The following is a 50047-nucleotide window of genomic DNA, read 5'->3' as shown; positions in this document are numbered from 1 at the left end:
TTTTTGTTACAGAAGGAGTTTATCCAGATATTCAGGGATAAAACGATATTGCTGATTCTGTTTCTGATCACGTCGATACTGTTGTTTATTCTTCCCCCGGCAGCGAAGGTAAGGACATCCACGATCTCTTTGAGCGTGGTGGATCATGACCGCACGAGCACCTCTGCCAATTTTCTGCGGAAGTTGACGAGTTCGAACCAATTCCGGATAGGGGCTTACGCGGATACCTACGAGGAGGGATTGAAGGTGCTGGAGAAGAATAAGACCTCGGGGATACTGGAGATACCGAAAGGTTTCGAGAAAAATGTCATGGAGCGTACAAAAGCCCCGATTATGCTGGAAATAGATGCCGTGAACGGCGTGACGGCGGGGCTTTCTTCATTTTATTTTTTACAGATACTGGAGCGGTATATATGGGAGTACGTGGACGGGTTCGGTTTTCAGCCGGGTTTTCGGATGGAGTCACAGGAAGAGATCATGGCTCGGGTGGAAGCGGAAGCGCAAGCCGAAATGACGAAACGGGCTAAAGCGGAAGTCGCGTCACAGGCACGATTGGCACAAGCGCAACAAATGATGCTGGCACGAGCGGAAGCGGAAACCCGTTTACAGGAAGGGGCTGAAATGCCGCGAGCGAACCAATCCCCGGAAGCCCGCGTGACGGCAAAGATGAATGAATGGGAGAAAGGAGAAGAAATCACGATACCCGGATTGATGATTGACGCGGGAGGCGCGGATGTGAATATTCCGCTTATCGAGAAACCGGCGGAACCGGGATTCGAACAGATCAATATGGTCGTGAATCACCGTTATAATCCGGACGGGGAGTCCAGTCTATACCAGATACCTTCACTTTTAGCTATTCTGGTGTGTATCATCGGGGCGGTGTTGTCGGCATTGAATATCGTGACGGAAAAGGAGAACGGCACCATAGAGCAGATGAACGTGAGCCCGGTGAAACGGAGTGCCTTTATCTTCTCGAAGATTATTCCCTCGTGGGTAATCGGGATGGCGATTCTTACGCTTGGCTTGATTATCGTGTGGGCGTTGTACGGGATTGTGCCCCAGAGTAGTTACTGGAGCATTTACTTGGTTTCGTTCCTTTTTCTCGTGTCGATGGTCGGGTTTGGCGTGTTGATCTCCACGGCTTGTCGGAATCAACAGCAGGCAATGTTGCTTTGTTTCTTCTTTTTGTTGATTATCTGTTTGTTGTGCGGGATGTGGACGCCGATTGACAGTATGCCGGGATGGGCTAGGGTGATAGCGGATATTAACCCGTTGCGCTATTACATCGAGGTAATGCGTCTGTTTTTCGCCTATGGCAGCGAGTTAAGGCATGTATTACCCCAGATTGGTGCTTTGTGCGTTTTTATTGTCGTGTTTAATGGTTGGGCGATTTGGAACTTCCGGAAAGCCAGATAGATATTTGTAATGTTTAAATATTGTATGTATGAAAAAGAGTATTGTATTTTTATTGGTGTCTTTGCTTTTGTTCTCTTTTTGTGAGGTGACGTCGGGTGCCGGACAATCGAAAAATGAGAAGGAGAAAAAAAAGGGCAAGGTTGAAACGGTATCGACAAAAAAAACGCCGGACAAGCCTAAGGCAAAGCCGGTAAGCAAGTATGATAAATTGTTCAAAACCAAGGGACATGTTGCCACGAAGGGAGGTTTCATGACCTTGCATAAGGTGGACGATAAATTGTACATGGAGATTCCGTTGAAATACATGGGGCGCGAGATGTTGTTAGGGTCCACGGCATCGGAATCCAGTAACCCGATGTTCTGCACGAACGGTTTCAAGACCAACACGCCCCGGCATATTAAATTTACCTTTGAAAAAGATACTACCGTGTACATGCGCAGTGTCAACGCGGCGTTGGATTTACAGGTAGATAAGGAGCGCGGGGAATTGTTGAAGCAAAGGAATTTTATAGACCCGATGCTGAAAGCTTACAAGGTGGAGGCATTCAATAAAGACCGTTCCGCCGTGGTGATCAACGTGACTTCCTTGTTCACGGGCAACGAGTCGGATTTATCACCGGTAAACCAAGGCGGGGGACAACTTACGATTAGCGCGTCGCCTTTAAAGGAGGGAACAAAATTGGATGAGATAAAAGCATTCGAGGATAACGTTATGGTTTCCACGTGGTATGCTTATAACGTGACGGTAAAGAGAGGGCGTTCCACTCTGGTAAATAATGCTCCGTTATCGGTAAAAGCTACCCGCTCGTTGTTATTGTTACCGGAAAAGAGAATGCGTCCGAGATACCCGGATTTCAGGTTAGGTATTTTCCAAACAGGAAAACATTGTATCACGGAAGCCGAGGACCAATTACTTAATTATTCTCTCGTGAATCGTTGGAGATTAGAACCCAAGGACCCGGAGGCTTACAAAAAAGGCAAATTGGTAGAACCCGTGAAACCGATCGTGTGGTACGTTGACGATGCTTTTCCCGAGTCGTGGAAAGAACCGATCAAGAAAGCCGTTTTGCGCTGGAATCAGGCCTTCGAGAAAATCGGCTTTAAAAATGTAATGCAAGTACATGATTTCCCGAAAAATGACCCGAATTTTGATCCCGACAACTTGAAATATTCTTGCATACGGTATATTCCCTCGAACACGCAGAATGCCATGGGACCCTCTTGGGTTGATCCGGTGACGGGTGAAATTATGACCGCTTCGGTGATTATTTACAACGATATAGTTAAGTTGATTAATCATTGGCGTTTTGTTCAAACGGCACAAGTGGATCCTCGCGTGCGGGCTAAAAAGATGCCGAAGGACGTGATGGACGAGTCAATTACTTACGTGGTGGCTCACGAAATCGGACACACGCTGGGATTGATGCACAACATGGGAGCTTCCAGTACTTACCCGGTGGATTCTTTGCGCTCGGCAAGTTTCACCCGGAAATATGGAACTACGCCTTCTATCATGGATTACGCCCGGTTTAATTACGTGGCTCAGCCCGGGGACAAAGGGGTGAAATTGACTCCGCCGGATTTAGGCCCGTACGACGAATTTGCCATCAAATGGTTGTACACCTATTTCCCCGGGGCAAAAAATTCGAAAGAAGAATTTAAAATACTGGAAGGTTGGGTAGACGAGAAAGTCGGGGATCCGATTTATCGTTTCCGCAAACAACAGGTGGCTTTCCGCGTAGATCCTTCGGCATTGGAGGAAGATTTGGGTGACGATCCGATGAAAGCGGGTGAATACGGGATTAAGAATCTGAAATATATTATGAACCATTTGAACGAATGGATCAAGGATGACCCGGAAGCTACTCACCGGAGAGCGTTGTACCAGAATATTGCCAACCAGTATGCCCGTTACTTGATGAACGTGGTTTATAATGTCGGTGGCATTTATTTGACGGACGTGAAAGACGGTACTTCCGGGAAACGGGTAGAGCCGGTTAGCCGCGAGAAACAACAGGCTTCTTTGAAATGGGTATTGAAGCAATTGAATGATTGCGATTGGCTGGATAACAAAGAGGTGACGGAAAAATTTGGCTTGGATGTGGCAACTTCTGCACGCCTTCAAAATATGGCAGTCATGGCGTTGTTCAACGCGAGCCGGAATGTCGTGTTGTCATCGCATATCTCTAAAAACCCGTACACGTTGCAAGCCTATTTCGATGATTTGTACAACGGGGTATGGGAGAGTGCGATTTCTAACCGGGAAGTGACTCAAGCCGATAAGATTATGCAAAATGGCATGTTGGCCTTCATGAAACAATTGTTGAAACCGTCACCCGGTCTGGCAGGACTTTTAGGAGGGATCACGAGTGAGGCGGGAACTCCTTCCTTAGACGAAATGAAATTGTACGGGTTGGATGAAATGATGGTAGTGGAATCGGAACAAGAATCCGCTTACGATGAGGAAGATCGTGAAATACTGAACAGCTTCGGTTTAGGATACGGCTACGGTTGGCAACGTCCGGTGAACACCTCTCTTATCGATGAAACTGTAGCCAACTGTTGTGGAATCGGTTTGAAATTGAGAACCTTATTAATGAGCAGAGCGATGGATGCCCCGGATCAGGCTTCCAAGCAGCACTATCAAGCCATGTTATTTATGTTGATGCAAATGACAGAGGGTATAAAAATCTAGTATAATATGAAGAGGAGCATAATGTTGTTATTTGTCGTGATGTCATTGGGCATCACGGCAAATGCCCAAGAAGGGGTTAAGTTCGAGGAACTAACGTTTAAAGAAGCGTTGGCTAAGGCAAAAGCGGAGAATAAACTCGTGTTTATGGATTGCTACACCTCGTGGTGTGCTCCATGCAAGAGAATGTTGAACACGGTTTTTGTGACGAAGGAAGCGGGAGATTTTTTTAATCCCCGGTTCGTGAGCGTGAAATATGATATGGAAAAAGGGGAAGGGATTGAATTGGCAAAACAATTTAACGTGAAGAGTTTCCCGACATTTTTTATATTTCGTCCCGATGGCAGTATTCAACACAAGATTGGCGGGGCAGGCTCGTTGAAATCTTTTATCGCTTGGGTAGAAAGAGGTTTGAACGAAGAAACCTCTCTTGATTACTTGAATAAGCAGTACGACAAGGGTGCGATCACGAAAGATCAGTTATTGACTTACTATTGGGTACTTATTTGTGCCGGGGAACAGGCAAAAGCGAACACGATTCTGGAAGAATTGAAAAAGCAAGTTGTCGATAGCGACAAGTTGAAAGCCGACTATTGGTTCTTGATAGAAGGGACGCCCTATGGCTCTGCCGATTTTAATTTTATATTGAACAACTTCTCCAAATTGAAAGAGAGTGTGGGATTGGAAAAATTGGACAAATATTTGGCGGAAAATTACAATAAGACTATAAATGAGGCCATTCAAAAGAAAACGGTAAAGGATGAGAATGGCATGAAGAAATTATTCGGTCAAATTTCTAAAGAATGGGCTTCTTGCAGTTGGACTCCGGACAAGAGATTGCAGAATAAATTGAAATTATTGGAGGCTTGTGCCGCTCAAGATTCAAAGCGCATTATTTCTTGCATGGACTCCGGCTTGAATAAGCAGGAAAACACGAAATGGAACTTCGATTTGTGGGTGATTTTGTCTGCCTTGGATTTCGTTAACGTGAGTGGGGAGAAAGTGGATAACGCAAAGGTATTGGCTTTGGAAACGAGGATTAACGGGTATTTCGCTTCTTCCGAGAGCATGAAAAAAAGACTTGAACCATACTTTGAAAAATTCAGATAATCTCAGAAAGGCTTCTTCTGATCAATTTGTTATGTGAACGGAGGGTGTGTCGAGGCACACCCTCTAGTTCATAAGGTTTATAAAGTTCATAAGGTTCGTAAAGTTTATTTGATAAATGCATAAATATTGATATACTGTTAATCAACTTTATAAACTTTAGGAGCCGAAGGCTCAACTTTATGAACTTTATAAACTAGAGGTGTGTCGAGACACACCTCTATTCATGATATCCGTTTGTCGGTCGATAGAAGCTTGGTGAATGGCTTTGAACACCCGTTCCACGAGTTCCACGGGGAGATTATTTTCACGTGCTTCTTCCGTGACGCGGGAGAGAATGCTTTCCCAGCGGTCGGGTTGGAGAATGGTGATGTTGTTTTCCTTTTTGTAAAGACCGATTTCCTCGATAATTTTCATGCGATTCGTGAGGGCTTCCATGATGGAAGAGTCAAGGGTATCTATTTTTTCCCGGAGTTCCTCGATGATTAAATGATTGGCAGAGTTGTTCGGGTGTGCTTCCCGGATAACCAGATGCTCTAGAATTTCCTTTAACTGCACCGGGGTAATTTGTTGTGCAGCATCACTTAGCGCGCAATCCGGATGAACGTGCGATTCCACGATCAGACCATCGAAACCGAGATCCATGGCTTTTTGAGATATCTCTTGAATGTATTCCCGGTGCCCGCCGATGTGACTGGGATCACAAAAGAGGGGCAATTGTTTAACGCGTCGCTTTAACTCGATAGGGATTTGCCACTGTGGTGTATTGCGATAGCGAGCGCTATTGTAGGAAGAAAAGCCGCGGTGTATGGCTCCCATTTTTTTGATCCCGCGCAAATAAAGGCGTTCAAAAGCCCCAATCCAAAGTTCTATATCCGGGTTGACGGGATTTTTGACGAAAACGGGAATATCCACACCTCGAAGAGCTTCGGCAATCTCTTGAACGGCAAATGGATTAGCGGTTGAGCGTGCCCCTATCCAAAGCATATCTATGTCGTGTTTCAAAGCGGCCTCGACATGGTGGGCGTTGGCAACTTCGGTGGATATCTTCAACCCTAAAGTTTTTTGGATATGCTGTAACCAAGGTAATCCTTTCATTCCGATTCCCTCGAAACAATTCGGGCGGGTACGCGGTTTCCATATGCCGGCACGCAGGACTTCTATCCCGTTGTTTTTCAATAGGGTTGCTGTTTCAAAAAGTTGTTCTTCACTTTCCGCGCTACAAGGTCCGGCAATGACTAGCGGACGCTGTAATCGCGTGAACAAATTCCATTCCGGACAAGGTTGTATATCCAATTGATAGGTCATTTAATCTTTTCTTTCTTTGTTTGCGAGTTCAAAGATATTCTTTTCTTTTAAAAGAGGAACGTGATTTCGGATTTTAGACATGGCAACCACATCAAAATAGAATTGAAGGAAAAATTACCTCCTTTTTTCTCTTGAATTTAGGATAAGATAAGTTAAATAATATATAAATATAAGGTATCTACTTTATACTTGATTTATATCAACTCCTATTCATCTCCCATTCATCTCCTATTCAATTCCTATTTCAAAGGTGAAATAATAGTATTTTAATTGAAATTGAATAAAATTTGATAATATAAAAGTACATGGTATATTCATTATTTGTTATAGTAAAATAACTGAATATACCGAAACCTCATCTCGAGAAAGGGAGGATAACAGCAAAAAATATTTTGACACGATTGTCATGGATTTTGGATGAAAGACTCCACGACAGTCGGAACTATCATGGAGTGTGCGTTTGTAGGGAGGGCTGTAGACTTTGATATTACGCGTTTCGCGTTACGCGAAACGCGTAATTTTGATGTCTTTTTTTCAAAGTAGCTATCCGTGTAAAAGAAAAAGGCTAACTTTGTAAGAAATAATTTGAAAAGGAAAGATGATGACTAACGAGGAGAAAAAATTATACTTGCTGGATGCTTTTGCACTGATTTACCGTTCGTATTACGCGTTTATAAACAATCCCCGGATTACTACCACGGGAATAAATACATCGGCTACTTTCGGTTTTTTTAATTTTTTGCTGGAAATTCTGGAGTTGGAGAAGCCGACACATCTGGCTGTTGTTTTTGATCCGGAGGGACCGACATTCCGTCACGAGATGTTCCCGCAGTATAAGGCACAGCGTCCGCCCATGCCGGAGGACCTGAAAAAGTCTATTCCTTATATCAAAAAGATTATCGAGGGGTTGGGGATAGCTTGTGTCACCGTGGACGGATTCGAGGCGGATGACGTGGTGGGAACTTTGGCAAAACGAGGGGAAAAGGAGGGTTTTCAAGTGTATATGATCACGCCGGATAAGGATTACGCGCAGTTGGTGAGCGAGAAAGTTTTCATGTATAAACCGGGAAGATCGGGGAATAAATCGGAAGTGTGGGGTATCCCGGAGGTGCTTGACCATTTCGGGATAGAGCGGGTGGAACAGGTGATAGATATCCTTGGTTTGATGGGAGATACTGCCGATAACGTGCCGGGATGTGCCGGTATAGGACCGAAGAGTGCGGCGGCCTTGATTTATAAATACGGGAGTATCGAGGGGGTGTACCGGCATATCGAGGAGTTGAAAGGAAAACAGAAAGAGAGTCTGTTGTGTTGTCAAAATACCGTGTTTCTGTCGAAAGAACTGGTAACGATCAACACGGAAGTGCCGACAGACGTGAATGTTGCAGATTTATTCTTGGGCGAGATAAAAGACGATGTTTTAAAACCGATTTTCAATGAATTGGAATTATTCTCTCTGGCGAAGCGAGTTTTCGCGATAGAGCACGAGGAGAAATTAGTCGATACGATACATCCCGAAGAGGTGGAATACCGGGAATTGACGACGAAAGAGGAACGGGAAGAGCTATTGCAGACATTGAAAGAAGCCCCGGAATTCGTGTTGAATGCGATCTTCGGGGACGGGACAATTTATAATTCTTACCCGGATTACCTGTGTTTTTCCACGGCATCGAATAGTGCCTGTTATTTACGGCTTCCGTCCGGGAAAGCGGAGGCGGAACGGGTGATACGGTCGCTCTCCCCGGTTTTTGAGGATGAAGGGAAGATTTTGATTTCCAATGACGTGAAAGACGATATTATTTGGTTGAGAAGGGTAGGGATCGAGATAAAGAACCGGATTTTCGATATCAAGATAGCGCATTACGTGTTGCAGCCGGACAGTTCGCACGAGTTGGAGCGGGTGGCTTTGGAGTTATTGAATTATCGTTTGATTAAAGGTGATAATACCGAGAACCCGCAATTGTCTTTATTCCCGGAGGAAGGAAGCAAAAAAGACAAGGATTACGCGGAGAGGACGGATATTCTTTTCCGCTTGAAGAGTAAGTTGGAGGAGGCTTTGAAGGATGTCGGGCTCTACAAATTGTTTGAAGAGTTGGAGATGCCGCTTGTCGGGGTGTTGGCGGATATGGAGTACGAGGGTGTGTCTATCGACAAAGGTGCATTAAAAGAATTGTCGGAAGAATTGAAAGAGAAAATCGCGGAGTCTGAAAAGATTATATACGAGATAGCGGGGGAGGAATTTAATATCAGTTCACCCAAACAACTCGGGGAGGTATTGTTTGACCGGATGAATATAGACCCCGGGAATAAAAAGACAAAAACGGGGCAGTACAGTACTTCCGAGCAAGTGCTCTCGAAATTGGAAGAGGCTCATCCTATCGTGGGGCATATTTTGAATTACAGGGGATTGAAAAAGTTACTGACGACTTATGCCGAGGCTCTGCCTACTTACATAGATCCGGGAACCGGAAAAATCCACACGCATTTTAATCAGGCAGAGGCTGCCACGGGACGATTGAGCAGCTTGAACCCGAATTTGCAGAATATCCCGATCCGGACGGAAGAGGGACGGAATATCCGGAAAGCGTTCATCACGGGTGATCCCGATTATGGCTTTTTCTCTGCCGATTATTCGCAGGTTGAATTAAGGTTAATGGCTCACTTGAGCGGGGCTCCCGGGCTGATTGATGCTTTCCTGAACGGGGAGGATATTCACGCGGAAACGGCGTCTAAAATATATCATGTACCCTTGAACGAGGTGACTCCCGAGATGAGACGGAGGGCTAAAACGGCGAACTTCGGGATTATTTACGGTATCTCGGCATGGGGATTGGCAGAACGGTTGAAAATCTCCCGAAAAGAGGGAAAAGAATTGATTGACGGGTATTTTAATTTGTACCCGGGGGTGAAACGTTACATGGAGGAATCCGTGGAAAAAGCCCGCAAGCAAGGGTACGTGGAAACGATCATGGGGCGTCGCCGTTACTTGAGGGATATTAATTCCAGAAATGCCGTGGTACGCGGAGTCGCGGAGAGGAATGCCGTGAATGCCCCGATACAGGGGTCCGCGGCTGATATTATCAAGAAAGCTATGATTTGTATTCATCAGAAAATCAAAGAGCGGGGGTTGCGTTCCAAGATGATATTGCAGGTACATGACGAGTTGAATTTTAAATGCCACCACGAGGAGATCGAGGAGTTGAAGCAGTTGGTTATAGATTGCATGGAGCACGTGGTGAGTCTGGCGGTTCCCTTGACCGTGGGTACCGGGTACGGGAAAAGTTGGTACGAGGCACACTAAATGATGGTTGAATATGTTAGAACAAGTCGCGGATAGTGTGGTGCGGGATTCGAGCGTGTTTCCGGCTTCTTTATTGGAAGAATCGGTTTCCCGGATGCCGGCACCACCGATGGATACCTTGACGAATTACATCGGGTTGGTGGATGCAACCCCGCTGGAAGGATGGGATTTTCATCTTACCACCGGGATTTTAACATACATGGTAGTTTTTCTTGTTCTTGTCGCTTTACTTCGTTTGCAGGGACGAGGATTTTTGTCGGCGGTATATTTCTATTTCTTCAGCAGGAAAAGGGATGTGGCGTTGATATCAGAGGGTACCCGTCAGAATTATTCCTTTGTACTTTTATCTATTTGCCTGTCTTTCTCGTCTTTGGCAATGTTGATTGCTTTTATGACGAGTGAGCCTTTTGTTTTTTCGGACGCGTTGTTTTATTTTCTGATCATATTCGGGTATTATATCGTGTTGCTGGGAACGGTGCGTCTTTTGGGCTGGACGTTTAACAGTCGGCATTGTGCTTCGGATATTATACTGAATTTGCGAGTTAGCGGCATCGTGTTGGGATTGTCTGTTTCACCTTTGGTCTTGGCTTTGTTTTTCGTGAAATCTTCTGCTGTAACAACCCTGTTTCACGTGATATTCGCCTTGTTCGTCATCCTCTTGATTTTTAGATTTATAAGATTGATTAAAATATTATATGGTTACAAAGTTTCAATTTTGTATATGATTTTGTACCTTTGTGGGCTCGAAATTGTGCCGATGCTTGTGTTATACAAGCTGTTGGTGTAATCGAGAAAGTTTGGTTAAATTTAAAAACAGAAAGTCTTGAAAATTAAGAAGATATTAGTTTCGCAGCCCAAGCCGACAACTGACAAGTCTCCGTATTTTGATCTGGCTGAAGAACTCGGTTTGAAATTAGAATTCAAGTCATTTATTAAGGTTGAAGGTGTAACGGCAAAGGAATTCCGACAAGAAAGAATTAATATATTGGATTTTACCGGAATCGTTTTCACGAGTCGTACTGCTATTGACCACTTCTTCAGAATTTGTACGGAAATGCGGGTGACTGTTCCCGATACAATGAAATATTTCTGTATTTCAGAGGCGATAGCGTTTTATTTGCAGAAGTATATCGTGTACCGTAAACGGAAGATTTTCTACGGGGATAAGAAAGTGGAGGATATGACGAAAATCTTGTTAAAGCATAAAACCGAGAATTTCCTTGTTCCGGTTTCTGATGTTCACAAGGAGAATATTCCCGCTTTAATGGACGAGTTAAAGCTGAAATACACGAAAGTCGTGTTTTACAGGACGGTAGCTAATGAAGTGGCAAATGATATCCCGGACTTGAAGGAGTTTGATATTATCGCTTTCTACACGCCTGCCGGAATCAAGTCTTTGTTTCAGAATTATCCTGATTTTGAACAGGGGCAAACGATTATCGCTGCCTTTGGAGAGGCGACAGCAGAAGCTGCTATTGAAGCCGGGTTAAGGTTGGATATAAAAGCCCCGACGGAGAAAGCTCCCTCGATGACGATGGCTTTGGAACAGTTTATTAAGGCTTACAACAAAGAAAATAAATCAAAATGAAAATTGTTCAAAAAGTACTCATCTGCCGCGTTCCTGCTTCCCCAAGATTCGGTCACGTACTTTAGTACGCTCCCTCTTCTTTGTGAATCAGAGCCTTGCATCTAAGCACTTTTTGAACAATTTTCTGGAAAATTTTGGTCAACCATTCTCTATAAGGTCCATAAAGTCCGTAAGGTCATTACTTTATAAACTTTATGAACCTTATAAACTTTATAAACCGGGGTGTTTTACACCCCTTATCACATGGAAGAAACGATCAAATACACGTTTAGCAAAGAGGAACGCTTGTGTCACAAGGCAGGTTTCGAGGCATTGTTAGCCTCGGGACAAAGTTTCGTGAGTTATCCTTTGCGCGTTGTATACCGTTTCTACGCGAGGGATGAGAAAGATGCTCCGGCACGCGTGGCAATCAGTGTTTCGAAGAAACGTTTCAAACGGGCGGTAAAACGTAATCGGGTAAAACGTTTGGTGCGTGAGGGGTATAGATTGAACAAACAAACATTGTATTCCGCTATCCCGGAAGGTAAAACAATCGACATCTTGTTTATATATTTGCAAGATGATATCTTTGAATTTCATAAAATAGAAAAAGCAATCACCGGTGCTATTAAAAAAATTCTGGTCTATATTGAAAAAGATAATGGTAGGAATATTGCTGATTCCGATTAAGTTCTATCAGCTTTGTATCTCACCATGGACGCCCCCGAGCTGTCGTTATACCCCGACTTGTTCGCAATATGCAGTGGAGGCGTTACGCAAGCACGGACCAATAAAAGGATTGTATCTGGCAATAAAACGGATATGTTCCTGTCACCCTTGGGGTGGTTCCGGTTACGATCCGGTGCCTTAAAATTTGCTATTTTGTCGGATATATACTAATTTCGCTAGATTTTGATATTAAAATAAGGTTATGAGAAAAAATACACGCGTTATTATTATCATCTCGGGAGTGTTGTTATTGGCTTTCGGGATGTTGGGATTGAAGGAGGATAACAAAAGATTCCAGATTAGCAAGGGATTGGATATTTTTGCCACGCTTTTCAGGGATGTGAATCTTTTTTACGTGGATGATGTTCAGCCGGAGAAAATGGTGAAGGACGGTATTGACGCTATGTTGAAGAAATTAGACCCTTATACCGAGTTTTACCCGGAGTCCAGAATAGATGAATTTAAGATGATGACTACCGGAGAATATGCCGGAATCGGTTCTATTATCGGGATAAAAGGAGATTACGTGGTTATCCGTGAACCTTATCGGAATTCACCTTCCCATAAGGCAGGCTTGCTACCGGGTGATTTGATTTTATCCATCGACGGGGAAAACATGAAAGGAAAAACCGTTGAATACGTGAGTTCCCGCTTGAAAGGGCAACCGGGTAAAGAGGTCGTTTTGAAAGTTCAGCGGGTGGGTGAAGACAAACCCATGGAAAAGAGGGTGTTGCGCGAAATCGTGCAAATGCCGAGTGTGCCTTACTACGGGATGTTGAATGATCAGACCGGGTATATCTATTTCACCAGTTTCACGGATAAGGCTGCCGATGATGTACGGAAAGCGATCATGGAGTTGAAAAATAAAGGGGCACAGTCTTTGGTACTTGATCTCCGGGGTAACGGGGGCGGATTGCTTGATCAAGCGGTAGAGATCGCCAATTTCTTTTTGCCGAGAGGTTCTCTGATCGTGAGCACCAAGGGCAAGATGAAGCAGTGGGATAAAGAATATACCACGAGCAAGAACCCGTTATTGCCCGACATGAAGCTTGCCGTGTTGATAGACCGGGCTTCAGCTTCGGCTGCCGAGATATTATCCGGCTCTTTGCAGGATTATGACCGGGCTGTCGTTCTGGGAGAGCGTTCTTTCGGGAAAGGCTTGGTTCAGACCACTCGTGACCTCGTGTACAACACGAAATTGAAAGTCACCACGGCAAAATATTACATCCCTAGCGGACGTTGTATTCAAGCGGTGGATTACGCGCATCGTAACCCGGACGGAAGCGTGGGCGTGATTCCCGATTCTTTGATAAAACCGTTTAAGACAAAAGCCGGACGCACCGTGTATGACGGTGGGGGTATCACGCCGGATATCAAGATCGAGCCGGAGAAATACGCCCGGGTTTCACAGGAATTGGTGATGCAGGATATGGTGTTTGATTTCGTGAACGAATACGCGGCAAAACATCCTACATTGCCTGCTCCTTCGGAATTTGAATTGACCGATGAATTGTTCAACGAGTTCAAGGAATACTTGAAAACGAAGAAATTCGAGTATGAAACAGCCACTCAAGCCATGTTGGATAAACTGGTAAAGACCGCGCGGGATGAGAAATATTACGATCAGATATCGGGTCAGATTGAAGCGTTGAAAAATGACCTCGGGCATTCAATAGATCGGGATCTGGATTCGTTTAAGAATGAGATTTCCGATATATTGGCCGATCAACTTATGGAGCGTTATTATATGCAGGAAGGAGTGCTGGAATATCATATCCGTAAAGACAAACATATCGCCAAGGCGTTGGAAGTGTTGGCTAATGACGACGAGTATCAAAAAATATTGAAGTGAAATGAAAAAATAGATAGTAGTTTTTTGAAATCCCAAAAAACTACTATCTTTGCACCGCAATAAAACAATTGCCCTATTGTGTAATGGTAGCACTACAGATTCTGGTTCTGTCTGTCTGGGTTCGAATCCTAGTGGGGCAACAAAATGGAATAAAGCCTTGTGACGATAAAGTCATGAGGCTTTATTCCATTTTTGAAGCATTCTTAATTAATAACGAACGGCATAAATATATGATGAACGACAGCGTGCTCCGGGTATCCGGTTTAAAGAAAAGTTTTCGGAAGGGGAAAGAGGAACTGCAGGTCTTGAAGGGAATAGACATGGAGGTTTGCGCGGGAGAGGTGATTGGCTACCTTGGGAGTAACGGGGCGGGTAAATCCACCACGGTGAAGATCATGTGTGGGCTGATGGAGGAATATGCCGGAGAGGTTAATGTATTGGGATACGACTTGAGGAAGAACGATATAGAAATCAAGAAGCGGATTGGTTATATTCCGGAGAATGCGATCATGTACGAGCATTTGACTCCGATGGAATATCTCGAATTTATAGGTACGTTGTACGGGTTGGAGCGGGCGGATGTGGTTAAGAAGGTGGAAGAATTACTTTTATTGTTCGAGATGCGGGATAATGCAAACGAACGGATGTTGAGTTTTTCCAAGGGGATGAAACAAAAGATACATATCATTTCCGGCTTGTTGCATAACCCGGAGGTTATTTTTATGGATGAGCCGTTGAATGGTCTGGATGCCAATGCCGTTATTATCGTGAAGGAGATGATTGCCCGACTGGCGAAAGAGGGGAAGACGATTTTTTACTGTTCTCATCTGATGGATGTCGTGGAGAAGATTGCGACACGGGTGATTTTGCTCAACGAGGGGAAAATTATAGCTAATGGAACTGTTCATGAATTGATGGAACAAGCGAGTGTCGGTTCTTTGGAGAGCCTTTTCACGAGTCTGATCGGGGCATCAGGGCAGGTGGTTCAAGCGGAACGGATGGTTGATGTGTTTGAAAATAAAGAACAATGATTAAGGCTGTAATTTGGATTTTGCGACTTTTCCGCGGAGTGTTCACGCGTATGGGTGTTGACTTTGACAGGATGGTGGCTATCGTGACGGTGAAACTCACGGAATATGATCGTATCGACAGGTCTAAACGGAAAAAGGAAAGCTCGAATACGTTATTGCGGCAAGGTATTGCGTTCGGGATATACGGTACCGTGTTTTTCCTGTTCGGGGTCATGTCCGGGACGTTTGAAGTGTCGCTTTTGTTGTTCCATTCCTACTTGATGATCATGTTTATGATGAGTTTTATGATGGAATACTCGCGGTTGCTTTTCGACCGGAATGATAATCAGATTCTACAACGTTTGCCCGTAAATTCCAAGACAATCCTGACTGCCCGTCTGGTGACGATGTTATCATATATGTTTTTTCTATCGGGTTGTATGTCTTTGATTCCCTCTATTGTTGTCTTTTTTTGGCAGGGAGTGTTGACGGGTGGACTCTTTATTATATCTGTTTTCTTGAATACGCTTTTTACTTTATTACTGGCGAACGTGATTTATCTCGGGGTGATGCGTTTTATCGCGGTAGATAAATTTGCACGGGTGATGAGTTATGCTCAGGTTATTCTGGTCGTCTCCGTCGCGTTGAGCTATCAATTGGTGGGAACGGTGATTCGGGAGATACAACTGGATATGTTTCATCCGTCAACGTGGATGTATTTTACCCCTTCCTGTTATTTTATGGCGTTCACGTTGATTATACAGCACTTTACTATTCCTGTTTTGGTGATGGCGTTATCCGGGGTAACAGGGGTGTTGTTGTTCGGTTGGATCGCAGTGGTTTATCTGGCACCCTATTTTTCGAGAAAAATGGGAATAATTGATGAATATGCCGCGACCGCGGGTAAGGGACGGAAAAAAGGCAAGGACGGTTGGCTTTACTCGCTGGCCCGGCTATTCGCGTGGAGTCCCGTGCAGGTTTCCGGTTTCGTGCTGGGATGGCGGTTGACGCAGGGGAATCTGAAATTCCGTCAGGCAGTGCTCCCGATGATTATCTACACGGTGTTTCTGGCGGTATTCTTTATTTACAAAGGACGCGACACCGGGGGGATTGGGTTTTATATCCCGTTTTACATGACATCGATGGTGAGTATCGGGATATTGATGGCTATGTCGATCATGGAGAAAGGGGATTTGCTGTGGTTGTATCGTTCAAGACCGCTTGCCCGCCCGGGGGCGTTGATCCTCGGCAGTTACAAGGCGTTGTACGTGAAGTATTATCTTCCCGTGTATGTCGCATTGTCTGCTGTTTTCGTCGTGAGGTTGCATTGGGTGATTATTCCGGATTTGCTGATGATTCTTGCCGTGAATACGCTTGTGAGTTACGTGTATCTTTGGTTTTCCGGGTTGCTTTTTCCTTTTTCCAAGGAGAAGGGAACGACCGATTCGGGACGAAATATATTGCGGATGCTGGCATTGATCTTCGTGTGGCTCGTGATAGGGGGAGTACATACCCTGTCCCAGCGCTTGTCGTGGTATGGCATTTGGATAGCTATCGCGAGCATGTGGGTATTGGCGGTGTTGATGGAATATGTTATTTGTCGTGTGGCTTGGAAAAAGGTGTTGGCTAATTACTAATTGATTTATTTACAATAAATAAAGGATGCCTTTTGTTAGACATCCTTTATTTATGAAGGGACTTTTTATTATAGTCCGAGGACTTTTGTTCCTTGCTTGAAGAAAATATCTTTCGGGATACCTGCTCCGGCGATGCGGTCAAGGTCTTTTTGCAGTGTCGGGGGTACAACGCCTTTCTCTGCAACGAGTTTCGTGGCAGTTGCGATATCTCCGTTACCCTCGATCGTGATGTATTCCCCGGCGATGACTTCGATGTCTTTTTTCATCTTTTCGAAGTCGATCGTGTAGTATCCGGTCGTTTCGTCTTTCGTGATGGCTCCGCTTTCCATGAAATGGTTGAATTGCATCATGTTCGCTTTGCCATGTGCGCTGGCAGCACCGAAACGTACGGAACGGAAGATACCGGCGATAAAGGTCACGTAATTATCCATGAGGTCTTTGTTTTCAAGAATACCCCATTCCGCTAATTTCGTCACGCAGAATAACCCGAGGATATCCGCTTTCCCTTCCTCGATGGAAGTGTAGTAGTTTTGTAAGGCGGAACGCACGTCTTTTTTGTCTTTGATCGTGTAGTTCACTCCAAGACCGTGGGCAACTTCGTGGAACATCACGTTCTCGAAGAAGGCGTCGAAATTCACGTATTTCTGTTGCTCGGGTGCGATAACCAATTTAGAGATAGGAACAACCATTTTCTCGAACTTTGCCTGCATGGAGTTTTTCAATTGCAATTTGCGGCTTCCCTTGGCAGCGTGTACTCTCGGGTCGTTCGGCAGGTTGATGGCGATATTCTTGCTTCCGGCATTGCAATCTCCGCCATAGTAAATCACGTCGTACGCGTTCATGTCCGGGTTGGCGTTCGCTTTCTCTTTCTTGTAAGCGGCGGGCACGGGAAGGTTGTTTTGCAGCTTGGGCAAGTATTGAGCGTATTCTGACAGGCGTTTACTCCATTCTTTATCTTTCACGAGGATTTGTCCGGAATGGGATGCCTTGTACCCGTAAAGTTGGTCTTCGTAAGTTTCGATAGGACCAACCACGAAATCCAGCGTGTTGTCTTGCATATCCATCCAAGCGAGGTCACTGGCAAGATAATCGTCATCAAGAAGGGCTTGTGCTCTTAATGACAAGTATTTCTTCAAGCCGGGATCTTCTGCCAACTCGGAGGCTTGTTTCAATAACTCGGAGGCTTTGGCAACTTCTCGCAGGTATGCTTCATGGAAAGGGATCACGACGAGATTCCCTTTGTCATCCCGGCGGATGATACTGTACCAATCCGTCTTGCGAGGGTCTTTCAAAGCGTCGAATTCTTCTCTTGTCATATCCGTCGGGTAGAAGTTCGCTCCCAGCGGTTTCGCTCCCACGCCGTCAATGAAAGGCTTGTTGGCATTCAAACGATCCCACGGTCCGTAATTAATAGAAAGATATTTCAAGGCTGCCGAGTCTTGCGCGAATGGTTTCATCAACGCAGCCTTGTCGCCATAAGCGTTTTGCCAGAAAATATTCTCCATGATGTCCGCCACTTCGATAAGGATGGGAATCATCTTTTTCTCGTTTTCCGTTAGTTTGCTAACATCAGTTGTCAAGGTGAACTCCGCGTATTGGTCAGCAAGTGGCTGATAGGGACTGGGTTGTTTGGTTTCTTTCTTTGCCTCTTTGCAAGAGAACAAGAAAATACCTAAGGATAAGAATAGGAATAGTTTTCTCATTTTTATAAAATTTGTGTTGAGTATTTGAGGGACGAATTTATAAAAACAAGCGGACTATTGAAAATATTTGGAATTAAAGATTATGATTCTGTGATTTCGATGGGAGCGATTGAAGGTAAATTAAAAATTCATGAGGTCAATAGATGCATCTATTGACCTCATGAATTTTCAAAACAGAATGGCAGCACCGAAACTTACTTGATGTAATTCCGGACCTTTATTTTTCTCGAATAGAGGGGTTATTCCGTAGCGGGCCCATACGGCAAAGTGATTACCACCCATTTGTGCCATGAGGTCAAAATTGAAACGGGGCATATTCAGGTTTCCCCGGTTACTGATCGTTTTGCTTTTGTGAGGGAATTTATTCTCTGTAATTTTTACCTTAGTTTGTGTGATGAAATTGTATGAACCCACGACTCCCATGTTGAAATGGAAACGGCTTGTTTTATTGGACGGGGATTGAAATTCGAGCATTAACGGGATGTTTGCAGAGAGTACTCTCAATCTGCTGGAAGAGATGGAGCCCTCGTCATAGGTGAAAGGTTCTATGATGCCTTTTTTGTTTTTATGGATAGCGATTTTGTTGTCGAACTCCATGTTTTGGAATTCGGCCCCGATGCCTGCCACGATACCAACAGTGTTTTTTTGTTTTTGTAGCCCGATGTTGATTTCAATGATGTTGAGAGCCACGGTGTAGGAGGTTTGTAGCTTTAGTTTCATGAAATCTTTGTTCTTGTAAGCGGAATAATCGCTTTTACCAAAGGTGATGAATCCACCGTAAATCCCTGCCACGTGTCCGTTGAAACGGACTTTCTTTTCTTTCTCATTTTTGAAGGCACTGTCTTGACGGACGTTGGATGCCGATGTGGACGAGTTGGCATCCTGAGCCTTCAAGCCGTTTATGCCGAAAAGGCATATAAACAGCGCTAATAGTGTTGTTTTCATCTCTTTATGTATATTTATATAACGTATAAGTTCCGATCTTTAGAACGGGCGAACCGTTGGTCGAATGGAGGGTACTTTTTGGAGTATCCCGGAAGTAATAGTTTTTACGTCACAACGTATGAAATGTTGTGACACAGTGATTTAAAAAGGTGAAAAACAACTCAATAAAGATTATTAATTCTGTGATTTAATGATAACTCTAAATTTTAACTTTAAACGTTCTTAGAAGTTTACCCCGAACCCGATAACATACGGGTGTAAATCAGGAGCTTTGCCTGATTTCATCATACGGTTGAGGGTATAGCTGCCCCACAGTGCCAGTTTGTCGTATCCTACACGGGCAACAATGTCTGCTTTTACCGGGTTCATGCTGTAATTTCCCGCTTTTTTGTAGCGACGTTTGTCCCCGTTCTCGTTTTTGTACACGACTTTGGTTTTCGTGTGTAATCTTAACCCGCCCATGATTCCGGCCCCCACGTATGCCCGGCGGTGATTTTTCGCGGGGAATTGCCATTCACAGATCAAGGGAACGGTGAGATAAAGGTTTTTCAATGAACTCTTCTTTACATGATCTATTTCCAACGGATATATTTTCCCGTTTTCTCCCCGTTGAATACTGTTTTTGTGCTCGAAACGGAAGCGTTGGTATTCTAATCCCAGTCCGGTAACAAGCCCGAAATTATTCAATTTATTCAGACGCATACTGTATTGGAACATGTTGAATTGCATTACCAGTGAATTCTTGCGTTGCAAGTCCATGAATGGAGAGCCGCCCGGAACAATATCATAATCCCCGAAATCGGCAAATCCAAGATTAAATCCGCTCCAGTGTCCCCGGAACCGTGGATTTTGGCTCCGTTGGTATATGTGTCGGTGGATGGGATCGCTTAATATTTCCGATTTCTTGACTTGTCCGCTTGTTTCTCTATCCTGCAAGTGTATTTCTTTGACGTCACGTCTTAGAGTGTCGCTCGTGCCTGTCCCGTTGTCCCGCGCCATAACGGGAATCGACAGCAATAATGCCAAGGGAATGATAATACTTTTCATGGTGATTTATTTTTTGTTGGTTGTGTTTCTTATTTATTGGAGTTGTCCAAAAAAGTAATAGAATTGAAGAATTTATTTTTCTGCGGGATGAGTTCTTCCAAGTCTTTCGTATTCGCACCTATAGATACTTGATACATACAATTATCTCTGAAAATAAATCTTTTATAGTACGTCATCTCTTCAAGCTCTTTCATTATCGTGTAGGTAATCTCCCATATCTCGACATTTTTTGACGGTATACGCTTCTCGCTGGTGAGTTTAGCGGTCGGCATTGAAACTGATTCTTTCTTCATGGCGAGATATAGCTGGTTGACCGTGTAAGCATCAAGGATACCTTTTTCTTTCGTCAATTGCGTGCATACAACCCCGAAAACACAGGTTACGTTTTTCGTTTGGTATATCCATGAACGGATGTCATTCACGTCTTTTTTCAGACGTTCGCCCCGGCTAGGGAAAAGGAACGTGATTTGGTAGTCGCCTCTTATTTTTACCCATTCCTCTTTCTGTGGGGCGAAAGTTGCAAGTAATCCGATAAGAATAAATTTTATTATAGCCATATCCGTGCTGTTTATTTCGTGTGTTAAAGATAGAAATTATTATTTTTGTGGCAAAACTTATTTGATTGAAGATGATAGTCGGAGGAAAAGACGTAGGTGAGCGGCCGTTGATTTTGGCGCCGATGGAAGAGGTTACAAATCCCCCTTTCCGGAAATTCTGTAAGCGATACGGGGCGGATTGGCTCTACTCGGAATTTGTATCGGCGGATGCGTTGGTGCGTTCCATAAACAAGACCGTGAAGAAGTTGACGATAGAGGAGTCCGAACGTCCGGTAACCATTCAGATATACGGTCGCTTTATTGATTCGATGGTCGAGGCGGCAAAGATTGTTGAAGAAGTGCAGCCTGATTTTATAGATATAAATTTTGGGTGTCCCGTGAAAAGGGTTGCCGCGAAAGGGGCGGGAGCAGGAATGCTTCGGGATGTACCTTTAATGGTGGAAATGGCAAAGCAGATCGTGCAGGCCGTGAAGATCCCCGTTACTGCAAAGACTCGTTTGGGTTGGGATTGCGAGAATATTATCATTGACGATGTGGCAGAACGATTGCAGGATGTCGGGATTAGTGCTTTGGCTATTCACGGGCGCACCCGTTCCCAGATGTACAAGGGTGAGGCAGATTGGGAGCCTATCGCCGGAGTGAAGCGAAATCCCCGGATAAAGATCCCGATCATCGGAAACGGTGATATCGACACCCCGGAAAAGGTAAAAGAAGCTTTCGAGCGTTACGGTGTGGACGGGGTAATGATCGGGCGTGCCACGATCGGTAAGCCGTGGATATTTCAACAGATCAAACATTATATGAAAACGGGGGAGATTCTACCCGAATTGCCCCTGCACGAACAAATAGAGATTATCAAGGAACAAATACTGTTATCCCAAGAATGGTTGGATGAAGTGCGGGGATTATTCCACATGCGTCGGCACATGGCTTGTATGTTCAAAGGATTGCCCCATTTCCGTGATTTGCGGATTCAAATGCTGCAAGCCCCGACCATAGAAACGTTGTGGGAAGTGTTTGATAAGATTGAGGAGCGATACAAGGGGGAATAAAGGATAAATTCGGTGAATATGACAAAACAGAATGCAATAAAGGTTTTCGAGGAAAAGAAAGTTCGTACGGTATGGGATAGCGATAAGGAAGAATGGTATTTCTCTATTATTGACGTTATCGCGATTTTGACGGAAAGTGATAATCCAAGAAAGTATTGGAGTGTGCTAAAAAACCGTTTGAAAAAGGAGGGAAGTGAAACGGCTACAAATTGTAGCCAGTTGAAATTACTTGCCGAAGACGGTAAAATGCGATTGACGGATGTCGCTAATACAGAACAACTATTCCGATTAATACAATCCATTCCTTCCCCTAAAGCAGAGCCATTCAAGTTATGGATGGCACAGGTTGCTAAAGAGCGTTTAGATCAAATGCAAGATCCGGAGTTGTCTATTGAGCAGGCGATGTTGGATTATAAACGTTTGGGTTATTCCGATAATTGGATAAACCAACGGCTTAAAAGTATAGAAATCCGTAAAGACCTGACGGACGAATGGAAACGTAGGGGATTGCAAGAGGGAGTGCAATTTGCTTCTCTGACTGATATTATCTACAAAACGTGGGCGGGAATGACTGCAAAGGAATACAAGTCATTTAAAGGATTGAGGAAAGAAAATCTACGGGATAATATGACGAATACCGAATTGGTATTAAGTATGCTTGCAGAATTGTCTACCACGAAAATATCGGAAGTACGTAATCCGGAATCATTTAACGAGCATTTGGAAGTTGCCCGTAGAGGGGGAAGCGTGGCTCAGGAAGCCCGGTTAAAATTGGAAGAGGAAACAAGTACGTCTGCAATATCTCCTTTGAATGCAAAAGACGTGTTAGGACTCCAAAGTGGGGAGAACGGGGAAACGGATAGCGAGGAGGGCAGTTTATAAAGTCTGTAAAGCTCTTTGCGCCTTGCGTAACGCCTGTCACTTTACAAACTTTATAAACCTTACAACTTTACAAACTTCTATACAATCATATAAATCACCGCTGCCACAAGTGAGCCGGCTAATGGCCCTAAGATAGGAATCCACGCGTAATCCCATTGACTGCTTCCTTTTCCCGGAATCGGGAGGATGGCATGCATTACACGGGGTGCGAAATCTCGGGCGGGATTGATGGCATATCCGGTGACTCCGCCTAAAGAAAGTCCGATTACCCATACGATGAAGGATACGGGAATTGCACCGACCGAACCCAATCCGATAGGGGTAGTTGTATCGACATCGGCTATCAGTTCAGCCCCGGTAATATAGAATACCGAGAACATCAATACGAAGGTGGCGATAAGCTCACCCCCGAAGTTTACCACGTTATGTCGGATTTCGGGAGCCGTGCAGAATACACCGAGTTTTGCCCCGGGGTCGTCCGTGACCTTAAAGTGGTCATGGTAGACAATCCACACGAGGAACGCACCCATGGCGGCACCCAGCATTTGAGCGATCACGTAAGAAGGTACACTTGCCCACGGGAATTTTTCCGCGATGGCGAAACCTATTGTAATGGCGGGATTCAAGTGGGCCCCGCTATATGGACCGGCGATGACGACTCCTGCAAAAACAGCAAGTGCCCATGCCGTGGTGATGGTAATCCAACCACCTTGAAATCCTTTGGTCTTTTTTAGCACGACGTTGGCTACTACGCCGTCACCCAAGAGGATCATCGTCATTGTTCCGAGTAGCTCTGCTATAAATGGTGACATGGAGAATTTATGATTTTAGATTTGTGATTATCGTTTTACAGTTCTTCCCAGTTACGGGCTCTTTCGATAGCTTTATGCCACATGTGAAGGAGTTTGTCGACCTCTTCTTCTGTCGCAACAGGGGAGAACTCCTTGTTGATGTTCCATTGTTTGCGCAGTTCTTCCGTGTCACGCCAGAAACCGATTGCCAATCCGGCGAGATAAGCCGCACCGAGAGCTGTTGTTTCCAGAATCTGGGGGCGAACCACGTGTGTTCTGTTGATGTCACTTTGGAATTGCATCAGGAAATTGTTGGCAACAGCACCTCCGTCTACCCGTAATTCGAGAGATTGGCGGTGAGTGTCATGCTCCATGGCTTTTAAAATATCGTACACTTGGAATGCAATTCCTTCCAGTGTTGCCCGGGCAATATGTGCGGGAGTTGTTCCTCGTGTGATTCCGAGAATGGCACCTCTGGCGTATTGATCCCAGTAAGGGGCACCCATTCCCGTGAGAGCGGGAACAAAATAAACTCCCCCGTTATCTTGAACGGATGTTGCGAGAGCCTCACTTTCCGAGGCAGTCCTGAGCAGTTGCATCCCGTCCCGTAGCCATTGGATGGCTGCTCCCCCCACGAATACACTTCCTTCCAAGGCGTAAGTAACGGAGTCACCGATTTTCCACGCGATGGTGCTTAACAGGTTGTTTTCCGATTTTACGACTTCGCTTCCGGTATTCATGACCATAAAACATCCGGTACCGTATGTCGTTTTCGTCATTCCCGGTTCAAGGCAGAGTTGCCCGAAGAGGGCGGATTGTTGGTCGCCGGCTATTCCGGAGATCGGGATTTTCGTCGAGAACAAAGTTGTACTGGTTTCCGAATAGACTTCGCTGCTGCTTTTTACTTCCGGAAGTATAGCTTCGGGAATGTCGAAAAGTTCCAGTAACTCTTTATCCCATTGCAACGTGTGAATATTGAACAGCATCGTGCGGGAAGCATTGCTGACATCCGTCACGTGTACCCGTCCGTGCGTGAACTTCCACACGAGCCAACTGTCTACCGTACCGAAACACAACTTTCCTTTTTCAGCCCGTTCACGTACACCTTCGACATTATCGAGAATCCATTTGATTTTTGTGGCGGAGAAATAAGCATCAATCAGTAATCCCGTTTTCTCCCGGATCATTTCAGTATATCCGTTTTCTTGCAATTCCCGGCAGATATCGGCAGTACGCCTGTCTTGCCATACGATGGCGCGATAGACGGGCATAGAGGTTTCCCTGTCCCAAATGATCGTGGTTTCACGTTGGTTTGTGATACCTATACAAGCCACGTCCAGTCCCGTGAGGTCTGCTTTGGCGATAACTTCGGCGGCCACGGAGGATTGCGTGTACCAGATTTCGCTAGGATCGTGTTCCACCCAACCCGGGTGAGGGAAGTGTTGTTCGATTGGTTTCTGTGACATGGCGACAATATTTCCGTCATGGTTGAAAAGCACGGCGCGGGAGGAGGTTGTCCCTTGGTCTAGTGCAAGTACGTATTTCGCTGTCTTCATGATAATGTAATATTATATGTTTTTCATTTGTTGTGACAATAAATGCTATATTTCTTACGTAATTTTTAAAATTCGGTTACATTTATAAAAATGAATAGTCGTTTAACCGGAAACATTCCCGATATTGAATTTAAATATGGATTTGCAAGTATCTTTTATTTTGTAAGAAGTTTAAGGGGGGAAACCGTTTTTTTCGTATATTCGAAGTTGCAAACTGTAAATTAAGCTTATGAAAACAATTGTATTAATACTTGCGGTTATTTTTTCCGCGGGTGCTTTAAATGCAGAGAAAATGGAAAAAGCAAAGAATTCAGGAAATGTAGTGATCTTGTTGGCTCACCCAAATTTCAAGGAGTCACAGGCGAATAAGGCATTGATTGATGCCGTGAAAGATATTCCGGGAGTGGTAATTCTGGATTTGTACGCCAAGTCTTTTGACGCCGAGGCGCACAAGAAAATTTTATCGGAGGCGAAAGCGGTTGTGTTTCAATTCCCGTTTTATTGGGCGAGTGCGCCTTCACAGTTGAAAAAGTGGTTGGATGAGATTTTCACGCCCTTGGCACAAACCGAGGTGGTGAAAGGGAAACCGTTAATGGTGGCCACGACAACGGGTTCGGAATACGAGGCGTATCGTTCCGGAGGCAGGAATCATTTTACGATGGACGAGTTATTGCGTCCTTACCAGTTGACGGCTAATCACTCGGGCATGGTCTGGCAAACGCCTCACGTGGTCTATGGCGTGGCGACACCTGCCGGAGCCGAGAACGTGAAAGAAGGTGCAAAGGCTTATCGCCAGCGGATAGAAGCGTTATTGAAAAAATAAATGAAGAAGAAAATGAAGAAATTTAATACCTTTTACGTTCTGCTTGCCGTAGTATTGGTGATTGTATTTTTAAAAACATCATGTATGGGAGACGCGAAACAACAAGATGATCCGGTTTTGAAGACCAAGGCTGTTTTGGAAAATATCGCGGCACGCAAGAGTGTACGCAAGTATTTGAAGAAAGAAGTAGAGGAAGAGAAGATTACCGCTATGTTGAAGGCGGGAATGGCTGCACCTTCCGGGATGGACAGACGTCCGTGGGAATTTGTCGTGGTAACCGATCGGGCAGCGCTTGATTCGATGGCTGCAAGTCTGCCTTATGCCAAAATGTTGGCACAAGCACCGATGGCTATTGTCGTTTGTGGTGATTCTACTCGTTCTTCTTATTGGTACGTGGACTGTTCGGCAGTAACGCAGAATATTCTCTTGGCTGCTGAGGCTCTCGGGTTGGGAGCTGTATGGACGGCGGCTTATCCTTACGAGGATCGCATCGGGGTTGTTCGGAAATACACGGCTATGCCCGAACAATTTGTGCCGCTTTGTATCATTCCTGTCGGTTATCCCGATGGTCCGCAAAAAGCGAAAGATAAATACGATGAAAGTAAAATTCATCGGAATAAATTCTAAAGATAAAGGCTCGGTTAAATCGAGCCTTTATCTTTAGAACAGTAACAGGCTAAAAGCCATAAGCCCCATTCCGGTAACGAGTCCGTAAATAGACAAATGATGTGCGCCGTATTCTTTGGCGGTAGGGAGAAGTTCGTCAAGAGAGATGAATACCATGATGCCTGCTACAAGGGCAAACAGAACGCCAAGGACAACGGCATTAATCCCGATGAAGAAATAGATTAGAACGAAGCCGATAATAGCTCCGAGGGGCTCGGACAAGCCGGAAAGAAAAGACAGTTTGAATGCTTTTTTTCGGTTGCCCGTGGCAAAGAATATGGGAACCGATACGGCAATCCCTTCCGGGATATTGTGAATGGCGATAGCGAATGCGATCGGGTATGCTATTTCCGGGTTAGACAGTCCGGCAATAAAAGTAGCCAGACCTTCCGGGAAGTTGTGGATACCGATGGCGAGAGCCGAGAATATCCCCATGCGCATTAATTTCTTGTCATGAGGTTGTTGCGCCATGCTCTCGACGGATTTTACCTCGTGCGGGTTCTCGTAGGAAGGAATCAATTTGTCGATAACGGCAATAAGTCCCATGCCGCAAAAGAAAGCGATAGCCGTGATAATATCGGCAATCTTGCCGTCGTACACTTCCTCGATGGATTCTTTAGCGGTAGGAAACAACTCCACGAAAGAGACGTATATCATCACTCCTGCGCTGAATCCCAGCGAGAGGGACAGGAATTTCTTGTTCGTTTTCTTCGTCAGAAAAGCAATGGCACTACCAATTCCGGTCGATAGTCCGGCAAATAAAGTTAGCGTGAAAGCCAGCAACACGTTATTCCAAGAGATATCCATGCGTTTCGGTATTAAAAACTAAAAGTTAGAAAGGGTCAGTGTGATCTTTTCCAACTTTTAGTTTTTGGTTTTTGTTTAATAGAGTTATCGCAATATATCTATAATACGGTGAAGTCGTGTTAAAGTTTCTTCTTTCCCTAAAATTTCAATAATGTCAAATAAATGAGGACCATCGGCGGCACCGATAATAGCCAATCGGAACGGACTCATAACCTTACCGAAACCCATTTCTTTTGCCGTAACCCATTCCCTCACGGCTTCTTCCGTGTTGGGGGAGGTAAAGTCTTGTACGTTTTCCAGTACTCCGACTAGCTCTTGCATCAGTGCGGGTGTTCCTTCTTTCCAGAATTTTTTCACCCCTTTTTCGTCATAACTTTGCGGGGCTTTGTAGAAATACTGTGACGAATTGTAAATATCTGCCACGAAGTTTGCTCTTTCTTTCAGTAAATGGCAAATCTTCTCCAGTTTCTTCATATCGTAAGAAATACCGTCCTTTGCAAGTAATTCATTTAATATGACAGCCAAATCGGCATCGCTCTTTTCCACGAGGTACTTGTGATTAAACCATTTTGCCTTATCCGGGTTGAAGCGGGCGCCTGATTTATTTACGCGTTCCAGCGTGAATTGCTCGCACAATTCGGACAGAGAAAATATTTCTTGCTCCGTGCCGGGATTCCAGCCCAATAGGGCAAGCATATTGATAAAGGCATCGGGCAGATAACCGTCTTCCTTGTAGCCGTGCCATTTTTCACCGGTTTCCGGATCGGTAAATTCCATGGGGAACACGGGGAAGCCCATTTTGTTACCGTCACGTTTGCTGAGTTTCCCGTTGCCGACGGGTTTCAGAATCAACGGCAGATGCGCGAACTCCGGCATGGTATCTTCCCAACCGAAAGCCCGGTACAGGAGTACGTGTAGCGGGAGGGAGGGTAACCATTCTTCACCGCGGATCACGTGCGAAATCTTCATCAGATGATCGTCCACGATGTTTGCCAAATGGTACGTGGGCATTCCGTCTGCTTTAAACAGTACTTTGTCGTCCAGAAGAGAGGTATTGAAATGTACTTCTCCCCGGATAATATCGTGTAATAGCAAATCTTCGTTTTCCGGCATCTTGAAGCGAATCACGTAATTTGCACCGCTATCCAAAAGGGTTTTTACTTCGTCCGCGCTCATGTTGAGTGAATTCTTCATGTGCTTGCGGGTGGCGGCATTATACATGAATGTTTCCCCTTTTGCCTCATGTGCTGCACGTTGTGCGTTCAACTCGTCGGCACTGTCGAACGAATAGTATGCGTTGCCCGACTCCACGAGTTGGAGGGCATATTGTTTGTAAAGCGGTTTACGCTCGCTTTGGCGATAAGGTCCATATTCTCCCCCTGCACCTACACCCTCGTCCACGGTCAATCCGCACCATTTCAATGATTCGATGATGTATTCTTCGGCTCCCGGTACGTAGCGGGTTTGGTCAGTATCCTCGATTCTTAACAGGAAATCACCCCCGTTATGGCGGGCAAAAAGGTAATTAAAGAGGGCTGTTCTTACACCACCCAAGTGAAGGGCTCCGGTGGGGCTGGGAGCAAATCTTACTCTGACTTTTCTATCGGAAATCATATCTTTAGTATTATAATAGCTCGTTTTCTCCTTCTTGTGCTTTTTTTTCTTCTTTTTCCCGTTCGATGAGTTGTATCAGAAGGTTTTTGGCATAGGTAATCGCGTAACGTTCGGCTTCCTTTTTGGATGGGATGCCGCTCTTGATAGGCTCTGCATAGCTAAAAGGCTTATCAGGACCTTCCGTGAGAACGTAAAGAGTAAAATTACTATGTTGATTGCGGCTTTTACTGGTCAACCCGAACCACATTTCCACCGAGCGGTCTTTGAGATGTATATTGCGTTTGAACTTGTACATTACATGTTATTTCTCGGGGTATTCTTGAAATTGATGACTCCGACGGCAACAGCGAGTGCTGCCATGGCGCCCACGTTCACGTACACGGCAGTACGACTATTTTGCGGAGCAAAAAGACTAATCGTACTGGATATCATAATAAGGAATGCTGCTAGTATCAGCAAATATCTGGCTATTCGCATATATGTCTTTCTAAAGCATTTTTAACCGGGTTAGCGTAGATTTCGAGGAAAATGTTATTCAGCACGGAACGGTTTCCCTCGAGTTTATCCAACTTTTCAGTCATCACGCGGATGAAATTATCTTTTTCCTTCTCGCTGTATTTGGAGGTGAACTTGTTCGTGCCGTGAAGTAAGTCGTAAGCGACGTAATTATTCTCCCACAATTTGAAGTTACCTTGTATTCTGGAATCGATAAGCGTTGCCAGTTCAGCGATACGGTCGCCGTTATTGTCCTTGGCATCAATTTCTTCCAGTTCATGGTCAATCGGGGGTGTGATGGCAAAATGCACCCGTCCCTTGTATCCGGACAGACCTTGTTGCATACTTCTCATATCCGCGGCGGGAGTCTTGATATATTCACCGACAGTCTTTTGATATAATTCGTCGGTTTTCAGATCATCACAAGGTTCCCACTCGTAGGAGATGGATACAGGCACAACCCGTAATTCACGGAAATTCTCCACGAAACCTTTCGGACCACTCATGCGGAACATTTTCAGCAAACTGTGTTGCGTGCGGTCATCCCCGTTTTTGGTTCTTCCTTCTTTTTGAGCAATCCACACGGAATCCTCATTCTCGTGAATGACGTCACGCAAATAATGAGAACGCATATTCGCACTGGTAATCATGTCACGCACGGGAAGTCCCCGCTCTATGATAAAGCAGGCATCCAGCTTCACGAGATCGGTCACCCATTTGTTGATTAACAAGTTGCTGCCGATAGCCGCTTCGCAATAGTGGCACCCCCGCTCTGATAGCAATACGTTGAGTATTGCCGAGTCGAGGATAATATCCCGATGATTTGAAACGAAGAGATAACTTTTACCCGGTTCGATATATTCTAACCCCGTTGCTGTCACCCCGTCGGTCGTTCCTGCTATCAAACGCTTCATCGTGGGACCGAAAAAACGTTCCTGAAACTCTTTTCTGGTAGTGATACCTTTCAGTTGCTCTTGTATTTTAGTCTTATCAATCCTTGTCATTTGGGAAAAAAGTGCCAAAAACTCTTCTGCTTGGCTCAGTCGCTCCACGGCGGCTGGAATCTCTTCCCCCATGTAGGGTCTGATACTATTAAATTGGGAATCCGATGTCATGTCGTAATTTTAAAATTAGAAATCACGTGGCAAATATAGATAAAATGTTTTATAAAAGTGTGTCTGATAAGCTTATATTCGGTCTAAATGAGTGAAACGCCTTATTTTCTGTAAAGTTATGGTCGAAAAATGAGTCTTTAAAGTCGTTTTGCCGGATGCAGTTTATGAAGTCTGTAAGGTCCATAAAGTCTATAAGGTCTGTAAGGTCACAGAACAAGGGTCTAAGGACCTTTGACTTTATAGACTTTACAGACCTTATGAACTAGAAGGTGTGCCAAAGCACGCCTTGCTTATTTTCTACCGGGATAAACTTCAAGAGCCTTTGCTAATGTTTCCATGGCACCCTTGAGGTCTTCAATCTTCAACACGTAAGCAATTCTTACCTCGTCTTTACCGAGTCCCGGGGTAGAGTAAAATCCGCTCGCGGGAGCTACCATAACGGTTTGCTTGTTGTACTCGAAATCCTCGAGCAACCATTGTGCGAATTTGTCTGCATCGTCAACGGGTAATTTTACCACGGCATAGAAAGCTCCTCTCGGTTTCGGGCAAATAACTCCCGGCATTTTATTGAGGGCTTCAACCATGAAATCACGTCTTTCGATGTATTCGTTGTACACGCTTTCAAAATATTCGGCGGGGGTATCAAGTGATGCTTCGGCAACAATCTGACCGATTGCCGGGGCGCACAAACGAGCCATACCGAATTTCAAGGCAGCCGTCATAACCTCTTTGTTGCGGGTAACCAAAGCACCCACGCGAAGACCGCACTCGCTGTATCTCTTGGAAACAGAATCCAACAGGATCACGTTCTGTTCGATGCCTTGCAATTGCATCGTGGAGAAATGTTTGTATCCGTCATAGCAGAATTCACGATACACCTCGTCAGCGTACAGGTAAAGATCATGTTTCTTCACGATGGTAGCAAGTTGTTCCAGTTCTTCCTTGGAATACAAGTATCCCGTCGGGTTATTCGGGTTCACTATCACGATACCTTTCGTGCGGGGAGTAATTACTTTCTCGATCTCTGCAATCGGGGGCAAAGCGAAGTTTGTTTCGATAGAAGAGGTAACCGTCTTCACCTTTACGCCGCACATAAGAGCAAAAGCGTTATAATTGGCGTAGAACGGTTCGGGGATAATCACCTCGTCACCCGGGTTCAACGTGGACATGAAAGCTATCGTGATAGCTTCGGAACCTCCGGTAGTTATCATGATATTCGTTTCGTCGATATTGATACCAATATTCTGGTAATATTTGGCTAATTTTTTTCTGTAGGAAAGATTTCCGGCAGAATGGGTATATTCAATCACCTTCTCGTTACAGTGTTTTAAAGCTTCCAAAGCGACCTCCGGGGTTTGAATATCCGGTTGACCGATATTCAAGTGGTACACTTTAATCCCTCTTTCTTTTGCTTTATCCGCGAACGGAACCAATTTGCGAATCGGCGAAGAAGGCATCGCCATCCCTTTTTCTGAAATCTGTGGCATAAGTTATTCGAGTTTAAATTTATCTTGCACAAAGATAGACATATTGAATGATTTTAAATCAATCAGCCAATCTTTTTAATTTATCATGATCTAATAATTTTATTTTCCTTCCTTTAGCTTCTACCAGTCCCTCGTTCTTCAAATCGGAGAGCAGTCGGATCAGTGTTTCGGTAGCGGTTCCCACGAAATTACTCAAGTCTTCGCGGGTGATATTCAGTCGTAAAGTCCCGTCTTCTTCAACACCGAAATCGGAAGCGATAAGCAAGAGTATTTCTGCCAGCCGGGCTTTTACCGATTTTTGAGCGATATCACGGATATGACGATTAGCTTCTTCCAGTTCCTTGCAGGCGATTTGCATCATTTCATAAGCGAAATCCGAACTGTGTTTCATCATGTGTGTCAACGATGTATAAGAGATATAACACAATATACAGTCGGATAAAGTTTCCACCGAGGTACAAGCTAATTCATTACGGATGACAGAACGAAATCCGAACATTTCGCTCTCTTTCCCGAAACGAATAATTTGCTCTTTTCCGGTAATTCCGGTTTGGAAGATTTTCACGACACCTGAAAAAAGAAAATAACATCCTTTAATGCGAGAACCTTCTTTATAGATGTATTCGCCTTTTTTATAGAATTTTACCGTGTCATCCGTGAATAATGTTTCGAGGTACTCGTCAGGCACACCTTTAAATGTTAGCTTGAATTTGCTAATACATTCCGATAATTTTGGTATTGGAGCCTCTTCTTTCATGCTTTCCTTTTATATCGAACAAATTGCCCGGAATATAGATTCGCAATCATAACCACATTCACGGTATAACTGTTGTTGTGTACCGTGTTCCACGAACTGATCCGGAACACCCAAGCGCACAACCTTGGCGGAATACCCGTGATCAGACATAAATTCAAGCACGGCACTACCCAGTCCGCCCACGATTGTTCCGTCCTCTAAGGTAATGATTTTTTTGAATTTATGAAATATTGAATGGAGTAATTTTTCATCCAGAGGTTTGAGGAATCGCATATCATAGAAGGCAACCGAACGCCCCGTTCCCTTTTCAATAGCTTTGAGAGCCTCGTTCCCGATAGCTCCGATGGATACGATGGCAACATCCTCGCCTTCAATAATACAACGTCCTTGCCCGATAGGCAATTCCTTGAACGGGGTACGCCACTTGACCATTGTCCCGTTACCTCGCGGGTAGCGAATGGAGAAAGGTCCTTTGTCCGGCAATTGAGCCGTGTACATCATATCGCGTAATTCTTCCTCGTTGAGGGGAGAGGCTATTGTCAGGTTCGGGATACAACGGAAGCTGGCAAGGTCAAAAACGCCGTGGTGTGTAGCCCCGTCAGCCCCGACCAATCCTCCCCGGTCAAGACAGAAAACGACGTTAAGTTTTTGCAATGCCACGTCGTGTATTACTTGATCGTATGCTCGTTGCATGAAAGAAGAATAGATATTACAGAAAGGCACGTACCCCTGTGCCGCCAATCCTGCCGAGAACGTAACGGCGTGTTGTTCGGCGATGCCGACATCAAAACAGCGATCGGGCATCTCTTTCATCATGATATTTAACGAGCAACCCGATGGCATGGCGGGAGTAATTCCCACGATTTTGGGATTGGTATGAGCCAATTCCAGTATGGTATGACCGAAAACATCCTGGAATTTGGGCGGAGTATTTTCCTTGCATTCTTTGATGATTTCCCCGGTTTCTTTATTGAATTTCCCCGGTGCGTGCCAAGTCGTTTGGTCTATCTCGGCTTGTTTGAACCCTTTCCCCTTGACTGTGATACAGTGGAGAAGTTTAGGGCCTTTGATTTGTTTCAGATCACGGAGAACCTTGACCAAGTGGTTGACATCATGCCCGTCCACGGGGCCGAAATACCGGAATCCCAGAGCCTCGAACAAGTTGCTCTGGCGTAGCATCAATGATTTGACGCTATTATCTATTTTCTGGATGAAGTTTCGGGCTCCCGGGCTGATTTTATTGATGCGCCCGAGAATATTCCAGATATCTTCTTTCAGTTTGTTATATGTTTTGGAAGTCGTGATATCGAGAAGGTATTCATTCATTCCGCCCACGTTGGGGTCAATTGCCATGTTGTTGTCGTTGAGGATAACCAACAGGTTGGCATTATTAATACCCGCGTTATTCAATCCCTCGAAAGCCAGTCCCCCGGTCATCGCACCGTCCCCGATAATTGCCACCGATAGGCGGTCTTCCTCCCCGTTCATTTTTGCTGCCACGGCCATTCCCAGCGCAGCGGAAATCGAGGTCGAGGAGTGTCCCGTCCCGAAAGCGTCATATTCGCTTTCGCTTCTTTTGGGAAACCCGCTGAGTCCCTTGTACTGCCGGTTCGTGCAGAAGTTATCCCTTCTCCCGGTAAGAATCTTGTGGGGGTAAGCTTGATGTCCCACGTCCCACACGATATTATCGTACGGGGTATCGAACACGTAGTGCAATGCCACGGTAAGCTCGACAACCCCCAATCCGGCCCCGAAATGTCCGGGGTGTTCCGAACACTCGTCAATGATTTTCTCGCGTAATTCCCGACACAATTGAATCAGGTCATCTTCCGGCACCTTCTTCAAATCATCGGGAGAGTTTATCGTATCTAATATTCTTTTTTCTTCGTTCATAATTAACCATTGAAAAAAGTCTGAAGGTTTTCTCCCTTCATTTCCAATTTTTCAATTTTCAATTTTCAATTATTAATACACGATTGTTCCGATATTTTCGCCCGAAATGACTTTTTTCAAGTTACCCGGTTGGTCCATGTTGAAAACGATAATCGGTAAATGATTTTCTTTACACATGGTCGTCGCCGTCAGGTCCATCACCTTTAGTCCCCGGTTGTATATCTCGTCATAGGTAATTTTATCGAATTTGGTTGCTGTCGGGTCTTTCTCCGGGTCGGCAGTATAAATACCGTCTACGCGGGTACCTTTGAACATGGCATCCGCCTCTATCTCGATGGCACGCAGGCTGCTCGCCGTGTCGGTTGTGAAATACGGGTTACCCGTTCCGGCACTCATGATAGTGACATACCCTTCTTTCAAATATTCCATGGCTTTTGCTTTCGAGTAGAATTCCCCGATAGGTTCCATGCGGATAGCTGTGAGTACTTTGTTTTTACATCCCTCGTTGTCTAAAGCCGAACTTAAAGCCAAGCTGTTGATTACGGTTGCCAACATACCCATGCTGTCGCCTTTTACCCGGTCGAAACCCTTATTTGTACCACTCAGTCCCCTGAAAATATTGCCGCCACCGATAACAATCCCTGCTTGGACTCCCATTTTTGCAATTTCATGTATTTGACGGGCATAACTCTCCAAACACGTGGTGTCGATACCATATTTTTGACCGCCCATTAAAGATTCTCCGCTGAGTTTTAACAAAATTCGGTTATATTGCATATCTTTGTTTGTTTAAATTTTATAACAAAAAACTTAGTTTCTTCGCTAAAACGCAACAACAAAACTAATGAATTTTTGTTATAACTATAATTTAATTTGAGAATATAAATTTCACCGCAGATGAACAGAACCGCTAATTACGATCTAACAGTCATAGTGCCAGTGTATAACGAGGAGGGGAACATCCTAAGATTAGAGAAAGAGTTGGGGGAGTTTTTAAAGACAGCCAAGGCTACTTCTTGTGTATTGTTTGTAAACGACGGCTCGAAAGATGATAGTGAACGCCTTATCCGGGAGGTTTGCGGTAGAAACGAGGGATTTTTCTTTTTGAATCTCGCTAAAAACGGGGGATTGAGTGCTGCCATGAAAGCGGGGATAGACAATTCTTTTTCCAAGTGGGTGGGATACATCGATGCCGATTTGCAAACGACACCCGAGGATTTTAATAGCCTGTTGGAACACGCGGACGAGTTCGAGATGGTGATGGGCATCCGTACCGGACGGAAAGACAGTTTCGTCAAAAATATGTCTTCCCGTATCGCCAACGGGTTCCGCCGAATGATGACGCATGACGGGGTGGAGGATACCGGATGCCCGTTGAAAGTGTTGCGCACCGATTATGCGAAACGGATTCCTTTCTTTACCGGGATGCATCGTTTCCTGCCGGCACTGATACAGTTGCAGCACGGGCGGGTAAAACAAGTTCCCGTGCGCCATTTCCCGCGTATCGCCGGAAAATCAAAATATAACTTGGCTAACCGCTTGGTCGGTCCTTTCAAAGATTGTTTTGCTTACCGTTGGATGAGGAAACGTTATATTAACTATCAAGTGGCTGAAAACAATCTATGATTTACGTTGTCGGATTTCTCGCTCAAATTTTCTTTTCCGCCCGGATATTACTGCAATGGATATTGTCCGAGCGGGCTAAAAAAGTAATCTCCCCGGCGATATTCTGGCAATTGAGCATATTGGGTTCTTATCTGTTATTCATCTATGGCTGGTTGAGGGATGACTTCGCTATTATTTTCGGACAAATCATATCCTATTATATTTACATCTGGAACCTGAACAAAAAACACCAGTGGAAATGGTTGCCTCTGGTTTTGCGTACAGTGCTTTTGCTTACGCCCGTTGCGGCAATCATTTACATGATAGAAGACGCGAGCGCGTTTGTCGACCAGTTCTTCCGGAACGAGAAAATTCCTTTGTGGTTATTGCTCTATGGTTCGATGGGGCAGATTATATTTACCCTCCGTTTCGTTTACCAGTGGATTTATTCCAAGCGCAAAGACGAATCCCTTCTCCCGCTTGGTTTCTGGGTAATCAGCTTATTCGGTTCATTGATTATTGTTTCATACGCCATTTATCGGCACGACCCGGTCTTGATACTTGGGCAATCCACGGGTTTACTGGCTTACGGTCGCAACATTTGGCTCTCCCGCAAGGGTAGTTGCTAATTGTTCGCCTTGTGACGGGTGTACCAGATAAAAGATTCCTATTTTCTCGTAATGTACGGTTTCAAGCCATGTCATTATAGCTTCTGAACGAGCCACATCCCGTTCTTTTAGGAAAATCATGCAATCCCCTTGCTCGTACACCTTGAACAAAGAATCCTCGTCCGATATCTTTATCGGGTCTTCATGTAGATAAACATCCATATTTTCCCCGCTACGGAAACGGTAGTAATAATAGTGGTCGATATCTTCCTCTTCGCAAATTTCATGAGCTTTTTCAGCCATTTCGGATAATCCTATATTTGAATTGAGCTGCGGCAGGGCAAAGCCCCCGACAAACAATGTCCCCAATATCCCTAGAGCGGCAGTGTTTATCGCTTGGTATAATTTTTTCTTCAGTAGCAGCGAGAAAGCGAATAGACTGAAGACGAACAGTACTCCTATCGCCATGAAAATAAATATGGAGTGCGGGTACTCGAACTTGTTATGGATTGCCAAAGCGACAACGGGGGCAATCATGAACGCGACGACCGGGATATATACCGCGAAAGCAATCCGTTTTTCTTTTATTTTAGGGAGCAACAATACAGTCAGATAAGTGAAAAACGGGAACAAGGGTAACATATAAATATCGAGCTTCGCGCTGAACATGGATAAAAGCACGAAAGACGAAACGATTACGGTCAGGAAAAACTTCTCCTTGTCCGTGGTGAGCAGTTTTTTACGGAGGGCAATAATGATGGTTGCCATATATAAAAGTGACCAAGGGGCAATAGAGTACCAAATTGTGATTCCGTAATACCAGAATGCCTCTTTATGATGGAATGAATCAATAGCCCGGTTGACGGTCTGGTTAAAAAGCAGGTTATTGAGATAGGCGTTTCCGCCTTCTATATACACGCACCCGAACCATATGGCACATAACCCCAGAAGAATACCCCACTCGCTCCATCCCAGATAACGCCCGAACTGCCGGATTTCTTTTTTCACGATTAGGAATACCGTGATTGAAACGACGGGAACGATAAAACCGACAGGCCCTTTCGAGAAAATAGCCAAGAAGATATAAACTGGTAGCAAAAAACGGTCAATCGGTCGTCCTTTGCCGGAATATTGTTTGTAGAACGTGTACAAAGCCAGCAAGATAAACATGCACATCAGCATATCCATGCGCAACACAAGCCCGGAGCCGATAAAGAACGCGCTCGTGTAAAGCATCAATGAAGCGTTCCACCTTGACCGGGGAGTGGTATCCTCTTCCACCCATTTGTTCATCACGTGAATGGAAACCAGTGCCGGGATGATTGAAAACAGGGAAAGCACCAGCATGTGATATTCGCCGAAAATCCATTTACACAGCATGATAAACCAGAAATACAAGGGTGGTTTATCCGCGTATACTTCTCCTTGGTTATAGAAAGTGAAGAAATGCCCCTCTCGTAAAGCCTCGTCCGCGATGCTCAAGTATTTTAACTCGTTGTTGGGCGTAAAATCCCGAAACAACAACACGGGTAAAACCAAGGCGAATAACAAAAAATATGGATACGGCTTTATATTTTTCATGTCTGTTCGCGTAAGTAATATACGTGTTACGGGAAAGCTAACGAAAAGGTTCTCACAACCTTTTCGTTAGCTTTTCATATTACAATAATTGGAAAAGTACATAAACCCAATGCGCGATAACACCGGCAACAAGTCCGCCGACAGTGTGTGCGACGATGGCCTTTGATGTTAGCTGGCGGAATCCCAGAGAATCCAGCATAGCGGTATGGGTACTTAAATAACCGCTCCAGCACATACCGATAGCGGTAAACACGGCAATAGCGTTACCGTCAATCCAGCCTTGAGCTGCGAAATTAGGTACAAGACCTAGGGCTGCGCCTACCGCTCCAAGGGCTGTGATGGGGAATGCAACAAGGTGTGGGTCCTCGAAACCGAAAAGCCACTCGAAAAGAATATTTACTTTACCCGCCAGATAGGGAAGAAGTTCCGTTCCTTGATAAGCGGCTCCGGTGTATCCTTCCGCGGACGGTCCGAAAGTTAATATCATCACGAACGTGGAGATAACCAATACCCCCGGGATAATGGCGATACCGATATCTACTCCCGAGCGTCCCCCGTCAAGCAAAGCGTCCAAAATTCGCAAGAAAAGAGTTTTATTCGAATTATCCGTATTTTCCTCCACTTCCACGATTTCAGTTATCGCGCTTTCATCTTTGAAATGGGGATGCGATTTCAGGATGAAACGTTGCATAAGGCGGGTGGAAACTATACAGCCGCAAAACGCCCCGAACAAACCGATGAAAGGTGCGGAGTAATACCCTTGACCAATCATGAAAACGATAACAAGCAATCCCATGCCGAAAGCGGTTCCGAAATTGGTAAGAGATATCAATTGGTATTTCTTGAAGTAACTGCCGAAACGAACATCTTTTGCCAGAGAAATAATAGCGGGATTATCCGACAAGAATGTCAACACGGCTCCCAATGAGGCAGTTCCCGGTAAATTGAACAAAGGCTTCATCAAAGGACGCAAGATTTTTTCCAAAAGTTTCACGACACCGAACTCCACGAAAATACGTCCTAGGGCACCCGTGATGACACAGATTCCCATTAAATAGAAGACCGTATTCAATAATAAATCATGAGCGGTATTCATGATTGTGTTGAGCATGTGCGGGATTTCCATCACGGACGCGATGTAATAAAAAATTCCAACCACGATAATTAGGCATGGAATCCCGGTGGGAATAAATTTCTTCATGTTTTTACAGGATTAATAAATAGAGGGTTGAGTTATTTTTTAATGAAATTAATTCTCCAAGTTAAACCCACGCTAAGCTGCATGTCATCGGGTTGTAAAGTCCCGGAAGCGTTACGGCCCGCGTAATAGGAATAATAAGCGTGCAACCGCACATCGCGGGTACGCACGGGAAATACCTCGATACCGCCGCCCACGTTCGTGATTTCCGTACCGGGAAGCACGCACAAATCACCTGCACTCTTGTTCTTGTTCACATCGTGAGAGGCATTTACCCGTAAAATCACGTGTTCCCCAATCTCTTGCGTGATACTCCCTATAATAGAGAAATCCTTGAATAAATCACCGTCTTTCACTTGTGCGCCCGTGGTGCGACCCATCAAATCGATATTGAAAGTGGTTTTGCCCGATTTGAATTGGTTTCCTAGAGCGAGATAACCGATAAACTTGTGAGGTAAATACTCGACCAAGTTCGCGGAATAAATCGTGTTCCAGCAATCCCGGTTCCCGTACCACACGAAATTTAAAGCGTAAATATCCCGGTTCCCTTCAATCTGGAATGGAGATTGGCACAATTGAAGCGTGAACAAATCCTTGTTATTGTCAAGCGCGTAGGATGCACTCGCCCCGAATTGATAACAGGAAATATTGTTACAGAACTCGGATAAAGTATAAATATCGATAGGGGCAAGGTCATACTCGTATCCGCCGATACCCACGATTTGTTTTCCCGCGGAAAGGCTCCAGTTTTTATTAATCGCGTAATTGAGATAAACGTAATCGATAGAATTAAAAAAAGAACTTTCCGTGTTAGCCTTGTTCAATCGTTGGCGGTAAGCGTAGGAAAATCCCTCGCCGAACGAGCCGTTTATTTTCAAATTAACCATACTTCCCCGGAAACCGTTCTCGGATGCAGGGGCGGAACCCAAGTTATGGTGATAATCAACTCGTGCTTCTCCCGATAAATTAATCGTGTTTTTTTCTTGAGCACACACACTCAATATACCTGATACAGAGAGTAAAAAGAATACAAATATTTTTTTCATAAACTAAATTGATTTTAGGCGGCAAAGATAAATCAACTTTATCGTAAAAGCAATATTAGATTTTGAATTATCTGTGCAAAAAGCGTTTTGCCCCCTTTGTTTGATAATTTAGGTAGGATACAATATAAAATAATTTTATTGTTATAAATTTGCGTCTTAAACGCAAGTGTAATTCAAAAAGATTATGCAGAGAAACTATATACATTACCTCTTTATTCTTATCGTTTGTTGTTTCGCTTTTTTCGTGAATAACGGGGCTGTTTATGAAGATATTATGGAGTCCCGTAACTTGGTTACGGCTCACGAGATGATAGAGTACGACAATTGGTTGGTTCCCACCATGAACGGGGAATTGCGTTTGGAAAAGCCGCCCCTGCCTACTTGGGTGGCAGCGGGAATAGAATATCTTCAACCGGACAATATCTCTATGCAACGGGCTGCTGCCGGAATCATGGCAACTTTGATGGTATTTTTCCTTTATTTCTTCGCTTCCGCGTTAAGCGGCAATCGGATGTTGGGATTACTCTCCGCGGTGGTATTGGCGACGTGCTTCAATGTCATCATGGCGGGACGCGTGGCGACATGGGACATCTATTGCCATAGTTTTATGCTGGGTGCGATACTCTTCTTTTATAAAGGAATTGTCAGTCGGCGAACAAGCTGGGGTATGTTTATATGGGCGGGAACATTCCTCGGGTTGTCCTTCCTCGGGAAAGGTCCGGTAGCCTTTTACGCCTTATTGCTTCCTTTCCTGATTAGCTATATTGCCGTGTACCGTCCGTCGTTCAAGAGAAAGGGATTGCCGATAGTGGTCATGCTGCTGGTCTTTGCCGCGGTTAGCTTCTGGTGGTACTTGTATCTGATTATATTCCACAAGGACATGACCATGTTCGTGTGGGCAAAAGAATCGACGGCGTGGATGGAGAGAAATGTCCGCCCGTGGTATTATTATTGGCAATTCTTCGCGGAATCCGGTATATGGTCGTTATTCCTGTTGACCGGATTGTGTTGGCCTTGGCTGAAACGGAAAGTGACAATGAAAAAGGAATACGCCTTTGCCGTGGTATGGACCTTAGTGACCTTGGTATTGCTCTCCCTTTTCCCGGAGAAGAAAACCCGTTATCTCCTGCCGATACTCATCCCTGCCTCCATGGTCGTGGCGCATTACGTGGTGTATATATTTGTAGCCACGAAAGAGAAAAAGCTTACCGCCGGCGACCGTGTCGTCTTCCGAGTAAACGCGTTCCTTCCGGCATTGATAGCCCTCGGGATGCCCGTGGCGATATACTTTTTGTTTTACACCAAAGGGCAGATGGGACAGACACTCTTTATCATTGTTACCGTCCTTTTCCTTGTTGCCGCTTATTCTATTTTCGCGGGAGGGGTAAGGATGAAATCGATGAAAGTCTTCACGGGAGTCGTGTTATTGCTGATTTTAGTGGAAACACTGCTTATGCCTCGTGTCGCCAATATGTTCAATAACACCGAAATCAAGAGCATCTCGGCAGTGCGGGAAATCGAGGAAGTGAATCATATCCCTTTTTATTACCCGTCGGACGAGGAATTACGGATTGAATTGGTGTACGAGGCGGGACGTCGCATCTTACCTTGGGACATCGAGAACGACACCACCCTGCTGGACTCTCTCCCTATCGTGTTGGTTTCCGGCAAACCCGCCGCGGAAATATTACCTCCCGGCATGGCAGAACGGGTAAACCTGCATTTTATCGACATGTACGACAACAACACCCGCCCCAAATCGGACAAGAAACGTTATTCCCCGAAATTCGTGCGCTACGTGACGATTCTGGAAAAGAAAGAAGCTGGCAAATGATTTTTCTCTTGTCGAGTTCCTCTCGAGGTAAAGGCTTCCTGTTTCTGCTATGTTTCCATGCTTCCAAGTACGTGTCATGTCTTTTGAAAATCCAAACCGAACGCGCGGGAATCATGCCACGATAAGGGTAAAAAAAACAGGCTTATCGCTAAGCCTGTTTCTTATTTCGAGTGATTTGTCGCTTATCAAACATTCAGCGTGTAACGCAAGAATGAAGTAACGGTCAAATCTTTGTCAACACTCTTCAAGTAATCTCTTACAGACATTTTACCGTCTTGCTCGAAAACTTGGTTCAGCAAAGTAGACTCTTGGAAGAATTTGTTCAAGCGACCTTGAGCGATTTTCTCCAACATGTTTTCCGGTTTACCCTCTTCACGAGCTTTCTCGCGACCGATTTCGAATTCATGGTCAATGATATTCTGTGGGATACCGTCTTTGTCTACAGCAACAGGAGCCATAGCCGCTACTTGCATGGCGATGTTTTTCATCACTTGGGCGTCAGCCGTTTTATTGAAACCGACAACGGTAGCCAACATGTTTCCCGGGTGAATGTAAACAACGCAATCTTCTGCTTTCAAGCAACCGTAGTAGCTTAATTCCAGTTTCTCGCCGATAACTCCGGTTTGTTCTGCAATCTGGTCAGCGATGCTTCTACCGTCCAGTTGGATAGCTAACAAATCCTCCGTGGTGGCGGGCATATTGGCTAAAGCGGCGTCAAGGATGCGAGTCGTGAAACCGATAAATCCTTCATTTTTGGCAACGAAGTCGGTTTCGCAGTTTAATGAAACCATAACTGCATTCTTCCCGTCGGTTTTGGCTAAAACGCAACCTTCTTTTGCATCTCTGTCTGCACGTTTGCTTGCCACAACAAGACCTTTCTTGCGGATGATATCAACGGCTTTGTCGAAATCACCTTCGGCCTCTTGGAGCGCGTGTTTGCAGTCCATCATTCCGGCGTTTGTTGCTTTACGCAACTTCATCACGTCTGCTGCTTTTATTTCCATATTCTTATAAATTTCAATTGTTCGTTGAAGATTTTAGATTATGGAGTTTGAATCAAAAACTTGGAATGATTTCAATCTAAAATCCAAAATCTAAAATCTAAAATTAATTTATTCTTCAGTAGCGGCCTTTTCCTCTACCACTTCCTCTTGAGCTTCCGCTCTGTCGGCGCCTTTCTTGTCGCCTTCTTTCTCTCGCTCCGCTTTTCTTTCGCTCAAGCCTTCTTTGATGGCTCCCGCTACTTTGTCGATAATCAAAGAGATAGAAGTAGAAGCGTCGTCATTTGCCGGGATTACGAAATCAATTCCCTCGGGGCTTGAGTTCGTGTCCACGATAGCGAATACCGGGATACCAAGCGTGTTGGCTTCTTTTACCGCGATATATTCCTTCATCACGTCAACCACGAAAAGAGCGGCCGGAAGACGGGTCAGGTCAGCGATGCTGCCCAAGTTCTTTTCCAATTTTGCTCTTTGACGAGATATCTGGAGTCTTTCCCGTTTTGAAAGGTGAGAGAAAGTACCGTCTTTTTCCATTTTGTCAATGGTGGTCATTTTCTTCACGGCCTTACGGATAGTCGGGAAGTTGGTCAACATTCCGCCCGGCCATCTTTCAGTCACGAACGGCATATTGATATTTGAAATTTTTTCAGCAACAATGTCCTTAGCCTGTTTCTTTGTTGCAACAAACAGAATTCTTCTGCCTGACTTGGCTATTTGTTTCAAGGCTGCACTTGCCTTGTCCAACATGATAGCGGTTTTGTTCAGGTCAATAATGTGGATATCATTACGCTCCATGAAGATATACGGAGCCATTTTAGGATTCCATTTACGGGTAAGGTGTCCGAAGTGACAACCTGCATTTAATAATTCGTCGAAATTCGTATTTGACATTTGTGTCATTTTTAAAGTTTACATTCTTAAATTTTATCAATCGCCGGGTAGTTCTCTCGAGAAGTCCCGCCAATTTAGATACTAAACTCTGATTAACGTTTAGAGAACTGGAATCTCTTACGTGCGCCCGGACGTCCCGGTTTCTTACGCTCAACTTCGCGCGGGTCTCTGGTCATGAAGCCTGCCGCTCTCAGTTTGGATTTGTCTTCCGCGTTGATTTTCACCAATGCTCTGGCAATACCCAAGCGTAAAGCTTCTGCCTGTCCGTTAAAACCGCCTCCAACAAGGTTTACTTTGATATCGTATTGTCCGGCAACGCCTAATAATTCAAGCGGTTGTTTCACTACATACTGGAGGGTAGGCAACGTGAAATACTCTTCCAAGCTCTTTTTGTTGATTGTAATATTGCCTTTTCCTTCGTTAAGATAGACGCGGGCTACCGCTGTTTTTCTTCTACCTACTGCATTTACTACTTCCATACCTTGTTATTTAAGTGTATTTATATCAATTACTTTAGGCTGTTGTGACTCATGATTGTGCTCCGGTCCCACGAACAGGTGCATGTTCTTGAATACAGCTCTACCAAGGCGGTTTTTGGGGAGCATACCTCTTACCGCATGCTCGAGTATTCTCTCGGGGAAACGAACCATCTCTTGTGCGGGAGTTGAAATACGTTGTCCTCCGGGATACTGCGTGTGTCTCCGATATTCTTTATCGGTCATTTTCTTTCCGGTGAAGATTACTTTCTCCACGTTTACAATGATAACATTGTCACCGCAATCCACGTGCGGGGTGTAGCTGGGTTTGTATTTGCCTCTCAATAGTTTCGCAACTTTAGCGGCAAGACGACCCACAACTTGATTCTCAGCGTCAATCACAATCCACTCTTTTTGCGCGGTGGCTTTGTTGACGAAAGTTGTTTTGTAACTAATCTGATCCACTTCTTTTTAAATTATTAATTAAACTTCTGTTTGTATTTCTTCATGGACGCTCTGGCGTTCTTTTTTCCGGTTGAAAATAACGAGGTTTATCGGGCAAACTTTTAGCTTTCAACGGAATCCGAAGCTTCACGGGGAGCATGGCTAAGGTATTCCTCGCGAATTTTCGAGCATTCCACTCCAAAATGAGGGGCAAAATTACACAAAAAACTTTGAACTCCAAAACATTCCGTGAAAATTCGAGAGCGGGAAGATTTAATCCATTTTTTATATTCTACAAAGAAAAGATATCTTGATCAATAAGTAAATTAAGTCTCCAATAATGAATAAAGTTTTTGCCTTTTATCTTGTTATTCTAGTGAATTTATGGCAATGCTATGCTAAAAGATACATTGCAAGGGCTATGATCATTACAATTAGCAAAAGTTGCATAAATAGGGACTGCGTGAATATTCGTATTTAAAAGTTTATTATAAAACCAATATATTGGATTATTCAGATCTCCTGTTTTTTTTATTTCCTTTGAATTTATATCTATTATGGATATATTCCAATCTTTTATAACATTCTGTTCCTTAACAGTTAAATTGTTTTTATTTTTTATTGAACCAATAAAAGTGTTCATCTCACTAAGAGATAAATCAGCTTCAATCAACATTATTTTAAGATCTCCAAACATTATTGATGATATATATACATGTTCATCCTTGTTCTCTTCTGCAAAATTCAAAGGAGTTGAAGGGATGTCCATGTCAAGACTAAACAATTCGCGTTCTAAAACGATGGCGATCCCATTCTTTTTGCTCATGGAAATTTTATCGTACCTTTCTCCTGTTAATATACTATCTAGGTGTATTCCCAAATAGGAAAATTGCAAAAAAAGTTCTTTATAAGAATTATATCTAAAACCATTATCATATTTGAATGATACAATTTGTTGACTATCATTTTCTCGTTGATAATCCTTTATTATCAAGTTCATGTTTTCTTTTGATGGTATTTGAGAGTAATGATAGCATTTTTTGTTGGTACTAAATGATAAAGAAATTGAATTGCAATCTACATTATCCACTACTTTCACATTTGGAAATTGTTTTAAATTGCTATCAATAATTGCTCCGATATAGATATTTACTTCGTTATTTGGGATTACAAATAATTTTTCACTTTGTACAAAAAGACTATGTCCTTTTTGATCTGGCCAAAGGCTATCGTGCATTAGCAGCAGCGAGGAGGGAAGATAATCACTCCAAACTATTTCAGATAAATTCGTGGAGTCAATCTTTATTATAGGGTCTTCGTGCTCAAGATTGTTGTGACAAGCGCTTAGTCCTATTTTTATTAAAATTATAACAAAGAATAATCTATTCATATCTTTTAGTTTAAGAAGCTGTTTCCATTATGGGAAACAGCTTTTCATTGAACAAATTTAATTACTAATAGTTTTCTTCTGGCCAAACATCATATTTGTATCTTGAATCCAAAGCGATAGGTTTTAATATTTTGTAATAATCCCCTTCAGTTAATTGACATCCCCATTCTTTGAACCAAGTATATTGACCAAATAGAACATCTGGGTCATAGTTTTCTTCAAGTTGTAAACACATTTGTTTGAATAATAATATGGAATTCTCTTTATATGTATTTTGTATAAAACCTTCTTCTTCAACTTTAAATTCATCATCAATTAGATCATCCCATTTAGCATCTTGACAACGTTGGTAGCGATAAACTTGTCTGTATTTAAATTTAATAAAAGAAGCGGGTTCGGTTCGAGTTGTTGCTGCTAAATCTGAATAGAAAGCAATATATACATCTCCATTTTTCCAACCTTGTCTATAATTACTCCAAGGTTTTCCATCCATGTTTCGGTACTCGATCCTTGCATAAACAGGATCAGACGAAACATTAATTTTAAATTTAATCTTTACAGGTGCGTTATCACTTAAATAAGCAAAGCTACAATAAATCGGAACTCCTGGAGTCATAGAATTAAATGTACCTCCTTCGGATATATGGCGAATAAAATCTTGATATCCGTTTACTGTCTGTGCGCCTGATTGTCCGTCCCCTCCTATTAGATAAACTCGCATAGTAGCTGAACTCAACATGCGCTTCGCTTCGTCCGTTAATGTACTTGATTTCTTGTAGAAAATTGTTTTAAAGGCTTGCTCGATAATCTTGTGTGCTTCTGTATATGTATAATCCGTTTCTATTGCCAATATCCCCATTCTCCCATAAGTAATAGATGCCGCATACACGGGAGAATACCCACCTGTCTGCTCCGAAGTTAAATGACCGTTAATTAAACTTCCTGATGACGGAATATCCATGTCTATAGTAAAATTGCGCTGAACAAATCTTACATATAAACCTGTTTTTTTAGATATCTTTTGTACTTTCTCTGAAGAAGATGAAGTGTTGCTAAAAAATAATGCACTAGTTTTTGCATTGGAGCCAAATGCCATCCTTAACTCGTCGTAAGAAGTAAATTGATCGATATTAAAATTTAGTGATGAATTCTGGGAGCCAATTCCTTCTTGTTGCAAAACATCATTTACAAAACTTCTCGTAGCAGATAGTGAGGGTTTTTCAATAGTTCCCACAACTTTTTTAGCAGGAAATGACACAGAGACAGTTATTGGATTAATCGTTGTGCTAATTGGAGTGTAGTTACAATCAGAAATTGTATTCCCCTTTAACAAAGAACCCGGGAAAATATATTTTTGAAGATTTGGCAAGATTATTGATTCGTCTGCTTGAGCATAAATAGTCCTTCCGAAGTCATTTTTCCACAAGCTATCTTTGAGAATCTCTGTTGCACGAGAAAGATTATTTTGTCCAAAGGGTTTTATATTACCATTTTCCCACTTTTCTATTGCCATTTCTGGCATATAGTTATGAGTATTAACATTAATTATTTCCTCGGGGAATTTAGGAAGATTAAATGCAGGATTATTATCATTAATCTCCAACGAGTGTTTTTCACAAGCACTAAAAAATAATAGTGATATAATGGATATAAATAGTATATTTTTCATATCTTTTCGATTTTGTGTATAAATTCATTCTTGAAAATTCTATTTTGGAATATTAATCCTAAATTTTGTGTAAACAGGAGAATTATCAATTAAATAACTTGCGGTAAAAGCAATAGGAACGCCTGGAACCTCAGGAGAATAATAACCTCCATTAATTATATATTTCTTAAAAGCGGCGAATCCTTCAACAGATTCTGCAACACCACTTCCATCTCCTCCAACCATATAAATTTTTATATTAGATTCATCTATGATTTTTTTATAATTACTGGAAATACTAATATCTCCATTAATTATTTTGGCATCAAATGCAGCTTTTACTGCTAACCTAACTTCATTATAACTATAATTTGATTCCATAGTTATAATTCCCATTCGCCCATAAGTTATCGAACTAATATAAACAGGGGAATAGCCTGTTAGAGAATTTATATCATCGTTGTTCAAAAGTAAATTTCCATCGTATGGAATATCCATGTCCATTGTGAAATTTTTCTGAATAAATTTAGCAATTAAGCCTGTTCTTTGAGATATTTTCCCTTTTGCCGCATCTACAGTTATATTGAGAATGCTGGCAACATTAATATTAGATGCAAAATTTAACTTCAATTCGTCGTAATAGGTGAATTGATTCATATCATAACTGAAAGACACTATTTGTTTCCCGGACATACCATTATTATTCATAGTGTTAACAATAGATTGTCTCATTGCAGAAAGAGAAGGTCTTTCTATCTCATCAATTACAAATTTAGCTGGAAACGAGTATGAAATAGTAATAGGTTCCACTTTATTGGTTAATGCCTGATACTTTTGGGTTTCTAAAGACTCTCCTTTTAATAGTGCTCCTAAATAAATATATCTTTCTAACCCTTGTAGTGATGTGATTTCATCTGTTTCATATATTAAAGTATGGCCAGTTGCTTCAGGCCATAAACTATCTTTAAGGAAGGATAATGCCCTTGAGTTTGAGTTGTATTGGTCTGTATTACCCGCCACTATGTCGATAGGGGTTTGTGGATATTTTATTAGTGCATGAGTATTTTTTTTCTTTTCTAAAATAAGCTTATCGTCTTTTGAACAAGAAATTATGAAAGTAAGCATCGTAATGGATGCCAATAAAATATTTATAGATTTCATATCATTAGTTTTTATATTGTACGACTTGTTTATTTATAATAATGATTGTTTTTCACAAACAAACTTCAAGTATTTCTTTTTACATTCGTGCCTCCTTTCTTATCTTAGAAAGAGCGGACGTTGCCTATGCCATTTCGAGGGGTGTTTGGCAACGTCTTTTCTTTATTAAACTTACTTTTATTTAGCCATAATAAAGTATAACTTATTAATATATAGGCAGGTAATACGACAGTGTCGTTTGTGTTTAACAATATAAACTTTATTTCTAGGAAATCTTGATGTTTTATCAAGGTATTTATATACCACCTTGCAGTGAATAATCACCATAGATATTTAGTAATAATCCCGTGCG

General features: G+C 43.6%; 44 protein-coding genes and 1 tRNA gene. 19 read left to right on the top strand and 26 right to left on the bottom strand.

Annotated features, from left to right (window positions below):
• The 3 genes from ACK8P8_RS21890 to ACK8P8_RS21880 all read left to right on the top strand — a co-directional run.
• The coding region (locus ACK8P8_RS21890) for an ABC transporter permease (RefSeq protein WP_410026320.1) at positions 1-1419 on the top strand (1419 nt) is incomplete at its 5' end.
• A 28-nt stretch (positions 1420-1447) separates the two neighbouring features.
• Entirely contained in the window at positions 1448-4114 is a 2667-nt protein-coding gene (locus ACK8P8_RS21885) for a zinc-dependent metalloprotease (RefSeq protein WP_369861142.1), read from the top strand.
• Between the two features lie 6 nt (positions 4115-4120).
• Positions 4121-5221 carry a thioredoxin family protein gene (locus tag ACK8P8_RS21880; protein WP_369861143.1) on the top strand — a complete coding sequence of 367 codons (1101 nt, stop codon included), beginning with the start codon at positions 4121-4123 and terminating at the stop codon, positions 5219-5221.
• Positions 5222-5407: 186 nt separating this feature from the next.
• Here the strand turns inward: ACK8P8_RS21880 and ACK8P8_RS21875 are convergent, their stop codons facing one another.
• A complete protein-coding gene (locus ACK8P8_RS21875; protein WP_099291355.1) occupies positions 5408-6526 on the bottom strand; it encodes a bifunctional 3-deoxy-7-phosphoheptulonate synthase/chorismate mutase type II in 1119 nt (372 codons plus the stop codon).
• A 598-nt stretch (positions 6527-7124) separates the two neighbouring features.
• Between ACK8P8_RS21875 and polA the strand changes: the two genes are divergently transcribed.
• The 9 genes from polA (at position 7125) to ACK8P8_RS21830 (ending at position 16622) form a co-directional block, all read left to right on the top strand.
• Positions 7125-9827 (top strand): DNA polymerase I, encoded by a 2703-nt coding sequence (polA, locus tag ACK8P8_RS21870; RefSeq protein WP_410026319.1) that lies wholly within the window; start codon positions 7125-7127, stop codon positions 9825-9827.
• A 13-nt stretch (positions 9828-9840) separates the two neighbouring features.
• Entirely contained in the window at positions 9841-10614 is a 774-nt protein-coding gene (locus tag ACK8P8_RS21865) for a DUF4271 domain-containing protein (protein WP_369861144.1), read from the top strand.
• A gap of 36 nt (positions 10615-10650) precedes the next feature.
• Positions 10651-11415 carry a uroporphyrinogen-III synthase gene (locus ACK8P8_RS21860; protein WP_369861145.1) on the top strand — a complete coding sequence of 255 codons (765 nt, stop codon included), beginning with the start codon at positions 10651-10653 and terminating at the stop codon, positions 11413-11415.
• Positions 11416-11658: 243 nt separating this feature from the next.
• Positions 11659-12084: a ribonuclease P protein component gene (gene rnpA / locus ACK8P8_RS21855; protein WP_186974897.1), complete on the top strand. Its 426-nt coding sequence runs from the start codon at positions 11659-11661 to the stop codon at positions 12082-12084.
• Entirely contained in the window at positions 12056-12265 is a 210-nt protein-coding gene (gene yidD / locus ACK8P8_RS21850) for a membrane protein insertion efficiency factor YidD (protein ID WP_369861146.1), read from the top strand. Before rnpA ends, yidD begins: the two co-directional genes overlap by 29 nt.
• A gap of 60 nt (positions 12266-12325) precedes the next feature.
• On the top strand, positions 12326-13975 hold the full coding sequence (locus ACK8P8_RS21845; protein ID WP_369861147.1) for a S41 family peptidase: 1650 nt from the start codon (positions 12326-12328) through the stop codon (positions 13973-13975).
• 69 nt (positions 13976-14044) lie between these two features.
• Positions 14045-14115, top strand: a tRNA-Gln gene (locus tag ACK8P8_RS21840).
• A gap of 90 nt (positions 14116-14205) precedes the next feature.
• Positions 14206-15006, top strand: a complete 801-nt coding sequence (locus ACK8P8_RS21835) for an ABC transporter ATP-binding protein (RefSeq protein WP_369861148.1) — start codon at positions 14206-14208, stop codon at positions 15004-15006.
• Positions 15003-16622: a hypothetical protein gene (locus tag ACK8P8_RS21830; protein WP_369861149.1), complete on the top strand. Its 1620-nt coding sequence runs from the start codon at positions 15003-15005 to the stop codon at positions 16620-16622. Before ACK8P8_RS21835 ends, ACK8P8_RS21830 begins: the two co-directional genes overlap by 4 nt.
• 68 nt (positions 16623-16690) lie before the next feature.
• Here the strand turns inward: ACK8P8_RS21830 and ACK8P8_RS21825 are convergent, their stop codons facing one another.
• The 4 genes from ACK8P8_RS21825 to ACK8P8_RS21810 form a co-directional block, all read right to left on the bottom strand.
• Positions 16691-18325: a DUF8614 domain-containing protein gene (locus tag ACK8P8_RS21825; RefSeq protein WP_369861150.1), complete on the bottom strand. Its 1635-nt coding sequence runs from the start codon at positions 18323-18325 to the stop codon at positions 16691-16693.
• 168 nt (positions 18326-18493) lie between these two features.
• A complete protein-coding gene (locus tag ACK8P8_RS21820) occupies positions 18494-19270 on the bottom strand; it encodes a hypothetical protein (protein WP_369861151.1) in 777 nt (258 codons plus the stop codon).
• Positions 19271-19492: 222 nt separating this feature from the next.
• The gene (locus ACK8P8_RS21815; RefSeq protein ID WP_369861152.1) at positions 19493-20317 is read right to left on the bottom strand and encodes an outer membrane beta-barrel protein; all 825 of its coding nucleotides are present in this window, start codon (positions 20315-20317) and stop codon (positions 19493-19495) included.
• A gap of 29 nt (positions 20318-20346) precedes the next feature.
• On the bottom strand, positions 20347-20874 hold the full coding sequence (locus ACK8P8_RS21810) for a hypothetical protein (protein ID WP_099291344.1): 528 nt from the start codon (positions 20872-20874) through the stop codon (positions 20347-20349).
• A 71-nt stretch (positions 20875-20945) separates the two neighbouring features.
• Between ACK8P8_RS21810 and dusB the strand changes: the two genes are divergently transcribed.
• Complete coding sequence (gene dusB / locus ACK8P8_RS21805) at positions 20946-21926, top strand: tRNA dihydrouridine synthase DusB (protein ID WP_099291343.1); 981 nt, start codon at positions 20946-20948, stop codon at positions 21924-21926.
• Positions 21927-21944: 18 nt separating this feature from the next.
• Positions 21945-22808 carry a BRO-N domain-containing protein gene (locus ACK8P8_RS21800; protein ID WP_099291342.1) on the top strand — a complete coding sequence of 288 codons (864 nt, stop codon included), beginning with the start codon at positions 21945-21947 and terminating at the stop codon, positions 22806-22808.
• A gap of 77 nt (positions 22809-22885) precedes the next feature.
• Here ACK8P8_RS21800 and ACK8P8_RS21795 read toward each other — a convergent pair whose 3' ends face one another.
• Together ACK8P8_RS21795 and glpK are read right to left on the bottom strand one after the other, a co-directional pair.
• The gene (locus tag ACK8P8_RS21795; protein WP_227216940.1) at positions 22886-23620 is read right to left on the bottom strand and encodes an MIP/aquaporin family protein; all 735 of its coding nucleotides are present in this window, start codon (positions 23618-23620) and stop codon (positions 22886-22888) included.
• A 35-nt stretch (positions 23621-23655) separates the two neighbouring features.
• Positions 23656-25155, bottom strand: a complete 1500-nt coding sequence (gene glpK / locus ACK8P8_RS21790; RefSeq protein WP_099291340.1) for a glycerol kinase GlpK — start codon at positions 25153-25155, stop codon at positions 23656-23658.
• Positions 25156-25447: 292 nt separating this feature from the next.
• Between glpK and ACK8P8_RS21785 the strand changes: the two genes are divergently transcribed.
• Together ACK8P8_RS21785 and ACK8P8_RS21780 are read left to right on the top strand one after the other, a co-directional pair.
• Positions 25448-25978: an NAD(P)H-dependent oxidoreductase gene (locus tag ACK8P8_RS21785; protein WP_369861160.1), complete on the top strand. Its 531-nt coding sequence runs from the start codon at positions 25448-25450 to the stop codon at positions 25976-25978.
• A 12-nt stretch (positions 25979-25990) separates the two neighbouring features.
• Positions 25991-26605 (top strand): nitroreductase family protein, encoded by a 615-nt coding sequence (locus ACK8P8_RS21780; protein WP_227216941.1) that lies wholly within the window; start codon positions 25991-25993, stop codon positions 26603-26605.
• Between the two features lie 33 nt (positions 26606-26638).
• On the opposite strand, the gene zupT is transcribed toward ACK8P8_RS21780, so the two are convergent.
• From zupT to pyrH, 9 genes are all read right to left on the bottom strand, one after another.
• Positions 26639-27451: a zinc transporter ZupT gene (zupT, locus tag ACK8P8_RS21775; protein WP_186974881.1), complete on the bottom strand. Its 813-nt coding sequence runs from the start codon at positions 27449-27451 to the stop codon at positions 26639-26641.
• Between the two features lie 84 nt (positions 27452-27535).
• Positions 27536-29065 carry a glutamate--tRNA ligase gene (gltX, locus tag ACK8P8_RS21770; protein WP_099291338.1) on the bottom strand — a complete coding sequence of 510 codons (1530 nt, stop codon included), beginning with the start codon at positions 29063-29065 and terminating at the stop codon, positions 27536-27538.
• Positions 29066-29075: 10 nt separating this feature from the next.
• The gene (locus ACK8P8_RS21765) at positions 29076-29360 is read right to left on the bottom strand and encodes a hypothetical protein (protein ID WP_369861153.1); all 285 of its coding nucleotides are present in this window, start codon (positions 29358-29360) and stop codon (positions 29076-29078) included.
• Positions 29360-29542: a hypothetical protein gene (locus tag ACK8P8_RS21760; RefSeq protein WP_099291336.1), complete on the bottom strand. Its 183-nt coding sequence runs from the start codon at positions 29540-29542 to the stop codon at positions 29360-29362. The genes ACK8P8_RS21765 and ACK8P8_RS21760 overlap by 1 nt, the downstream gene beginning before the upstream one ends.
• Positions 29533-30675, bottom strand: coding sequence for a 1-acyl-sn-glycerol-3-phosphate acyltransferase (locus ACK8P8_RS21755; protein ID WP_099291335.1), 1143 nt, complete (start codon positions 30673-30675; stop codon positions 29533-29535). Before ACK8P8_RS21755 ends, ACK8P8_RS21760 begins: the two co-directional genes overlap by 10 nt.
• 290 nt (positions 30676-30965) lie before the next feature.
• Entirely contained in the window at positions 30966-32162 is a 1197-nt protein-coding gene (locus tag ACK8P8_RS21750) for a pyridoxal phosphate-dependent aminotransferase (protein ID WP_099291334.1), read from the bottom strand.
• A gap of 58 nt (positions 32163-32220) precedes the next feature.
• Positions 32221-32919: a Crp/Fnr family transcriptional regulator gene (locus ACK8P8_RS21745; protein WP_099291333.1), complete on the bottom strand. Its 699-nt coding sequence runs from the start codon at positions 32917-32919 to the stop codon at positions 32221-32223.
• 9 nt (positions 32920-32928) lie between these two features.
• Positions 32929-34812 (bottom strand): 1-deoxy-D-xylulose-5-phosphate synthase, encoded by a 1884-nt coding sequence (dxs, locus tag ACK8P8_RS21740; RefSeq protein WP_227216942.1) that lies wholly within the window; start codon positions 34810-34812, stop codon positions 32929-32931.
• 72 nt (positions 34813-34884) lie between these two features.
• Positions 34885-35589, bottom strand: coding sequence for a UMP kinase (pyrH, locus tag ACK8P8_RS21735; RefSeq protein ID WP_369861154.1), 705 nt, complete (start codon positions 35587-35589; stop codon positions 34885-34887).
• 120 nt (positions 35590-35709) lie between these two features.
• On the opposite strand from pyrH, the gene ACK8P8_RS21730 reads away from it, so the two are divergent.
• Both ACK8P8_RS21730 and ACK8P8_RS21725 read left to right on the top strand, forming a co-directional pair.
• On the top strand, positions 35710-36438 hold the full coding sequence (locus ACK8P8_RS21730) for a glycosyltransferase (protein ID WP_303178149.1): 729 nt from the start codon (positions 35710-35712) through the stop codon (positions 36436-36438).
• Positions 36435-37046, top strand: a complete 612-nt coding sequence (locus ACK8P8_RS21725; RefSeq protein ID WP_186974874.1) for a lipid-A-disaccharide synthase N-terminal domain-containing protein — start codon at positions 36435-36437, stop codon at positions 37044-37046. Before ACK8P8_RS21730 ends, ACK8P8_RS21725 begins: the two co-directional genes overlap by 4 nt.
• Here the strand turns inward: ACK8P8_RS21725 and ACK8P8_RS21720 are convergent.
• The 3 genes from ACK8P8_RS21720 to ACK8P8_RS21710 all read right to left on the bottom strand — a co-directional run bounded on the left by ACK8P8_RS21720 (position 36996) and on the right by ACK8P8_RS21710 (position 40850).
• Positions 36996-38606: an ArnT family glycosyltransferase gene (locus tag ACK8P8_RS21720; protein WP_369861155.1), complete on the bottom strand. Its 1611-nt coding sequence runs from the start codon at positions 38604-38606 to the stop codon at positions 36996-36998. The two genes, ACK8P8_RS21725 and ACK8P8_RS21720, sit on opposite strands and share 51 nt — an antisense overlap.
• Before the next feature lie 79 nt (positions 38607-38685).
• Positions 38686-39807: a nucleoside recognition domain-containing protein gene (locus tag ACK8P8_RS21715; protein ID WP_099291327.1), complete on the bottom strand. Its 1122-nt coding sequence runs from the start codon at positions 39805-39807 to the stop codon at positions 38686-38688.
• Between the two features lie 32 nt (positions 39808-39839).
• Complete coding sequence (locus tag ACK8P8_RS21710; protein WP_369861156.1) at positions 39840-40850, bottom strand: porin; 1011 nt, start codon at positions 40848-40850, stop codon at positions 39840-39842.
• Between the two features lie 184 nt (positions 40851-41034).
• Between ACK8P8_RS21710 and ACK8P8_RS21705 the strand changes: the two genes are divergently transcribed.
• Positions 41035-42684 carry an ArnT family glycosyltransferase gene (locus ACK8P8_RS21705; protein ID WP_369861157.1) on the top strand — a complete coding sequence of 550 codons (1650 nt, stop codon included), beginning with the start codon at positions 41035-41037 and terminating at the stop codon, positions 42682-42684.
• Between the two features lie 185 nt (positions 42685-42869).
• Here ACK8P8_RS21705 and tsf read toward each other — a convergent pair whose 3' ends face one another.
• The 7 genes from tsf to ACK8P8_RS21670 form a co-directional block, all read right to left on the bottom strand.
• Positions 42870-43688 (bottom strand): translation elongation factor Ts, encoded by an 819-nt coding sequence (gene tsf / locus ACK8P8_RS21700; protein ID WP_099291323.1) that lies wholly within the window; start codon positions 43686-43688, stop codon positions 42870-42872.
• Between the two features lie 108 nt (positions 43689-43796).
• A complete protein-coding gene (gene rpsB / locus ACK8P8_RS21695) occupies positions 43797-44576 on the bottom strand; it encodes a 30S ribosomal protein S2 (RefSeq protein ID WP_099291322.1) in 780 nt (259 codons plus the stop codon).
• Between the two features lie 92 nt (positions 44577-44668).
• A complete protein-coding gene (gene rpsI, locus ACK8P8_RS21690) occupies positions 44669-45055 on the bottom strand; it encodes a 30S ribosomal protein S9 (protein ID WP_099291321.1) in 387 nt (128 codons plus the stop codon).
• A gap of 6 nt (positions 45056-45061) precedes the next feature.
• Complete coding sequence (gene rplM, locus ACK8P8_RS21685) at positions 45062-45517, bottom strand: 50S ribosomal protein L13 (protein WP_099291320.1); 456 nt, start codon at positions 45515-45517, stop codon at positions 45062-45064.
• A 361-nt stretch (positions 45518-45878) separates the two neighbouring features.
• Positions 45879-46886, bottom strand: coding sequence for a hypothetical protein (locus ACK8P8_RS21680; RefSeq protein ID WP_303178158.1), 1008 nt, complete (start codon positions 46884-46886; stop codon positions 45879-45881).
• Positions 46887-46950: 64 nt separating this feature from the next.
• Positions 46951-48555, bottom strand: a complete 1605-nt coding sequence (locus ACK8P8_RS21675) for a thiol-activated cytolysin family protein (protein WP_410026318.1) — start codon at positions 48553-48555, stop codon at positions 46951-46953.
• Positions 48556-48594: 39 nt separating this feature from the next.
• The gene (locus tag ACK8P8_RS21670) at positions 48595-49695 is read right to left on the bottom strand and encodes a thiol-activated cytolysin family protein (protein ID WP_255301926.1); all 1101 of its coding nucleotides are present in this window, start codon (positions 49693-49695) and stop codon (positions 48595-48597) included.
• Positions 49696-50047 lie beyond the last annotated feature (352 nt).

This window comes from Butyricimonas muris (genome assembly GCF_046365375.1).
Lineage (GTDB): Bacteria > Bacteroidota > Bacteroidia > Bacteroidales > Marinifilaceae > Butyricimonas > Butyricimonas muris.
This window is presented reverse-complemented; position numbering and strand designations above follow the sequence as displayed.

Coding starts and splice junctions, on each gene's coding strand:
- ACK8P8_RS21765 (WP_369861153.1), bottom strand. CDS start 29,360: ATGTACAAGTTCAAACGCAATATACATCTCAAAGACCGCTCGGTGGAA.
- ACK8P8_RS21810 (WP_099291344.1), bottom strand. CDS start 20,874: ATGGCTATAATAAAATTTATTCTTATCGGATTACTTGCAACTTTCGCC.
- ACK8P8_RS21745 (WP_099291333.1), bottom strand. CDS start 32,919: ATGAAAGAAGAGGCTCCAATACCAAAATTATCGGAATGTATTAGCAAA.
- ACK8P8_RS21670 (WP_255301926.1), bottom strand. CDS start 49,695: ATGAAATCTATAAATATTTTATTGGCATCCATTACGATGCTTACTTTC.
- ACK8P8_RS21755 (WP_099291335.1), bottom strand. CDS start 30,675: ATGACATCGGATTCCCAATTTAATAGTATCAGACCCTACATGGGGGAA.
- rnpA (WP_186974897.1), top strand. CDS start 11,659: ATGGAAGAAACGATCAAATACACGTTTAGCAAAGAGGAACGCTTGTGT.
- ACK8P8_RS21865 (WP_369861144.1), top strand. CDS start 9,841: ATGTTAGAACAAGTCGCGGATAGTGTGGTGCGGGATTCGAGCGTGTTT.
- ACK8P8_RS21820 (WP_369861151.1), bottom strand. CDS start 19,270: ATGAAAACAACACTATTAGCGCTGTTTATATGCCTTTTCGGCATAAAC.
- dusB (WP_099291343.1), top strand. CDS start 20,946: ATGATAGTCGGAGGAAAAGACGTAGGTGAGCGGCCGTTGATTTTGGCG.
- ACK8P8_RS21760 (WP_099291336.1), bottom strand. CDS start 29,542: ATGCGAATAGCCAGATATTTGCTGATACTAGCAGCATTCCTTATTATG.
- ACK8P8_RS21785 (WP_369861160.1), top strand. CDS start 25,448: ATGGAAAAAGCAAAGAATTCAGGAAATGTAGTGATCTTGTTGGCTCAC.
- ACK8P8_RS21750 (WP_099291334.1), bottom strand. CDS start 32,162: ATGCCACAGATTTCAGAAAAAGGGATGGCGATGCCTTCTTCGCCGATT.
- ACK8P8_RS21720 (WP_369861155.1), bottom strand. CDS start 38,606: ATGAAAAATATAAAGCCGTATCCATATTTTTTGTTATTCGCCTTGGTT.
- ACK8P8_RS21795 (WP_227216940.1), bottom strand. CDS start 23,620: ATGTCACCATTTATAGCAGAGCTACTCGGAACAATGACGATGATCCTC.
- ACK8P8_RS21885 (WP_369861142.1), top strand. CDS start 1,448: ATGAAAAAGAGTATTGTATTTTTATTGGTGTCTTTGCTTTTGTTCTCT.
- dxs (WP_227216942.1), bottom strand. CDS start 34,812: ATGAACGAAGAAAAAAGAATATTAGATACGATAAACTCTCCCGATGAT.
- yidD (WP_369861146.1), top strand. CDS start 12,056: ATGGTAGGAATATTGCTGATTCCGATTAAGTTCTATCAGCTTTGTATC.
- ACK8P8_RS21845 (WP_369861147.1), top strand. CDS start 12,326: ATGAGAAAAAATACACGCGTTATTATTATCATCTCGGGAGTGTTGTTA.
- rpsB (WP_099291322.1), bottom strand. CDS start 44,576: ATGTCAAATACGAATTTCGACGAATTATTAAATGCAGGTTGTCACTTC.
- glpK (WP_099291340.1), bottom strand. CDS start 25,155: ATGAAGACAGCGAAATACGTACTTGCACTAGACCAAGGGACAACCTCC.
- ACK8P8_RS21880 (WP_369861143.1), top strand. CDS start 4,121: ATGAAGAGGAGCATAATGTTGTTATTTGTCGTGATGTCATTGGGCATC.
- ACK8P8_RS21725 (WP_186974874.1), top strand. CDS start 36,435: ATGATTTACGTTGTCGGATTTCTCGCTCAAATTTTCTTTTCCGCCCGG.
- tsf (WP_099291323.1), bottom strand. CDS start 43,688: ATGGAAATAAAAGCAGCAGACGTGATGAAGTTGCGTAAAGCAACAAAC.
- zupT (WP_186974881.1), bottom strand. CDS start 27,451: ATGGATATCTCTTGGAATAACGTGTTGCTGGCTTTCACGCTAACTTTA.
- ACK8P8_RS21835 (WP_369861148.1), top strand. CDS start 14,206: ATGATGAACGACAGCGTGCTCCGGGTATCCGGTTTAAAGAAAAGTTTT.
- ACK8P8_RS21830 (WP_369861149.1), top strand. CDS start 15,003: ATGATTAAGGCTGTAATTTGGATTTTGCGACTTTTCCGCGGAGTGTTC.
- ACK8P8_RS21680 (WP_303178158.1), bottom strand. CDS start 46,886: ATGAATAGATTATTCTTTGTTATAATTTTAATAAAAATAGGACTAAGC.
- ACK8P8_RS21815 (WP_369861152.1), bottom strand. CDS start 20,317: ATGAAAAGTATTATCATTCCCTTGGCATTATTGCTGTCGATTCCCGTT.
- ACK8P8_RS21780 (WP_227216941.1), top strand. CDS start 25,991: ATGAAGAAATTTAATACCTTTTACGTTCTGCTTGCCGTAGTATTGGTG.
- ACK8P8_RS21675 (WP_410026318.1), bottom strand. CDS start 48,555: ATGAAAAATATACTATTTATATCCATTATATCACTATTATTTTTTAGT.
- ACK8P8_RS21710 (WP_369861156.1), bottom strand. CDS start 40,850: ATGAAAAAAATATTTGTATTCTTTTTACTCTCTGTATCAGGTATATTG.
- ACK8P8_RS21705 (WP_369861157.1), top strand. CDS start 41,035: ATGCAGAGAAACTATATACATTACCTCTTTATTCTTATCGTTTGTTGT.
- rpsI (WP_099291321.1), bottom strand. CDS start 45,055: ATGGAAGTAGTAAATGCAGTAGGTAGAAGAAAAACAGCGGTAGCCCGC.
- ACK8P8_RS21715 (WP_099291327.1), bottom strand. CDS start 39,807: ATGAAGAAATTTATTCCCACCGGGATTCCATGCCTAATTATCGTGGTT.
- pyrH (WP_369861154.1), bottom strand. CDS start 35,589: ATGCAATATAACCGAATTTTGTTAAAACTCAGCGGAGAATCTTTAATG.
- gltX (WP_099291338.1), bottom strand. CDS start 29,065: ATGATTTCCGATAGAAAAGTCAGAGTAAGATTTGCTCCCAGCCCCACC.
- polA (WP_410026319.1), top strand. CDS start 7,125: ATGATGACTAACGAGGAGAAAAAATTATACTTGCTGGATGCTTTTGCA.
- ACK8P8_RS21730 (WP_303178149.1), top strand. CDS start 35,710: ATGAACAGAACCGCTAATTACGATCTAACAGTCATAGTGCCAGTGTAT.
- ACK8P8_RS21800 (WP_099291342.1), top strand. CDS start 21,945: ATGACAAAACAGAATGCAATAAAGGTTTTCGAGGAAAAGAAAGTTCGT.
- ACK8P8_RS21875 (WP_099291355.1), bottom strand. CDS start 6,526: ATGACCTATCAATTGGATATACAACCTTGTCCGGAATGGAATTTGTTC.
- ACK8P8_RS21825 (WP_369861150.1), bottom strand. CDS start 18,325: ATGAGAAAACTATTCCTATTCTTATCCTTAGGTATTTTCTTGTTCTCT.